The 57,243-nt window shown below is 68.5% G+C and carries 51 protein-coding genes and 1 pseudogene (2 of these 52 cut by a window edge); 25 read left to right on the forward strand and 27 right to left on the reverse strand.

Annotated elements, in window-relative coordinates; all coding sequences use genetic code 11:
• Positions 1-460: the beginning of a diacylglycerol kinase gene (locus IRT45_RS02980; RefSeq protein ID WP_194804314.1), read on the reverse strand. Its footprint begins 611 nt before the window's first position; 460 of the gene's 1,071 nt are visible here — the first part of the coding sequence; it begins with the start codon at positions 458-460; its stop codon lies off the left edge, out of view.
• A 204-nt stretch (positions 461-664) separates the two neighbouring features.
• Between IRT45_RS02980 and IRT45_RS02985 the strand changes: the two genes are divergently transcribed.
• On the forward strand, positions 665-1,405 hold the full coding sequence (locus IRT45_RS02985; RefSeq protein ID WP_039778805.1) for a glucose 1-dehydrogenase: 741 nt from the start codon (positions 665-667) through the stop codon (positions 1,403-1,405).
• A gap of 33 nt (positions 1,406-1,438) precedes the next feature.
• On the forward strand, positions 1,439-3,058 hold the full coding sequence (gene fadD8 / locus IRT45_RS02990; protein WP_194804315.1) for a fatty-acid--CoA ligase FadD8: 1,620 nt from the start codon (positions 1,439-1,441) through the stop codon (positions 3,056-3,058).
• 14 nt (positions 3,059-3,072) lie between these two features.
• Here the strand turns inward: fadD8 and IRT45_RS02995 are convergent, their stop codons facing one another.
• Positions 3,073-3,666, reverse strand: coding sequence for a helix-turn-helix domain-containing protein (locus IRT45_RS02995; protein WP_194804316.1), 594 nt, complete (start codon positions 3,664-3,666; stop codon positions 3,073-3,075).
• A 92-nt stretch (positions 3,667-3,758) separates the two neighbouring features.
• On the opposite strand from IRT45_RS02995, the gene IRT45_RS03000 reads away from it, so the two are divergent.
• From IRT45_RS03000 to IRT45_RS03015, 4 genes are all read left to right on the forward strand, one after another.
• The gene (locus IRT45_RS03000) at positions 3,759-4,970 is read left to right on the forward strand and encodes a pyridoxal phosphate-dependent aminotransferase (RefSeq protein ID WP_194804317.1); all 1,212 of its coding nucleotides are present in this window, start codon (positions 3,759-3,761) and stop codon (positions 4,968-4,970) included.
• 108 nt (positions 4,971-5,078) lie between these two features.
• Positions 5,079-5,492: a hypothetical protein gene (locus IRT45_RS03005; RefSeq protein WP_194804318.1), complete on the forward strand. Its 414-nt coding sequence runs from the start codon at positions 5,079-5,081 to the stop codon at positions 5,490-5,492.
• A 288-nt stretch (positions 5,493-5,780) separates the two neighbouring features.
• Positions 5,781-8,135 carry an arylsulfatase gene (locus IRT45_RS03010; protein ID WP_194804319.1) on the forward strand — a complete coding sequence of 785 codons (2,355 nt, stop codon included), beginning with the start codon at positions 5,781-5,783 and terminating at the stop codon, positions 8,133-8,135.
• Between the two features lie 83 nt (positions 8,136-8,218).
• Entirely contained in the window at positions 8,219-9,028 is an 810-nt protein-coding gene (locus IRT45_RS03015; RefSeq protein WP_194804320.1) for a hypothetical protein, read from the forward strand.
• Here the strand turns inward: IRT45_RS03015 and IRT45_RS03020 are convergent.
• Positions 9,025-9,894 (reverse strand): hypothetical protein, encoded by an 870-nt coding sequence (locus IRT45_RS03020; protein ID WP_194804321.1) that lies wholly within the window; start codon positions 9,892-9,894, stop codon positions 9,025-9,027. The genes IRT45_RS03015 and IRT45_RS03020 overlap by 4 nt on opposite strands.
• A gap of 74 nt (positions 9,895-9,968) precedes the next feature.
• Positions 9,969-10,091, reverse strand: coding sequence for a hypothetical protein (locus IRT45_RS37450; RefSeq protein ID WP_255535530.1), 123 nt, complete (start codon positions 10,089-10,091; stop codon positions 9,969-9,971).
• Positions 10,092-10,167: 76 nt separating this feature from the next.
• Here IRT45_RS37450 and IRT45_RS03025 point away from each other — a divergent pair, with 76 nt between their 5' ends.
• Positions 10,168-10,917, forward strand: a complete 750-nt coding sequence (locus IRT45_RS03025; RefSeq protein ID WP_194804322.1) for a trypsin-like serine protease — start codon at positions 10,168-10,170, stop codon at positions 10,915-10,917.
• Between the two features lie 14 nt (positions 10,918-10,931).
• Here the strand turns inward: IRT45_RS03025 and IRT45_RS03030 are convergent, their stop codons facing one another.
• From IRT45_RS03030 to IRT45_RS03075, 10 genes are all read right to left on the reverse strand, one after another.
• Positions 10,932-12,545, reverse strand: a complete 1,614-nt coding sequence (locus tag IRT45_RS03030; protein ID WP_194804323.1) for an FMN-binding glutamate synthase family protein — start codon at positions 12,543-12,545, stop codon at positions 10,932-10,934.
• Positions 12,546-12,658: 113 nt separating this feature from the next.
• Positions 12,659-13,708, reverse strand: a complete 1,050-nt coding sequence (locus IRT45_RS03035) for a ferrochelatase (RefSeq protein WP_194804324.1) — start codon at positions 13,706-13,708, stop codon at positions 12,659-12,661.
• A 20-nt stretch (positions 13,709-13,728) separates the two neighbouring features.
• Complete coding sequence (inhA, locus tag IRT45_RS03040) at positions 13,729-14,565, reverse strand: NADH-dependent enoyl-ACP reductase InhA (protein ID WP_194804325.1); 837 nt, start codon at positions 14,563-14,565, stop codon at positions 13,729-13,731.
• Between the two features lie 77 nt (positions 14,566-14,642).
• Positions 14,643-15,362: a 3-oxoacyl-ACP reductase FabG1 gene (gene fabG1, locus IRT45_RS03045; protein ID WP_194804326.1), complete on the reverse strand. Its 720-nt coding sequence runs from the start codon at positions 15,360-15,362 to the stop codon at positions 14,643-14,645.
• Between the two features lie 56 nt (positions 15,363-15,418).
• Positions 15,419-16,423 (reverse strand): VWA domain-containing protein, encoded by a 1,005-nt coding sequence (locus IRT45_RS03050; protein ID WP_039778819.1) that lies wholly within the window; start codon positions 16,421-16,423, stop codon positions 15,419-15,421.
• A complete protein-coding gene (locus IRT45_RS03055) occupies positions 16,420-17,397 on the reverse strand; it encodes a DUF58 domain-containing protein (RefSeq protein ID WP_063014816.1) in 978 nt (325 codons plus the stop codon). The genes IRT45_RS03050 and IRT45_RS03055 overlap by 4 nt, the downstream gene beginning before the upstream one ends.
• A 26-nt stretch (positions 17,398-17,423) precedes the next feature.
• Positions 17,424-18,593, reverse strand: a complete 1,170-nt coding sequence (locus IRT45_RS03060) for an AAA family ATPase (RefSeq protein ID WP_375540051.1) — start codon at positions 18,591-18,593, stop codon at positions 17,424-17,426.
• A gap of 190 nt (positions 18,594-18,783) precedes the next feature.
• Positions 18,784-19,860 (reverse strand): phospho-N-acetylmuramoyl-pentapeptide-transferase, encoded by a 1,077-nt coding sequence (mraY, locus tag IRT45_RS03065; RefSeq protein WP_194804327.1) that lies wholly within the window; start codon positions 19,858-19,860, stop codon positions 18,784-18,786.
• Positions 19,861-19,956: 96 nt separating this feature from the next.
• Positions 19,957-21,375, reverse strand: coding sequence for an NlpC/P60 family protein (locus tag IRT45_RS03070; RefSeq protein WP_194804328.1), 1,419 nt, complete (start codon positions 21,373-21,375; stop codon positions 19,957-19,959).
• 409 nt (positions 21,376-21,784) lie between these two features.
• Positions 21,785-22,408, reverse strand: a complete 624-nt coding sequence (locus IRT45_RS03075; protein ID WP_309240773.1) for a DUF6676 family protein — start codon at positions 22,406-22,408, stop codon at positions 21,785-21,787.
• A 274-nt stretch (positions 22,409-22,682) separates the two neighbouring features.
• On the opposite strand from IRT45_RS03075, the gene acnA reads away from it, so the two are divergent.
• The 6 genes from acnA (at position 22,683) to IRT45_RS03105 (ending at position 30,528) form a co-directional block, all read left to right on the forward strand.
• Positions 22,683-25,478, forward strand: coding sequence for an aconitate hydratase AcnA (acnA, locus tag IRT45_RS03080; RefSeq protein WP_194804329.1), 2,796 nt, complete (start codon positions 22,683-22,685; stop codon positions 25,476-25,478).
• Between the two features lie 176 nt (positions 25,479-25,654).
• Positions 25,655-26,221 (forward strand): TetR/AcrR family transcriptional regulator, encoded by a 567-nt coding sequence (locus IRT45_RS03085; protein ID WP_036502387.1) that lies wholly within the window; start codon positions 25,655-25,657, stop codon positions 26,219-26,221.
• Between the two features lie 53 nt (positions 26,222-26,274).
• The gene (locus IRT45_RS03090) at positions 26,275-28,419 is read left to right on the forward strand and encodes a prolyl oligopeptidase family protein (RefSeq protein ID WP_228533385.1); all 2,145 of its coding nucleotides are present in this window, start codon (positions 26,275-26,277) and stop codon (positions 28,417-28,419) included.
• 72 nt (positions 28,420-28,491) lie between these two features.
• Positions 28,492-28,908 (forward strand): thioesterase family protein, encoded by a 417-nt coding sequence (locus IRT45_RS03095; RefSeq protein ID WP_194804330.1) that lies wholly within the window; start codon positions 28,492-28,494, stop codon positions 28,906-28,908.
• A 175-nt stretch (positions 28,909-29,083) separates the two neighbouring features.
• Positions 29,084-29,557 carry a hypothetical protein gene (locus IRT45_RS03100; protein ID WP_228533386.1) on the forward strand — a complete coding sequence of 158 codons (474 nt, stop codon included), beginning with the start codon at positions 29,084-29,086 and terminating at the stop codon, positions 29,555-29,557.
• An 11-nt stretch (positions 29,558-29,568) separates the two neighbouring features.
• Positions 29,569-30,528 (forward strand): hypothetical protein, encoded by a 960-nt coding sequence (locus IRT45_RS03105; RefSeq protein ID WP_194804331.1) that lies wholly within the window; start codon positions 29,569-29,571, stop codon positions 30,526-30,528.
• Between the two features lie 6 nt (positions 30,529-30,534).
• Here the strand turns inward: IRT45_RS03105 and IRT45_RS03110 are convergent, their stop codons facing one another.
• The gene (locus IRT45_RS03110) at positions 30,535-31,038 is read right to left on the reverse strand and encodes a MarR family winged helix-turn-helix transcriptional regulator (RefSeq protein WP_194804332.1); all 504 of its coding nucleotides are present in this window, start codon (positions 31,036-31,038) and stop codon (positions 30,535-30,537) included.
• Between the two features lie 157 nt (positions 31,039-31,195).
• Here IRT45_RS03110 and IRT45_RS03115 point away from each other — a divergent pair, with 157 nt between their 5' ends.
• Positions 31,196-31,609 (forward strand): cupin domain-containing protein, encoded by a 414-nt coding sequence (locus IRT45_RS03115; protein ID WP_375540055.1) that lies wholly within the window; start codon positions 31,196-31,198, stop codon positions 31,607-31,609.
• Between the two features lie 14 nt (positions 31,610-31,623).
• Here IRT45_RS03115 and IRT45_RS03120 read toward each other — a convergent pair whose 3' ends face one another.
• From IRT45_RS03120 to IRT45_RS03145, 6 genes are all read right to left on the reverse strand, one after another.
• Positions 31,624-31,866: a helix-turn-helix domain-containing protein gene (locus IRT45_RS03120; protein WP_051024681.1), complete on the reverse strand. Its 243-nt coding sequence runs from the start codon at positions 31,864-31,866 to the stop codon at positions 31,624-31,626.
• A gap of 140 nt (positions 31,867-32,006) precedes the next feature.
• Complete coding sequence (locus tag IRT45_RS03125) at positions 32,007-33,638, reverse strand: ABC-F family ATP-binding cassette domain-containing protein (RefSeq protein ID WP_194804334.1); 1,632 nt, start codon at positions 33,636-33,638, stop codon at positions 32,007-32,009.
• A 90-nt stretch (positions 33,639-33,728) separates the two neighbouring features.
• Positions 33,729-35,192 (reverse strand): aminotransferase class I/II-fold pyridoxal phosphate-dependent enzyme, encoded by a 1,464-nt coding sequence (locus IRT45_RS03130; protein WP_194804335.1) that lies wholly within the window; start codon positions 35,190-35,192, stop codon positions 33,729-33,731.
• Positions 35,193-35,233: 41 nt separating this feature from the next.
• Positions 35,234-36,187 carry a TIGR03557 family F420-dependent LLM class oxidoreductase gene (locus IRT45_RS03135; RefSeq protein WP_194804336.1) on the reverse strand — a complete coding sequence of 318 codons (954 nt, stop codon included), beginning with the start codon at positions 36,185-36,187 and terminating at the stop codon, positions 35,234-35,236.
• Between the two features lie 54 nt (positions 36,188-36,241).
• On the reverse strand, positions 36,242-37,345 hold the full coding sequence (locus tag IRT45_RS03140) for an enolase C-terminal domain-like protein (protein WP_194804337.1): 1,104 nt from the start codon (positions 37,343-37,345) through the stop codon (positions 36,242-36,244).
• The gene (locus IRT45_RS03145; RefSeq protein WP_194804338.1) at positions 37,342-40,260 is read right to left on the reverse strand and encodes an FAD-binding and (Fe-S)-binding domain-containing protein; all 2,919 of its coding nucleotides are present in this window, start codon (positions 40,258-40,260) and stop codon (positions 37,342-37,344) included. The genes IRT45_RS03140 and IRT45_RS03145 overlap by 4 nt, the downstream gene beginning before the upstream one ends.
• Before the next feature lie 230 nt (positions 40,261-40,490).
• Here IRT45_RS03145 and IRT45_RS03150 point away from each other — a divergent pair, with 230 nt between their 5' ends.
• A complete protein-coding gene (locus tag IRT45_RS03150; protein ID WP_309240774.1) occupies positions 40,491-41,471 on the forward strand; it encodes an SDR family oxidoreductase in 981 nt (326 codons plus the stop codon).
• Positions 41,472-41,585: 114 nt separating this feature from the next.
• Positions 41,586-43,391, forward strand: a complete 1,806-nt coding sequence (locus IRT45_RS03155) for a thiamine pyrophosphate-requiring protein (protein ID WP_194804339.1) — start codon at positions 41,586-41,588, stop codon at positions 43,389-43,391.
• A gap of 1 nt (position 43,392) precedes the next feature.
• Here the strand turns inward: IRT45_RS03155 and IRT45_RS03160 are convergent, their stop codons facing one another.
• The gene (locus IRT45_RS03160) at positions 43,393-43,542 is read right to left on the reverse strand and encodes a hypothetical protein (RefSeq protein ID WP_157121512.1); all 150 of its coding nucleotides are present in this window, start codon (positions 43,540-43,542) and stop codon (positions 43,393-43,395) included.
• A gap of 281 nt (positions 43,543-43,823) precedes the next feature.
• Here IRT45_RS03160 and IRT45_RS03165 point away from each other — a divergent pair, with 281 nt between their 5' ends.
• The 7 genes from IRT45_RS03165 to IRT45_RS03195 all read left to right on the forward strand — a co-directional run bounded on the left by IRT45_RS03165 (position 43,824) and on the right by IRT45_RS03195 (position 50,550).
• Positions 43,824-45,047, forward strand: a complete 1,224-nt coding sequence (locus IRT45_RS03165; RefSeq protein WP_309240775.1) for a cytochrome P450 — start codon at positions 43,824-43,826, stop codon at positions 45,045-45,047.
• 69 nt (positions 45,048-45,116) lie between these two features.
• Positions 45,117-46,037 carry an SDR family NAD(P)-dependent oxidoreductase gene (locus tag IRT45_RS03170; protein ID WP_194804340.1) on the forward strand — a complete coding sequence of 307 codons (921 nt, stop codon included), beginning with the start codon at positions 45,117-45,119 and terminating at the stop codon, positions 46,035-46,037.
• A 49-nt stretch (positions 46,038-46,086) separates the two neighbouring features.
• Positions 46,087-47,100: a TIGR03617 family F420-dependent LLM class oxidoreductase gene (locus IRT45_RS03175; RefSeq protein ID WP_194804341.1), complete on the forward strand. Its 1,014-nt coding sequence runs from the start codon at positions 46,087-46,089 to the stop codon at positions 47,098-47,100.
• Positions 47,101-47,221: 121 nt separating this feature from the next.
• Entirely contained in the window at positions 47,222-48,874 is a 1,653-nt protein-coding gene (locus IRT45_RS03180) for an MFS transporter (RefSeq protein WP_194804342.1), read from the forward strand.
• A 52-nt stretch (positions 48,875-48,926) separates the two neighbouring features.
• Complete coding sequence (locus IRT45_RS03185) at positions 48,927-49,748, forward strand: mycofactocin-coupled SDR family oxidoreductase (protein ID WP_194804343.1); 822 nt, start codon at positions 48,927-48,929, stop codon at positions 49,746-49,748.
• A gap of 19 nt (positions 49,749-49,767) precedes the next feature.
• Positions 49,768-50,208: a hypothetical protein gene (locus IRT45_RS03190; RefSeq protein WP_194804344.1), complete on the forward strand. Its 441-nt coding sequence runs from the start codon at positions 49,768-49,770 to the stop codon at positions 50,206-50,208.
• A gap of 15 nt (positions 50,209-50,223) precedes the next feature.
• The gene (locus IRT45_RS03195; RefSeq protein ID WP_194804345.1) at positions 50,224-50,550 is read left to right on the forward strand and encodes a hypothetical protein; all 327 of its coding nucleotides are present in this window, start codon (positions 50,224-50,226) and stop codon (positions 50,548-50,550) included.
• A 13-nt stretch (positions 50,551-50,563) separates the two neighbouring features.
• Here IRT45_RS03195 and IRT45_RS03200 read toward each other — a convergent pair whose 3' ends face one another.
• Complete coding sequence (locus tag IRT45_RS03200) at positions 50,564-51,133, reverse strand: TetR/AcrR family transcriptional regulator (RefSeq protein WP_194804346.1); 570 nt, start codon at positions 51,131-51,133, stop codon at positions 50,564-50,566.
• A 289-nt stretch (positions 51,134-51,422) separates the two neighbouring features.
• On the opposite strand from IRT45_RS03200, the gene IRT45_RS03205 reads away from it, so the two are divergent.
• Entirely contained in the window at positions 51,423-53,021 is a 1,599-nt protein-coding gene (locus IRT45_RS03205) for a GMC oxidoreductase (protein WP_194804347.1), read from the forward strand.
• On the opposite strand, the gene IRT45_RS03210 is transcribed toward IRT45_RS03205, so the two are convergent.
• A complete protein-coding gene (locus IRT45_RS03210; protein WP_194804348.1) occupies positions 53,014-53,670 on the reverse strand; it encodes a TetR/AcrR family transcriptional regulator in 657 nt (218 codons plus the stop codon). The two genes, IRT45_RS03205 and IRT45_RS03210, sit on opposite strands and share 8 nt — an antisense overlap.
• Positions 53,671-53,870: 200 nt before the next feature.
• Here IRT45_RS03210 and IRT45_RS03215 point away from each other — a divergent pair, with 200 nt between their 5' ends.
• Positions 53,871-54,596: a TetR/AcrR family transcriptional regulator C-terminal domain-containing protein gene (locus IRT45_RS03215; RefSeq protein ID WP_194804349.1), complete on the forward strand. Its 726-nt coding sequence runs from the start codon at positions 53,871-53,873 to the stop codon at positions 54,594-54,596.
• A gap of 14 nt (positions 54,597-54,610) precedes the next feature.
• Here IRT45_RS03215 and IRT45_RS03220 read toward each other — a convergent pair whose 3' ends face one another.
• The 3 genes and pseudogenes from IRT45_RS03220 to IRT45_RS03230 form a co-directional block, all read right to left on the reverse strand.
• Positions 54,611-54,835, reverse strand: a complete 225-nt coding sequence (locus tag IRT45_RS03220; RefSeq protein WP_194804350.1) for a hypothetical protein — start codon at positions 54,833-54,835, stop codon at positions 54,611-54,613.
• Between the two features lie 239 nt (positions 54,836-55,074).
• Positions 55,075-55,467: pseudogene (locus IRT45_RS36610) on the reverse strand (SDR family NAD(P)-dependent oxidoreductase); the annotation flags it as partial.
• Between the two features lie 15 nt (positions 55,468-55,482).
• Positions 55,483-57,243: the 3' portion of a BTAD domain-containing putative transcriptional regulator gene (locus tag IRT45_RS03230; protein ID WP_194804351.1), read on the reverse strand. It continues 165 nt past the right edge of the window; only the last 1,761 of its 1,926 coding nucleotides appear in the window; its start codon lies beyond the right edge, outside the window; the stop codon is at positions 55,483-55,485.

The following is a 57,243-nucleotide window of genomic DNA, read 5'->3' on the forward strand; positions in this document are numbered from 1 at the left end:
CGGCGAAGGCGAGCGGAATCAGATCGTTGGCGAAACCGGGATCGATGCCGGTGATGAAGATGCTCGCATCGCCCTCGCGCGCGGCCTCCTCGATGGTGGCGAAGAACTTGTCCGGCAACACCTTCCACGGATATTGCAGGAGTCCGGGAGCGGATCCGACGATATCGACACCGGCGGCCAGGATACGGCGGCAGTCCTCCAGCGCATCCAGCAGCCGGGTATCGCCCATCGCGCAGTAGACCGCGCAGTCCGGGCGCAGAGCGAGCACCTCCGCCGGCTCGCCGGTCGCACGGATGCCGGTGGTGACGTCCAGGCCGGCCAGTTCGCCGGCGTCCTTGCCGACCTTCTCCTTCGTCGAGACGCATACGCCGACCAGTTCGAAGCGCGGGTCCTCGATCAGGCCGGCCAGTGCGAGCCGGCCGACATTGCCGGTGCCGATGTGCACGACGCGGATGGGCATTCGTTTCTCCTCGGGACGCTGCGGCAGCGCACGCGGTCGGCCTCGCGGCCATCCGGCGGGTGATCACACGAGCCGCAGTCGGACAAGTGTCTGGACAGTACTACGATCCCCCGCCGACCGACAACGATCACCCGCGCGAACAGCGGTCGGACCTCTGGAACAGTGTCTAGAACATGTTCCAGTTTGCATGGTAGCGTCACCGGCATGGGACGTGTAGACGGCAAAATTGCACTCATCAGCGGGGGCTCGCGAGGTATGGGTGCGGCCCATGCGCGGCTGCTCGTCGCCGAAGGCGCCAAGGTCGTGATCGGTGACATCCTCGACGACGAAGGTGCGGCTCTGGCCGGCGAACTCGGGGACGCCGCGCGTTTCGTGCACCTCGACGTGACCGCCCCCGAGGACTGGGCGGCGGCGGTGTCCACGGCGGTCGGCGAATTCGGCAAACTCGACGTGCTGGTCAACAACGCGGGCATCGTCAACGGCAATTCGCTGCGCAAGTTCGAGCTGGAACAATGGCGCCGCATCCTCGACGTGAACCTGACCGGAACGTTTCTCGGCATGCAGGCCGCGGTCGATCCGATGATCGCCGCCGGCGGCGGATCCATCGTCAACGTCTCCTCCATCGAGGGACTGCGGGGCGCGCCGTGGGCCCACGGCTATGTCGCCTCCAAGTGGGGCGTCCGCGGCCTGGCGAAGTCGGCCGCATTGGAGCTGGCGCAGCACAACATTCGCGTGAATTCGCTGCATCCCGGCCTGATCCGCACACCCATGACCGCTGCCATCCCCGACGATCTGGTGACGATTCCGCTGGGCCGTCCGGCTCAGCCCGAAGAGGTGGCGACCTTCGTGCTGTTCCTGGCGAGCGACGAATCCTCGTACGCGACGGGCTCGGAGTTCGTCGTGGACGGCGGCCTCGTGACCGCGGTACCGCACAAGACCTCCTGACCCTCGGACGACTTCCCCTCCAGGAGCACAGACATGCCCGAAACAGAAACCAGCACAATCGATCCCGCGACCCTGCTGCGGCTGCCGACCCACAACGGACACGCCCTGCTCGCCGGGCTGCGGCGTCATCGGCGCGAGCCGGTGATGACCCTCGGCGACACCGTCCTCACCGGCGCCGACGTCATCGACGCCATCAGCCGCTACATCGCCGCGTTCGCCGCCCACGAGGTCGGACTCGGCACGCCGAGCGCATTGCTCGCCCTCAACCGCCCCGAGGTGCTGTTCATTCTCGGCGCCGGCCAGATCGCCGGACATCGGCGCACCGCACTGCATCCGATGGGCGGCCTCGACGACCACGTGCATGTGCTGACCGATGCCGGCATCACCAATCTCGTCATCGATCCGCAGCCGGCGTTCGTGCGGCGGGCGCGCGAACTGGCCGACCGGGTGCCCGAACTGAAGCGGATCCTCGTCCTCGGCCCGGTCCCGGAGGAACTGACCGACATCGGCGTCGACTTGATCTCCGCCGCAGCGGAATTCACTCCGGAACCGGTCGAAGCGGTCGATATCCCACCGGATTTCGTCGTCTCGATCAGCTACACCGGCGGCACCACCGGAAAGCCCAAGGGCGTCATCGGCACCGCCGGCACCATGTCGACCATGACCCAGATCCAGCTCTCGGAATGGGAATGGCCGCAGCGCCCGCGGTTTTTGATCTGCACGCCGCTGTCGCATGCCGGCGCCGCGTTCTTCCTGCCGGTGGTGCTGCAGGGCGGGCAATGCGTGGTGCTTCCGCGATTCGACGCCGGTGAGGTGCTGCGCGCCATCGAGGAACACCGCATCTCCGCGACCATGCTGGTGCCGTCGATGCTGTATGCGCTGCTCGACCATCCCGATATCGACTCGCGCGATCTGTCGTCGCTGGAAACGATCTACTACGGCGCCTCCTCGATCGATCCGAAACGCCTGACGCAGGCCATCGCCCGGTTCGGCCCCATCTTCGCCCAGTACTACGGCCAGTCCGAGGCGCCGATGGTGATCAGCTACCTGGGCAAGGACGAGCACGACGAGGCGCGGCTGACCTCGTGCGGCCGTCCGTCCGCGACGCTGCGCACCGGGCTGATCGGCACGGACGGACAGCGGGTGGCGCCGGGCGAGGTCGGCGAGATCTGCGTATCCGGACCCCTGCTGGCCGGCGGCTACCTGAACCTGCCGGAGGTCACCGCGGAGACCTTCCGCGACGGCTGGCTGCACACCGGAGATCTCGCGCGCGAGGATCCCGACGGCTTCTGGCATATCGTCGGACGCAGCAAGGACATGATCGTCACCGGCGGCTTCAACGTCTTTCCCCGGGAAGTGGAGGATGTCATCGCCGCCGACGCCCGCGTGCAGGGCGTTGCCGTCGTGGGCGTCGCCGATGCCCGCTGGGGCGAGGCCGTGACCGCCGCGGTCGTCTTCGATCCGGCCACCGCCGCCGATCCCGACGCGGTGACCGCGGCGATCGACGACATCCAGCAGGATGTCAAGCGCCGCAAGGGTTCGGTCCAGGCTCCGAAACACGTCATCGTGGTCGATGCGCTGCCGTTGACCGGACTCGGCAAGGTCGACAAGAAGGCCGTGCAGGTCCTCGTCACCGCCGAACTCGATCGGTAGGTAGTCACCCAGCCTTACGAGCGGCCCCCGCGCCCCGGCACCCCCACGACATCGGCGAGATGTCGTGCGCCGGTAGCGATCTCGGTCGCCTCCGTCATCGTCAGCCGGAATTCGTGGTCGGCGGCGGGCGCGGGGCCCTCGTGATGACTGATGCCCGCCGTGCCGATGACGTAGTGCAATGCCGTGTCGCCGATGTACACGGTCACCGTGCCCGCGGGCACGACGTCGGCGATCGCCCGTCCCAGCGGCAGCGCGAACCAGTGCGGGCGCACCGCGTCGGTGGCGCGGCGATCCCCCAGTAGCGGCGCCCCCCATTCCGAGAGCGCTTGCAGCACAGGCCGAAGCGCCGCGCCGGTCGGTGTGAGCTCATAGACGGCGGCGGCCGAGCGCGATCCCACCTTGCGGTGGGTGAGGATGCCGTCGCGTTCCAGATCTTTCAGCCGGGCCGCCAGGATATCGGTACTGATGCCCGGGAGGTCGGCGAACAGATCGCTGTATCGCCGTGGCCCCGAGCACAATTCGCGAACCACCAGCAGATTCCAGCGATCGCCGACGACTTCGAGCGCGCGGCTGACCGGGCAGTAGTGGTCATAGGTTCGGCGTGGCACATCCCCACCCTATCCCAGTACTTGGAAATTCCAAGCGCAAACTTGGAATAACCAAGTACAGTAGGCGGCCTACACGCCGGAAGGGGATGTTCATGCAGGTCAACCAGTCCAGCAAACTCATGGGGGTCTCGTACGAGATCCGCGGCCCGGTAGCCGAACAAGCCGCGCGCCTGGAAGCCGAGGGCCATCACGTCGTCAAACTCAACACCGGCAATCCACTACCGTTCGGCTTCGAGGCCCCCGCGGAGATTCTGCAGGACATCGTGCGGACGTTGCCGGTCTCGAGCGGCTACTCGTCCTCGAAAGGGCTGTTGCCGGCGCGCCGCGCGGTGGTCCAGTACTACCAGACCCTCGGGGTCACCGACATCGACGTCGAGGACGTCTTTCTCGGCAACGGCGTCTCCGAACTGATCATGATGGCGCTCACCGCGCTGCTGGAGACCGGTGACGAAGTCCTGATTCCCGCACCGGATTTCCCGCTCTGGACGGCGGCGACGACCCTCAACGGCGGCCGGGCGGTGCACTACATCTGCGACGAGGGCGCCGACTGGTATCCGGACCCGGCCGATATCGCCGCCAAGATCACCGACCGCACCCGCGCCCTCGTACTCATCAATCCGAACAACCCCACCGGCGCCGTCTACCCGCCCGAGGTCCTGCGGCCGATCCTCGATATCGCCCGCCGTCACAACCTGGTCGTCTTCGCCGACGAGATCTACGACAAGATCTATTACGACGGACTCACCCACACCTCGATCGCCGCGCTGGCGCCCGACCTGCTGTGCCTGACCTTCTCGGGATTGTCCAAGTCCTATCGCTGCGCGGGGCTGCGCTCCGGCTGGCTGGTCGTCTCCGGCCCCACCGGTCACGCGGAGAACTACCTCGAGGGTCTCACCATGCTCGCGGGACTGCGGCTGTGCGCGAATGTGCCGGGGCAGCAAGCGATTCAGGCCGCGCTGGGCGGGCATCAGAGCATCTACGACCTGACGTTGCCGGGCGGGCGCCTGCGCGAACAGCGCGACCGCGCGTGGGAGGCGCTCACCGCGATCCCGGGCATCACCTGCGTGAAACCCAAGGGCGCCCTGTACGCGTTCCCGCGCATCGATCCGCTTGTCTACGCCATTCACGACGACGAGCAATTCGTGCTCGATCTGCTCCTGCAGGAAAAGCTGCACATCGTGCAGGGCACCGGGTTCAACTGGCCCACTCCCGACCATTTCCGGATCACGACCCTGCCGCACGCCGACGAACTGGAATCCATCATCGAGCGCATCGGCCGCTTCCTGTCCACCTATCGGCAATAGCCGGGTCCGATCCCACGGCGAACGCACCGGCCACCGGAGATATCCGGAATCTCCGGGAGGTTTGGGGCGTAATCCGCGCGGCATTCCGGTCGCAGGAAAGGAATCGCCATGATCGTCATTCTCGGGCTCGTCAGCCTCATCGCCGCGGTGGTCGCCGGCGTCGTGGGCGTGGTCGTCAACACCGGAGCGGGCCATGCTCTGAACGGCAACTTCACCGCCTTCGGCTATCACTTCACCGGCTCCACCGGGACGCTGTTCCTCTACGGCATCGTCGTCGGCGCCGTCGGCATGGCGGGGTTGAGCCTGCTGCTCGCGGGCAGCCGCCGCAACGCCCGCCGCGCCGCCGCCGCCCGCCGCGAACTGGACGCCACCCGCCGCGACGCTCCCATCTATTACGGTCCCGCGGCCACCGCGGACGCACCGCACACCGCGTCCCAGCCGGTCGGCGGCGCCCAGCCCGCCGCACCCAAGCGCGGCCTGGGCAGGATGTTCGGGCGCGGCCGGACCGTCCACCAAGCCTGATCGCGGCGGCCGACGGTGCGCCGCCTCTTTCCCCACTAACCCACCTCCGGACCCCTGCGCCCGGTACCATCTATGAGCGCACAGGGTGTGACCAGCCAGTATCCGGATGCCGTTCGCGAGCCGGACGAGTGGCCGTCGCACGGCAGTCCCTATCGACTCTCGGCGGTTCGTATGGGCTCGAGAGTCATCAGCACGCATCGAGGCCGCGCCCGACGACCACGAATGGACCCGTGCGGGCCCGGCCGCATCGGATCGACGACGATCCGATGACTCTCCGCCCGGAGGTGGATGGTGGCCGAGAAATTCGAAGGACATATCGCGCTCGACATCCGTGATTCCGTCGCCGACTGGAAGCCGTTCGCGGAACCGACCGCACCACGCGGCGCACCCAATGTGCTGTACCTGGTGTGGGACGACATCGGAATCGCCACCTGGGACTGCTACGGCGGGCTGGTCGAGATGCCGAACATGAAGCGAATCGCCGACCGCGGAATCCAATTCACCCAGTTCCACACGACCGCATTGTGTTCCCCGACTCGCGCGTCACTGCTCACCGGGCGGAATCCGACGTCGGTCGGAATGGCGACCATCGAAGAGTTCACCGACGGCTTCCCGAGTATGAGCGGTCGGATTCCCGACGACACCGCCCTGTGTTCGGAGGTCCTCACCGAACGTGGATGGAATACCTACGCCGTCGGCAAATGGCATATGACGCCGCTGGAGGAGAACAATCTGGCGGCGTCGAAGCGCCATTGGCCGCTGGGACGCGGATTCGAACGGTTCTACGGATTCCTCGGCGGCGAAGCCGACCAGTGGTATCCCAACCTGGTCTACGACAATCACCCCGTCACACCGCCGTACTCGCCGGAGGACGGATATCACCTGTCGAAAGATCTGGCCGACAAGTCGGTCGAGTTCATCCGCGACGCGAAGGTCATCGCCCCGGACAAACCGTGGTTCATGTACCTGTGCCCGGGATGCGGTCACGCGCCGCATCATGTCCCGCGCGAATGGGCGGACAAGTATCGCGGCCGATTCGATATGGGATACGAGAAGTACCGCGAGATCGTGCTGGAGAACCAGAAACGCATGGGGCTGATCCCCGAGGACACCGAACTGTCGCCGATGAACCCCTACGCGGAGGCCACCGGAAGCAACGGTGAGCCCTGGCCGCTGCAGGACACGGTGCGGGCATGGGATTCGCTGTCCGAGGACGAGAAACGGCTGTTCCGCCGCCAGGCGGAGGTATTCGCCGGTTTCCTGTCCTACACCGATGCGCAGATCGGGCGGCTCCTCGATTATCTGGAGGAGAGCGGGCAATTGGACAATACGATCATCGTCACCTTCTCCGACAACGGCGCCAGTGGTGAGGGCGGTCCGAACGGATCAGCCAACGAGATGAAATTCTTCAACGGCTACATCGATACGATCGAGGACAGCCTGGCGAAACTCGACGAGCTGGGGTCACCGACCACCTACAACCACTACAGCATCGGGTGGGCGATGGCGTTCAACACCCCGTACAAGCTGTACAAACGCTACGCGTCGCACGAGGGCGGCATCGCCGACGCCTGTCTGCTCTCGTGGCCGGCCGGGATCGCCGCGCGCGGCGAACTGCGTCACCAGTACCTCAACGTCTGCGATATCACGCCGACGATCTACGAACTGCTCGGCATCACGCCCCCGGAGACGGTGAAGAACGTGGCGCAGCGCCCGCTGGAAGGAGTCAGCTTCCGGGCGCTGCTCGACGACCCGGATGCCGACTCCGGCAAGCACACGCAGTTCTATTCGATGCTGGGCACCCGTGGCATCTGGCACCGGGGATGGTTCGCCGACACCGTGCACGCGGCGTGCCCGTCGGGCTGGGGACATTTCGACAGCGACCGGTGGGAGCTGTTCCATATCGAGCAAGACCGCAGCCAGATGCACGACCTGGCCGGCGAACGTCCCGAGAAGCTGGAGGAATTGAAGGCGCTGTGGTTCGCCGAGGCCGACAAGTACAACGGCCTGCCGCTCTACGACCTCGACATCGTCTCCGTGATGCTGCGCGACCGGCCGACATATGCCAAGACCCGCGACACCGCCGTCTACTATCCCGGCATCGCCGAGGTGGGGCCGGGCGCCGCGCTGGAGATCCGCGGCCGGTCCTTCGCGCTGCTCGCCGAGACGACGATCACCAGTCCCGACGCCGAGGGCGTACTGTTCGCCCACGGTGGGCGACTCGGCGGGCACACGCTGTTCCTGCAGAACGGCCACCTGTACTACGTCTACAACTTCCTCGGCGAGGAGGAACAGGTGATGGTCTCCGACCGCCCGGTCCCGCTGGGCGACCACATCCTGGGCATGCGCTTCGAACGGAAGGGAACGCGTCCGGACAATTTCACCCCCACCGGCGAGGCGGTCCTCTATATCGACGAGGATTCGGTCGGTTCGCTCGACGATATGCGAACCCAGCCGACCGTGTTCTCCGGCGTCGGCGAGGGTGTCCGGGTCGGTCGCGACGGCGGCCAGTCGGTATCACCGCGCTACCACGCGCCGTTCCCGTTCACCGGCGGAATCATGCACCAGGTTGTCGAGGATGTCAGTGGCAAACCGTATCTCGACCTCGAAATGGCCGCCGCCGCAGCCTTTTCGCGGGATTGAGGTGCGCCGCCGCGGCAACTCCCGCGCGCACGATAGCTGCACCAGTGCCCACGGGATCGCCGCGGCACCACTATCCTCGAACCATGTGTTCTCCCAGTGCCACGCTGACGGTGTGGGCGGGCTCGTGGCTGGCGGGCCGCAGCGCGCCCGACGACGTGCTGGACGCGTTGCGCGCCTGGTCTCCGCAGCACAGTGTCGCCGCCGGTGACCCGCTGACCGGCGGACGGACGGGACTGCCGTGGCCGTCGGCCGAGCCGCTGGAGGCCGGAACCGGAATCATGGTCCTGCTCAAAGTCATTCGCGAGGCGATGGCCGAGCCGGGGGCGCAGATGCGGCTGGTGCTGCCGGTGCCGGGCGATGCGCGCGGATTGCCGGTGGGCACCGAATTCGCCACGGCGGCAATGGATGCCGAGGAGGGCGTGATCGCCGGCGTACCCGGCGGCGAGGGCGTGGCGCTGGTGCCGCAGTGGGCCGACGAGGAATCGCTGCAGTGGACCGTGTTCCACACCCCGGTTCCGGTGCCGGCACCGGATATGGCGCTCGGCGAGGCCGAGTACGCGATGCGGGAGGCGGTGCGCGAGGCCGCGGAGGCCCTGATGCGGTTGCACACCACCGCGGTCGGCGGTGACGACGATCCGCGGGAGTTGATCGAGGCCGAACTGGCCGCCTGCTCGCGCCACATCTATCCCGACTCGGCGCCGCTGCGGGCCCGCCGGATCCTCGATTCGGCCGATCATGTGGCCGCGATCCTGACCGTGGCCCAGCAGACCGCCCCCTCCTCCCCCAGCTCGGCCAGCGCCGTGCAGGCCCAGGAGACGCTGCTGCGACCGCTGTGGAACGCCCTGCGCGCCGCCCGCCTGTCCGCGGTGAACGCGGCGGCCGGCCCGCGTTAGGTCGCTGCCCGGCCCGCGGGCGGCTCGGGCAGGTTCAGCTCGTAGTCGTTGTAGCGCCCGCAGACTCGCATGCCGATCCGGGCCAGTGCCGCGCGCAGCGCCTCGTCGTCGAATTCGAACACCCGCAGCATGGTGATGTCGGGCATGACGGCACGCAGTTCGGCCACGACCGCGCCGAAGGCGGCGGTCAGCAGATCGGCGTCGGCCTCGCGGTGGGCGAAACCCTCCTCGGCGCTGATGTAGGCCTCGGCGCCGCCGGCGAAGGTCGTGATCGTGGTGATGGGTTCGGTCGCCGACCGGGCCGAGAGCACGGTGGTGAGCAGCACCCGGCCCGGCGGGTCGGCCGATTCGGCGAGGGTGTGCACCAGCCGATGCAGCGGCGCGCTGGTGTCCGGGTCGGGCGGCCGGGTGAGGTCCAGCTCCCACAGGCGCGCGTATTCATCGACCCGCCGCGCACCCAGTTCGACCGCGGCCCGGCCGGACGGCCCGATATCGGTGCCCTGCCAGCGCAACACCCGATATCCGGCGGCGGTGGCCCGGCGCACGGCCTCGGCGGTCAGCCGGCAGACCATCTCGGTTTCCGCCGCCTGCGGTTCGGACTCGTCGGCGCGGCCCAGATGCAGCGAGTGCACGAGGCGCTGCGCGGACACCGCCTGCACCCACGCCTCACCCAGGCCCGCATCGCGCAATTCCGCCCAGCCCAGCAGCTCACCGCCGCCGCGGGCCGCGATCACGCCCAGCAGATCGGCGGTGCCGTCGGCGACGGAGATGTCTTCGAGCAGGGGCAACCCGGTGCGGCCCGCCAGTTCGGCGGCCAGCCGCAAACCCGTTCCCGGATGCTGGTCCCACTCCAGCGCGATGTCCACCTCCGCACAATAGCGGTGTATTAGCTGATCGCAGGGCAGTTACCGCGCGAAACATCGGCGACCGGCCGCCGGGATCAATGCTTGCGCACCACCGTCTCGCCCTCGGCCGGTTTCCGGGTCACCACGTCCATATGCCCACCGCCCACCTCGACCGCGGAGGCGCCGGTGATATCGGCGGCGAAGAACGGATGCGGCACCGGCGAATTCGCTCCACCTCGTCATAGTCGTACGGTAGAACTTTCGGCGGGCACGTCATACAGCATCGAGGTCGTCATGAGGATTTCCCCGCGCCGGGCGGCGGGCGCCGTCGCCGCCGCATTCGCCTGCGCCCTGGTGCCGCCGACCGGGGCGCATGCCGTGGTCGGCGGCGCCCCGGTCAACGCTTCCGACTATCCGTGGCTGGCGGCCATCGGCACGCCCGTCTACGCGACGCGGACCGGCGGGCAGTTCTGCGCCGGCGCCCTGATCGCCCCGGATCGGGTACTCACCGCGGCGCACTGCGGGGCCCTGGCCCGCACGCTACCGGGAACGACGGTGACCTTCGGCCGCACCGACGTCGCCGGGCACGGCGGGGTCACCATCGGAATCGCCGATGTCCGCATCGACCCGGATTTCCGGGTGTCGCTGTTCGGCACCGATCTGAGCTACCACCACAACGTCGCCGTGCTGGTCCTCAGCGCACCGGTCGCCCTGCCGACCGTGGCTGTGGCGGCACCACACGGGGATACGGCCACAGTGGTCGGCTGGGGCGCCACCTCCGAGGACGACCAGACCAACAGCGTGCTGCGGGCGGCGACGGTACCGCTCGTGTCCGACGCGGCCTGCGCGGTCGCCTACGCCGCGGAATTCGATCCGGCCGAGGCCGTGTGCGCGGGCTCCCCCACCGCCGACACCGGTGAATTCGACAGCGGCGGACCACTGTTGGTGGACGGCAAGGTCGCCGGAATCACCTCGTGGGGTAAGGGTGCGGCCGAACCCGGATTCCCCGGCGTGTACGCGCGGGTGCCCGCACTCGACTTCTGATCACCGCGTTCGAGTCATCGCACCCGGACCGCCTGGGCGGGCGCGACCGGGCGGAACAAATCCGGATCGGCGGCCTCCCAGTCGGCGCGCCAGCTCGCCGGCGGATGGACGAGCAACTCGCCGGGCGCCAGCCATTCGTAGAGTTCGGCGTAGGACCGTATCTCGTTGGGCGCCACCTTCTTCCGCAGCATGTGGGTATCGAGTTCGGCCGGATCGTGCACGCCCATCGAGGCCATCATCTGCATCGCCTGGCGCACCGTGGCCTCCTGATACCGCTGCACCCGTTCGGCCTTGTCGGCGACGTCGAGGGCGCGGGCACGCCGCGGATCCTGGGTCGCGACGCCGACCGGGCATTGATTGGTGTGACAGCGCTGGGACTGAATGCATCCGACCGCCATCATCATCGCCCGGGCGGCATTGGTGAAGTCCGCGCCCTGCACCAATCGCTTGACGATATCGGCGCCGGTGGCCACCTTTCCGCTGGCTCCCAACCGGATACGGTCCCGCAGGCCGGTGCCGACAAGTGCGTTGTGCACCGTCATCAGGCCGTCGGTCAGCGGGAGGCCCACGTGGTCCTCGTATTCCAGCGGTGCGGCCGCCGTACCGCCTTCGGCGCCGTCGACGACGATGAAATCGGGTGCTGTCCCCTCGGCGATCATCGCTTTGCAGATCGCGAGGACATCCGTACGCGATCCGACGCACAGCTTGAACCCGATGGGCTTGCCACCGGACAACTCGCGCAGGCGGACGAGAAAGCGAATCAATTCGCGCGGGGTGTGGAATTCCGAATGCGACGGCGGGCTGACGCATTTCTCGTGTGCGGGAACCCCGCGATAGCGGGCGATCTCCTCGCTCACCTTCGCGGCCGGCAGGACCCCGCCGAGTCCGGGCTTCGCACCCTGACTCAATTTCACCGAGATGGCCTTCACCTGGTCGTAACCGGCCTTCTCGGCGAACTGGCCCGGATCGAAGCGGCCGTCGCGGGTGCGGGTGCCGAAGTAGGCCGTACCGATCTCCCACACCAGATCCGCGCCGCCCTCCAGATGGAACGGCGTCAGCCCGCCCTCACCGGTGTCGTGCGCGAAACCGCCGCGGGCGGCGCCGATATTCAACGCGCGCAGCGCATTCCCCGACAGCGCGCCGAAACTCATCGCCGAGACGTTCAGCAGCGACATGGCATAGGGCTGCCGGCAGTCCGGACCCCCGACCAGCACGCGCGGCGGCTGCTCGGGCTCCGGGAGCGCGGCCACCGAATGAACGAGGAATTCGTAGCCGACCGCCTCGATATCGCGCTCGGTGCCGTAGGACAGTTCGCCGTGAATTCCCTTGGCGCGCTCGTAGATCATCGTCCGCACGTCACGGTCGAAGGGGCGGCCGTCGACATTCCGCTCGATGAAATACTGCTGCAGTTCGGGCCGGATACTTTCCAGCAGATAGCGCATATGCCCCAGCAAGGGATAGTTGCGCAGGATCGAATGTCGGCGCTGCACCAGATCGTAGGCGCCGACGAGAACGAGCAATCCCGCTCCGACGGCGAGAATCCACCACGCCCACGAACCGATCGCCGCGATGACGCCCAGGACGACCACCGCCACCGTGAGCAGACCGAAGAGGAAGAATCGCGTCATCGCCCCACCGCCACCTTTCGCACAGGGGTCCTCGCCACCGAGTCCGAGACCGCGGGACTCCGGCCCGCGCACACCCTACCGTTCATACCGGCGGCATACCCGCTCGGCGGCGGTTACTTTCGGCGGCGCACGGGTTCACAGCATCCGGGTGCGCAGATCGCCCCGTTGCGGGTGCAGCCGTATCCGGGAACCGTGCCCGAGCGCCGGGGTTCGTTCCCGTCGAGATGTTCGCCGACCAGTTCGGCGACCATCTCGGCGAACCGCGGATCCGGGCCCGGGGTGGCGGCGCGGGCGAAAGCCATACCCAATCCGGCGGCCTTCTCCGCGGCCTCGTTGTCCAGGTCCCAGACAACCTCGAGGTGATCGGAGACGAAGCCGACCGGGCAGACCACGACGGCCTCGACGCCCTTGCCGGACAACGCTTCCAGATGGTCGACGATATCGGGATCCAGCCACGGCACCTGCGGCGGTCCCGAACGCGACTGCCACACCACGTCGAAATCGTCGAAACCCGTTGCCGCGGCGCACAATCGGGCGGCCTCGGCGACCTGGCGGCTGTAGAGGTGACCGCCGTCGGCGGGCGGTCCGGCCGCGACATCGGCGGCGACCGGAACGGAATGGGCGGTGAAGACCAGCCGGGCGCGGTCGCGCGCGTCGGCCGGAAGTTCCCGCACCGCCGCGCGCACGGCGTCGGCGAAGGAGTCGATCAGCAACGGATGATCAAAGTACTGCCGCAGTTTCGTCAGTTCCGGCGCACCCTCGACCGCCGCGCGGGCGCGTTCGATGTCCTCGTCGTACTGGCGGCATCCGGAATATCCGCCCCACGCCGAGGTCGGGAACACCAGGGCGTGGCCGATGCCGTCGGCGCGCATGGTCGCGACGGTCTCCTCGATCATCGGATGCCAGTTGCGATTACCGAAGTACACCGGCAGATCCACCGCGCGCGCGGTGAATTCGGCCTCGATCGCGGCGATCAGTTCGCGATTGAGCGCATTGATCGGCGAGACTCCGCCGAAGTGCAGGTAGTGCTGGGCCACCTCGTCGAGGCGTTCGCGTGGCACGCCCCGGCCCCGGGTGACGTTCTCCAGGAACGGCATCACGTCCTCGGGGCGTTCGGGACCGCCGAAGGACAGCAGGAGCAGTGCGTCGACGGTCCCGGTCACGGCTGATTACCTCCGGGCTCTCAGTTGGCCGACCAGTTCTCCGGGAACCAGGTGTTGTGGCTGGCGCCGCCGTCGACGTAGATGATCGAACCGGTGGTCCCGGGCAGCCAGTCCGACAGCAGGGCGACGATCGACTTGGCGACCACGGTCGGGTCGTCGACGTCCCAGCCGATCGGCGAGGCGCCGTCCCAGTAGGTGTTGAGCATGTTCAACTGCTTGGCGTCGTCGGTGGCCGTCCCGGCGATCGCCTTCGCGGCGAGGGTCTTGATCGGGCCCGCGGCGACCAGGTTGGAACGGACTCGCTTGGCCTCGCCCACCTCTCGCGCCACATAGCGGTTCACCGACTCCAGCGCGGCCTTGGCCACACCCATCCAGTTGTAGAACGGCATCGCGGTGCGCGGATCGAAGTCCATGCCCACGATCGAGCCACCCTCGTTCATAGCGGGCAGCACCGCGCGCGCCAGCGAGGCATAGCTCCACGCCGAGATCTCGAAGGCCTTGGCGGCGTCGGCGCCCGGGCCGTCGAGGAACGGCAGTGCGTCGGGGCCCATCAGGGTGCGCGGAGCGAAGGCGATGGAGTGCAGCACGCCGTCGATACCCTCGGGCGCGAGTTCGCGCACCTTGTCGGCGAGACCGGCGAGGTCGTCCTCGTTGGTGACGTCGAGGCCGATCGCGGGTGCGATTTCCTGCGGCAGGCGCTTGGCGATGCGGTCGATCAGGCGCAGCCGCTCGGGGATACCGGTGATGATCACCTTCGCGCCCTGCTCCTGCGCCACCTTCGCGGCATGGAAGGCGATCGACGAATCGGTGATGATGCCGGTGATCAGGACGGTTTTGCCGTCCAGGATTCCGCTCATGGGTGGTGAATTCTCCTCGGGAAACTCGGATGGAAGTCGGCGGGGGCCGGGAGCAAGTGGGTCGGCGACCGCTTTGCTCAGTGGCCCATGCCCATGCCGCCGTCGACCGGCAGGATCGCACCGCTGATGTAGGACGCGTCGTCGGAGGCCAGGAAGCTGATTGCCGCGGCGACCTCCTCAGGCTGGCCGATCCGGGACGCCGGAATCGCCTTCAGGGCGATCTCACGAATATCGTCGGTCATGTCCTGGCGGGTCATATCGGTGTCGATCAGTCCAGGAGCGACCACGTTGGCGGTGATGTTGCGCGAGCCGATCTCACGGGTGATCGCGCGGGCCATACCGACCAGACCGGCCTTGGCGGCCGCGTAGTTCACCTGGCCGGGGACACCCATCTGCCCCACGACCGAGCCGAGGAAGATGATGCGGCCGAAGCGGGCCCGCAGCATCGCCCGGTTGGCGCGCTTGGCGCAGCGCCACGCGCCGGTGAGGTTGGCGTCGATGACGCGGGTGAACTGCTCCTCACTCATCCGCATGAGCAGGGTGTTGTCGACGATGCCGGCGTTGGCCACCAGCACCTCGACCGGGCCCTGCTTGGCCTCGATCTCGGTGAAGGCCGCATCGATCGAATCCGCGTCCGTCACATCGCATTTCACGCCCAGAAGACCTTCCGGCGCGCCCGACCCACGATGGGTGACGGCAACCTTGTGCCCGTCGGCGGCCAGCCGCTGGGCCACCGCGAGACCGATACCGCGGTTGCCACCGGTCACCAGGACCGATCGGGAAGTGAAGTTCGACATGAATGTCAACCTATCTGTTCGAGTTCGACTGTCGTGGCCGGGTTGCGCGGTACCCGTTATGGCAGGCGTTGACGATAGACCAGACCGCTCACCACACCCGCAGCGGTCAGCAGCAGACCCAGTAGCAGCCACGGCCGGCTGGCATCACCCATCTGCATCTCGTAGCCGATCTGCTTGTCCAGGGTGTCGTAGACGGCGCTGAGTTCTTCCAGCGTGGAAGCGGTGTAGAAGTCGCCGCCGGAGATCTTGGCGATCTCGCGCAAGGAGTCGTCGTCGACCGGAACCCGGACGCGCTGCGACCCTTTGCCGTCCTGATCCGGAATCTCGACCGACCCCCAGGTGGTGCCGAAGGAGATGGTCGACACCGGGATGCTCTTCTGCTTGGCGACCCGCGCCGCGACGAAGCCGTGCCGGGGATTGTCGACGTCCTTGTCGTCGGGCACCGTCTGCTTGCCGTCGGACATCAGCACGATCCGCGCCGGGGGCGGCGTCTGCGCCCCGCCCAGGACCGAGGCGAGCGTGTCGATGGCCTGCAGCGCGCTGTAGATGCCCTCACCGGTGGCGGTGCGTTCGGCCAGCTTCATGTTCTGGATGGCGGCCTTCATCGCCTCGCGGTTGGTGGTCGGCGACACCTGGACCGACGCGGTGCCGGCGAAGGTCACCAGGCCCAGGTTGATCCCGGGGGTGAGCCCGTCGACGAAGTCGGTGGCGGCCTTCTTGGCGACCTGGATGCGCGAGGGCGGCACGTCGGTGGCCTCCATCGACAGCGAGACGTCGATCACCAGCATGACCGTGGCCCGGTTGCGCGGCACCTTCTTCGCCGCCTGCGGGCCCGCCGCGGCCACCGTCAGCAACGCCAGGCCCACCAGCATCAACGCGACCGGCGCGTGCCGCCAGGCGCTGGGCCGCTTGGGCGCCACCTGCTCGAGGGTCTCCATATTGGAGAAGCGCAGCATGTGGCGTTTGCGCCGCCGCTGGACCAGCACGTACAGCAGCGCGATCGCGGCGACGACGATCAGGAATGCCAGCCAGATCGCGGACGTGAAATGCGAAATACTCACTGTCGGGGCACCCGCCCGGTCGGGGCGCCGAAGGTGTGGCGCCGAGTGGACACGAAACGGACCACGTCGGCGATCCAGTCACGATCGGTGCGCAGCGTCATCACCGGCGCGCCGCAACTGCGCAACGCCGCCTCGACCTGTTCGCGATGCTGCTGGGCAGCACGGCCGAAATCGGCGCGCAGGGTGGGAGTGACGGTGAATTCGCGGGTGCGGCCGGTTTCGGGATCGTGGAGCACCACGTCACCGACATCGGGCAGATCCAGATCCAGCGGATCGAGGATCTCCACACCGAGCAGATCGTGACGGCCGGAGATCGCGCGCAGCGAACGCTGCCAGTCGATCTCGCCGAGGAAGTCCGAAATGACAACGGCCAGACCGCGTTTGCGTTGCGGCCGGCGCAGCGATTCGATGGCGCCGCGCAGATCGCCGCGCACGCCGTCGCTCGCATGGGGGGTGGTCGCGATACTGCGCAGCAGCGACTGGGCGTGCACCCGGCCGGTGCGGGCCGGAATCCGGTACAGCCGTTCGCCGTTGGCGACGACCGCGCCGATCCGGTTACCGCCGCCGCTGGTCAGATGCGTCACCGCGGCAGCCGCCGCGACCACCAGATCACGCTTCTGGCACAGCGCGGTGCCGAAGTCCAGACTGGCCGACAGGTCGACCACCAGCCAGGTCTCGAGCTCCCGGTCGGCGATCATCTGCCGCACGTGCGGATGGGTGGTGCGGGCGGTGACCGACCAATCCATCTGGCGCACATCGTCACCCGGCTGATACATCCGCGCGTCCCCGGGTTCGGACCCGGGGCCGGGGATCAGGCCGAGATGATCGCCGTGCAGCACGCCGTCGAGGCGGCGGCGCACCGTCAGCTCCAGAGTTTTCAGCGCGGCCGACAATCGCGGATCACGCAGATCTCCGGACCGGAACGACGGCGGGGCGCTGTCGGGATGGGCGGGGACGTGAGCTGAGTTCGTCACTGGCGCAACCGAATCCGATGCCCCGCTCACTGGCGCTGCGGCTGCCCGGCGCCCTGACCGTTCTGCGGCTGACCGGCCGGATGCGGGGCGATGGGCTGCGGCGCGGCAGCCTGCGGGCCCGGAGCCGGCATCGGTGCGGGACCGCCCTGGGCGGGTGCGTTGGCCTGGGTGGCGACCTGCGGCAGGCCGACGGTCTGCAGCACCCGGCGGATCACGTCGTCGGGGCTGACCTCGTCGGCGAGGGCGTCGTAGGACAGCACGAGACGGTGGCGCAGCACATCCGGAACGACCTCGACCACGTCCTGCGGCACCACGTAATCGCGGCCGCGGATCAGCGCGACCGCGCGGGCGGCGGCGATGATGCCGAGGCTGGCACGCGGTGAGGCGCCGTAGGCGATCCAGCCCGCGACGTCGTCGAGCCCGAATTCGGCCGGCTTGCGAGTCGCGGCGATGACGCGCACGACGTAGTCGACCAGCGCGTGGTGCACGAAGGTGTTGGCGGCCAGTTTCTGCAGCCGGATCAGTTCGGCCGGCTCGAGGATCTGCTTGGGCTCCGGCGGGGTCACACCCATCCGGTAGATGATCTCGCGCTCCTCCTCGACCGTCGGATAGTCGACGACGACCTTGAACAGGAAGCGGTCGCGCTGCGCCTCGGGCAGCGGGTACACACCCTCGCTCTCGATCGGGTTCTGGGTCGCCATGACCAGGAACGGATCGGGCATGGGGTAGGTCTTGCCGCCGATCGACACGTGCCGCTCGGCCATGACCTCGAGCAGTGCCGACTGCACCTTCGCGGGGGCGCGGTTGATCTCGTCGGCGAGGACGAAGTTGGCGACGACCGGGCCGAGCTCGGTATCGAATTCCTCGCGGCCCTGCCGGTAGATGCGGGTACCGATCAGGTCGGTGGGCACCAGGTCGGGGGTGAACTGCACGCGCGAGAAGCTGCCGCCGACCACCTTCGCGAAGGTCTCCACCGCCAGCGTCTTGGCGATACCGGGCACACCCTCGAGCAGCACGTGCCCGCGAGCCAGAACGCCGACGAGCAGCCGCTCGACCAACCGGTCCTGACCGACGATGACCCGTTTGACTTCGTAGATCGCCTTCTCCAGGGTCGCGACGTCACGCTCCAAAGTGCCCGAGGCGGCCTCCGCCTGCTTCACCGCACTCCCAGCGCTCACATCGTCCGTCGAAGTCACCAAACTCCCCGCTTTCGCTTCGGTCTCCATGCGTGCCGCCCCAACTATTCCAGGTATCGAGCAAGATTGCCGCAACTGGGCTCGCACAATGTCGCGGGCCAGGCCTCCCGGGCGGATCGGAAGGCACTCGACGGTGTCCGGAATGCGCTGATTCCGAATTGCCGTGTCACGGCGGGTGGTCGCGGCGGGATCAGCCCACCGCGGCCAGATATTCGGCGTAGAACAGCGCCAGTCCCACCGCGGCCGCGATGCCCGCGAGCAGCCAGAATCTGATGATCACCGTCGTTTCGGGCCAGCCGCCGAGTTCGAAATGGTGATGGAACGGCGCCATCTTGAACAACCGGTTGCGGGTGGTGCGGAAAACCGCGATCTGCAACGCCACGGACAGAATTTCGGCGAAGAACAACGCGCCCACGACCACCATCAGCAATTCGGTGCGGGTGGTGATCGAGATTCCGGCCAGCAGCCCGCCCAGGGCCAGCGACCCGGTATCGCCCATGAAGATCTTGGCCGGATTGGCATTCCACCACAGGAATCCGATGCAGGCGGCGCCACCGGCCGCGCACACCACGGCCAGATCGAGCGGGTCACGTACGCTGTAGCAGCCCGGAAGCGCGTGGGCGGCACAGGAATTGGTGTACTGCCAGAACGTGACGATGACGTAGGCGCCCAGCGCGAAACCCATCGATCCCGCGGCCAGGCCGTCCAGACCGTCGGTGATGTTCACGGCATTGGACCAGGCGACCACCACGAAGCACACCGCCAGCAGGAAGACCACCAGCGGGAAGGCCACCGTGGGCCAGTCGCGCACATACGACACCTGCCGGCTGGCCGGGGTCAGCCCGGTGCTGCCGGGAAAACGCAGCGCCAGGATTCCGAAGACCACGGCCGAGCCGATCTGCCCGATGTACTTGCCCGTCGCGGTCAGGCCCAGATTGCGATGCTTGCGGATCTTGATGAAGTCGTCGAGGAAGCCGACGAAGCCCAGCGCGGTGGCCAGGCCGAGCACCAGCAGCCCGGACGCCGACGGCCCGTCGGCGTCGTAGCGCAGGCCGATGAGGTGCGAACCCAGATAACCGGCCCACAGCCCTGCCACGATCGCGATGCCGCCCATGGTGGGCGTGCCCCGTTTGGCCTGATGACTCTGCGGTCCCTCGACGCGGATCTGCTGGCCGAGATTCCGGCGTGCGAACAACCTGATCAGCAACGGCGTCACGGTGATCGAGACCGCGAGTGCGATCGCCGCCGAGAACAGGATCTGCCTCATCAATACCCCAACTACTGCCGAACTCTCGGCTCGTGCCGAACGGACCGGCACGATGTGTGCCGATTCGCATGGTAGCCAAGATCATTCGGAGGTGCGTCAGGTGATCAGGCGAATCGCGTACGGCATGATGCCGCCCTCGCGCACCGGCGAAATCTTCACGACGTCACCGGATTCGGGCGCCTCGATCATCTTGCCGTCGCCCAGGTACAGCGCGACGTGCTCGCTGCCGTTGGACCCCCAGAACAGCATGTCGCCGCGCTCGCGCTGGGCGACCTTGATTCGGGTGCCCATCGTGTACTGGTAGCCGCTGTAGTGCGGCAGTGAGATGCCGACACCGGCGAAGGCGTAGATCATCAGGCCCGAGCAGTCGAAGCCCACCTTGTTGTAGTCGCCGTAGGAATCGGCCACACCGCCGTCGTGGATGCCCTTGGTGGGCCCGTCCTCGTCGCCGCCACCCCAGGCGTAGGTGACGCCGAGTTGCGACATCGCGCGGTCGACGACGGTCTCGATCAGTTCGGAGCGGCTGCCGCTGGGCCGGCTGGGGGTCGGCATCGATCGGCGCGGCGGCGGGGCGTTGTCCAGCTGGGTGTGCGGACGCTTGCCCGCGGCGAGTTCGGCGGCACGGTCCTGCGCGGCCTGATCGGCGGCGGCGCGCGCCGCGGCGGCGGTCGCGGCCGCCTGGGCGGCGGCGACTTCTGCCCGCCGCCGGCGATCCCAGGCCAGGTAGGCGTCGCGCTGGCCCTGCAATCCGGTCACGGTGGCCCGGGCCTGATCGAGCTGCTGCTGGGCCGAATCGCGCTGTGCCATCAGCGCATCGCGCTTCTGCGCCTGTTCGTCGAGAGCGGCCTTGGCGGCGGCGACCGCGGCCTGCGCCTGCTGCTGTTTCCGATCAGCCTCGTCCGCGGCCGTGTCGGCGGCCTTCTTGGCCTGGCGGGCGGCGGAATCCTTGTTGGCCTGTTCGACCTGCGCCCGGCGTAGGCCGTCGATGGCGGCCTGCTGGTTCTTCGAGGCCATACCGAGCAGATCGGCGCGGTCGAGCGCGGCGGCCGGATCGGCTCCGGCGAGGTAGTTGACCATCGACGTCGACCCCGGGTGGGTGTAGGCGTCGACCGCGAATTCGTCGAACTTGCCCTGCGCCCGGTTCAGCAGGTCTCCGGCGGACTGCAGATCGCGCTGGGTGGCGGCAACGGTGGCCGCGGCCGCGTCGGCGGCGTCCCGGGCGTTCTGCAGATCGACCAGCGCCTTGTTGACCGCCTCGCGCTTGCCGGCGACCTCGGTGTCGAGCTGGGCCAGCTGCTGATCGGCGGTGGCGACCTGATTGATCAGACCGCTGACCTGATTCACCCCCGCATCGACCTGCGCACCCGCCGCGGCGATATCGCCGTCGCTCGGATTCGGAGGTGGCGGTGGCACCGCGGCCACCAGCGGGGCCGTCACTGTCAGCGCGATCCCACATAAGAGCAACCCCACAGCGACCTTCGCGGCTCCCCCGGACCGCCTCGCCGATATTCGCATCACACCTCCCTGATCCCGCTGCGGCTCCCGGCGAGCACCAGATTCGCCAGGACTGCGCTGGGCGACCGATCGAGGCGTCGCCGCACGAGCACCAACGGTCCGTCTGCCCTCGAGGGACGCTGGAGGCCCATGTGACACTTCTTCCCCAAGAGTGTCACCTCGAAACCGTACGACACTTCTTTCACAGAGGAAACATCGGACGACAAATCACAGGGGAGTAATTTCCGGTTTGCTAAAAATTCGCTAACCGTGATTAGGGGTTCTGGGGGCGAACCAAACCGGTCGTTCAGTTTCGTCCCGCGAATCGCGACTTATCCCTCGAATCGGGCATCGCGCCGAGGTGGTGGCTAGTTTCCGGCGACCATCCCGGGTCACCTCGCGACACGCCGAGGACGGCCGCTGGGGACGGCTAGCGAGACGGCACCGGCGGATTCGGCGGTGCCTCGGCGGCCACCGCCGCCCGCTCCCGCGACGCCCGCCGGGACTTGATGTAGTACAGGCCCCCGATGGTCAGCACGGTGCCGGCCAGCACAACTCCCGTGATCGCGGTCCAGGACACCTTTTCCGGCGTCTCCAGCCGGTCGACGAAGATCTGCGCGGCCGTCGCGGTGTGCCCGCCCTGATACTTGGCCTTGTCCTCGGCCCACTCCAGCCGCGAGCGGTTGATCGAATCGCTGTAGGTGCCGATCCAGTCGTCGCTGAACACCACGACCGTGCCGTGTTCGCTCTTGCCGAGGGTGGTCGCCAGGTCGCGCAGATCCGAATCGCGACCCGGATTTCCCTTCACGACCACGATGTTCAGCGCGATGCCGTGCGCGCGGGCCTGATCCGCGATCTCGGCGAGCTTGTCCTGATTCTTGGATTCGGGCGCCGCCACGTGGTTGTCGGCCAGATCCAGCACGATGGCGTCGACGTCGGTATCCGGCGGTAGCTCCGCGGCCATGGGGGTGAAAACCGAGGCATACGAGACGGTCATCTTCCATCCGGTCTTGTCGAGCCGCCGACTCCAGCGACGGACGTCCAACACATTCACGTGATCAACACACACCTGGCCGGCACACCGGAGGCGACAACTCCGGCGGGGCCTTCGAGCACAGTACGCGACGGGGGCATCATGGATGGCGGCACGCCGCGCCGTACGCGCCCCGCATGCTTCATAGGACAAGCGTACTGTTAGAGTTCGGAAGTACGAGGCGCGCAGCCCGAAACGCGTCCTCGACGACAGCCGCCGGCGCAGCCCCGCCGGTGGCCACCCCACGGGGCCCGCACGCGCCCCGATCGGAACACCGACGAGTGGAGCTGAACGTATGACAAGTATCGATACATTCGGCGCCAAGGGCACCCTCGAGGTCGGAAGCAACTCCTACGAGATCTTCCGCCTCTCGGCCGTGCCCGGCACCGAGAAGCTGCCCTACGCCCTGAAGGTCCTGGCGGAGAACCTGCTCCGCACCGAGGACGGCGCCAACATCACCGCCGACCACATCCGCGCCATCGCCAACTGGGATCCGTCGGCGGAGCCGAGTATCGAGATCCAGTTCACCCCCGCCCGCGTGATCATGCAGGACTTCACCGGCGTGCCCTGTGTGGTCGACCTGGCCACCATGCGTGAGGCCGTCACCGCCCTGGGTGGCGACCCGAACAAGGTCAACCCGCTCTCCCCCGCCGACATGGTCATCGACCACTCGGTGATCCTCGACGTCTTCGGCCGCGCCGACGCCCTCGAGCGCAACGTCGACCTGGAGTACCAGCGCAACGGCGAGCGTTACCAGTTCCTGCGCTGGGGCCAGGGCGCGTTCGACGACTTCAAGGTCGTCCCCCCGGGCACCGGCATCGTGCACCAGGTCAACATCGAGTACCTGGCCCCGACCGTCATGACCCGCAACGGCCAGGCCTACCCGGACACCTGCGTCGGCACCGACTCGCACACCACGATGGTCAACGGCCTGGGCGTGCTGGGCTGGGGCGTCGGCGGTATCGAGGCCGAGGCCGCGATGCTGGGCCAGCCCGTCTCCATGCTCATCCCGCGGGTTGTCGGCTTCAAGCTCACCGGTGAGATCCAGCCGGGCGTCACCGCCACCGACGTCGTGCTGACCGTCACCGACATGCTGCGCAAGCACGGTGTGGTCGGCAAGTTCGTCGAGTTCTACGGCGCCGGTGTGGCCGAGGTGCCGCTGGCCAACCGCGCCACCCTGGGCAACATGAGCCCCGAATTCGGTTCCACCGCAGCGATCTTCCCGATCGACGGGGAGACCATCAACTACCTGCGTCTGACCGGTCGCTCCGACGAGCAGCTGGCCCTGGTCGAGGCCTACGCCAAGGAACAGGGCATGTGGCACGACGCCGCACACGAGCCCGCCTACTCGGAGTACCTCGAGCTCGACCTGAGCACCGTGGTCCCCTCGATCGCCGGCCCGAAGCGCCCGCAGGACCGCATCCTGCTCAGCGAGTCGAAGGCGGCGTTCCGCTCCGACATCACCGACTACGTCACCGGTGACTACAACGGACTCGACGAAGGCGTCGAGGAGACCTTCCCCGCCTCGGATCCAGTCTCGGTCTCGGCCGGTGCCGCCGACGCGAGCTACGCCCCCGCCCATTCGGCGGCCAACGGTGCGCAGGGGCGGCCGTCCAAGCCGGTCAAGGTGGTTTCCGAGGACCGCGGTGAGTTTGTTCTCGATCACGGCGCGGTCGTGGTCGCGGGCATCACCTCCTGCACCAACACCTCCAACCCGTCGGTCATGATCGGTGCGGCGCTGCTGGCCCGCAACGCGGTCGAGAAGGGCCTGTCCAGCAAGCCGTGGGTCAAGACCAACATGGCCCCGGGCTCGCAGGTCGTCTCCGACTACTACGAGAAGGCCGGTCTGTGGCCCTACCTGGAGAAGCTGGGCTTCTACCTGGGCGGTTACGGCTGCACCACCTGCATCGGCAACACCGGCCCGCTGCCGGAGGCGATCTCCAAGGCCGTCAACGACAACGACCTGTCGGTCACCGCCGTGCTGTCCGGTAACCGCAACTTCGAGGGCCGCATCTCCCCCGATGTGAAGATGAACTACCTGGCCTCCCCGCCGCTGGTCATCGCCTACGCCCTGGCCGGCACCATGGACTTCGACTTCGAGACCGACGCGCTGGGTCAGGACACCGAGGGCAACGACGTGTTCCTGCGTGACATCTGGCCCTCGGCCCAGGAGATCGACGACACCATCAAGTCGGCGATCAGCCAGGACATGTTCCGCAAGTCCTACGCCGACGTCTTCAAGGGCGACGAGCGCTGGCGCAACCTCGACACCCCGTCCGGTGACACCTTCGCCTGGGACGAGAACTCCACCTACGTCCGCAAGGCGCCGTACTTCGACGGGATGGAACTCGAGCCGGCCCCGGTCGAGGACATCAAGGGCGCCCGCGTGCTGGCCCTGCTGGGTGATTCGGTCACCACCGACCACATCTCCCCGGCCGGTCCGATCAAGCCGGGCACCCCGGCCGCGCAGTACCTCGACTCGCACGGCGTCGAGCGCAAGGACTACAACTCCCTGGGCTCGCGGCGCGGCAACCACGAGGTGATGATCCGCGGCACGTTCGCCAACATCCGGCTGCGCAACCAGCTGCTCGAGGACGTCTCGGGTGGTTACACCCGCGACTTCACCCAGGACGGTGGCCCGCAGGCGTTCATCTACGACGCCTCGCAGAACTACCAGAAGGCCGGCATCCCGCTGGTCGTGCTGGGCGGTAAGGAGTACGGCTCGGGTTCCTCGCGTGACTGGGCGGCCAAGGGCACCCGTCTGCTGGGCGTCAAGGCCGTCATCACCGAGTCGTTCGAGCGCATCCACCGGTCGAATCTGATCGGCATGGGCGTGATCCCGCTGCAGTTCCCGGCGGGTGAGTCGGCCGCGTCGCTGGGCCTGGACGGCACCGAGGTGTTCGACATCGAGGGCATCACCAAGCTCAACGAGGGCGTCACGCCGAAGACCCTGAAGGTCACCGCGACCAAGGAGAACGGCGAGAAGGTCACCTTCGACGCGGTCGTGCGCATCGACACCCCCGGTGAAGCCGACTACTACCGCAACGGCGGCATCCTGCAGTTCGTGCTGCGCAACATGATTCGCGGCTGATATCCCGCACCGCGCGGTGCGGCGTCGTGCCGCGCCCGGCGACCGTCCGGATCGCCGGGCCGGCGCGAACAGCGTTGCGCCGCCGCAGGATCTACGCGTCCATGCTCGTACTGTGAGAACCCCCGCGCCGGATCGTCCCGGCGCGGGGGTCCGTGCATTCCCCGCTGGAGGAGCCCATGCCCAAGGTCAGTGACGATCACCTCGCCGCCCGGCGCAGCCAGATTCTGGACGGAGCGCGGCGGTGTTTCGCCGAATTCGGGTACGAGGGTGCGACCGTCCGCCGTCTGGAAGAGGCGATCGGCCTGTCCCGCGGCGCGATCTTCCATCATTTCCGGGACAAGGACGCCCTGTTCCTCGCCCTGGCCCAGGAGGATGCCGGACGGATGGCCGAGGTCGCGGCCAACGAGGGCATCGTGCAGGTCATGCGGGAGATGCTCGACAATCCCGCGCAGTACAACTGGCTGGGAACCCGCCTCGAGATCGCCCGGCGCCTGCGCACCGATCCTGAATTCGCCGCCGGCTGGACCCAGCGTTCGGCCGAGCTCACCGCGGCCACCCTGGCCCGGCTGGAACGCCGCAAGGCGGCGGGCGCGCTGCGCGACGACGTGCCCACCGACGTGCTGCTCGGCTATCTCGATCTCGTGCTCGACGGGCTCATCGCCCGCATCGCGTCCGGCCACGTCAACGAAAACCTCACGGCAGTACTCGATCTCGTGGAGGCGTCGGTCCGCCGCCGCGACTGAACCAACCACCGTATCCGCCCGTACCCCCGCGGTGTTCGTCGTACCATGTGCTGATGATCATGGGGCGGGGACGACGAGACGGACATATCGGTGCCAGGCGCACCCCACTACATGCCGCGGTCGTGCTGTCGATCGCCGTGCTGATCGCGGCGTGCGGCAGTGCCGCCGCACCACAGGATCCCTATCTCTGGCTCGAGGAGCTCGACAGCCCCCGCGTGCAGGCGTGGGTCGGCGATCAGAACCGGCGGACCCTCGATGTGCTCGAACACGATTCGCGCTACGCCGGCAATCTCGCGCAGGCGACGGCGCTGGCGAAGACGTCCGACCGGATCCCGATGCCGCGCTTCGAGGACGGCACCGTCGAGAACTTCTGGCAGGACGATGACCACAAACGCGGCATCTGGCGCGAAACGACGGCCGCCGATTACGAAGCGCCGCAACCGAACTGGACCACCCTGCTCGACCTCGACGAGCTGTCGCGAGCCGAGGGGAAGAACTGGGTCTGGCGCGGCGCCGACTGCGATCCGGTCACGCATCGCCGGTGCCTGATCAGTCTGTCCGATGGCGGCGAGGACGCCGTCTCGGTCCGCGAATTCGACCGCAGCACACGGCAGTTCGTGCCGGACGGATTCACGGTGCCGCGCGGCAAGGTGGACCTCACGTTCAGTGACGAGAACACGGTGCTCATCGCGCGGGAGTGGCACCCGGGTGAGATGACGGTCTCCGGCTACCCGTATGTCGTCCGGCAGTGGCGCCGGGGCCAACCTCTCGACGCGGCAACCGAACTCGCGCGTGGCGACCGGACCGATCAGCTGTCGACCGCGCCGGTCGTGCTGGACAACGGCGCCGGGCGGCGGCTCGATCTCGTCGTGCGCGGCCGGACCTTCTTCGAACACGATGTCGACCTGCTCACCGCGACCGGCAGGGTACGGACCGCGCTCCCGGCGAAGTCGGACTTCGCCGGTCTGGTCGGCAACCACCTGCTGGTGTCGCTGCAGCAGGACTGGGTTCTCGGCGCGACGACTTTTCCGGCAGGCGCGCTGGTATCGGTGGACGCCGATCGACTGAGCACCGATCCGGACCATCCGCAGGTGACGCCGGTTTATCTCCCCGGCCCGGCGGAGAGTCTGAGCGGCGTGCAGGCCACGCGTGAGCACGTCGTGGTCACGTCACTGAACGACGTGCGCGGTCGCGCCACCGTCTACACACCGCGTCCGGACGGGACCTGGTCGCCGACGCCGGTGCCGTTGCCGGACAACGCGACCGTCGACACCGTCACCGCCGATCCGGCGGGCGAGCACGCCTATCTCTCGGTGACCTCGTTCCTCGTTCCGACCACGCTGTGGAGCGTGGACACCGCCGCCGGCACGGCCCGGCAGGTGAAAAGCACACCGCCGCAGTTCGATTCGTCCCGCTATGTGGTCGAGCAGCAGAAGGCGACCTCGGCCGACGGCACCCCGGTGCCGTATTTCGTGGTGCACGCCGCCGATATGGCGGTCGACGGCTCGAACCCCACCCTGATGAACGCCTACGGCGGCTTCGGGATATCGCAGACTCCCTCCTATCAGGCGACGCTCGGCCGGCTCTGGCTCGAGCACGGCGGCGTCTTCGTCCTGGCGAACATTCGCGGCGGCGGCGAATTCGGTCCCGCCTGGCACGAGGCCGCGCGCACCACCCGGCGGCAGCGGGCGTTCGACGATTTCGCCGCGGTCGGCAAGGATCTGGTGGCCCGGGGCGTGACCAGCCCACGGCGGCTCGGCATCCAGGGCGGTTCCAACGGCGGTCTGCTCATGGGGGTCGAATTCGTCCAGCATCCGGAGATGTGGAACGCGGTCGACATCCAGGTGCCATTGCTGGACATGATGCGCTACGAGAAGATCGCCGCGGGCGCCTCCTGGGTGGACGAGTACGGCAGCGTCGACGATCCCGCTCAGCGGGCGTTTCTCCAATCCATCTCGCCGTACGGGCAATTGCGACGCGGTGCGCGCTATCCGGAGCCGTTCGTCTGGACCACGACCAAGGACGACCGGGTGGGCCCGCAGCACGCCCGCAAGTTCGCCGCGCGGCTGGCCGAGTTCGGCGATCCGTATCTGTTCTACGAGGCGGGCGAGGGCGGTCACGGCGCCGGCGCCGACCGGGAGGAACAGGCTCACACCAGCGCGCTCGAGTACACGTATCTGATGCGGCGACTGATGTAGCCGCCGCGATGCGGTGACCGATCCCACGCCCGATCCGGAAATACCCGGAACAGGGTGGCGGTTCGCCCGGGTATGACCTTTTCTGTGCCCGTCACCGTCCGCGGATACGAACTCGACGTCAACGGCCATCTCAACCAGGCCGTGTACCACCAGTACGCCGAGCACGCCCGCTGGGAGGTGCTGCGCGCGGCCGGTCTGGTTCCGGACAAGATGCGGCTGTCCGGACTCGGCCCGGTGGTCCTGGAATCGACCGTCAAGTATCGGCGGGAACTGCATCTGGGCGACGAGATCACCGTGACCTGCGAATGCCGCTGGGGCGAGGGCAAGGCGTTCTGGATGGACCAGCAGATCCGCAAGCTCGACGGCACCGTCTCCGCGGAGTTCTCCGTCGTGCTCGGTCTGATGGATCTCGACACGCGCAAACTCGTGTCGAACCCGGGTCGGCGGTTCCTGGAACTCGCCGAATCCCCCGGTGTGCTCGGTCTGTGAGGCGTTGACAGCTCAACCGAATCGCTTTCGGCGATAGCGCTTTCCACGCCGGTGCCCCGGCACCGGGTTTGCACCGGAATTCTTTCGTTGCGAACCGGCCGGGCACCGTGGCGGGCTATGATCCAGTTCACGCTCGACTTCCGGGGCAAATCGCGAGCAGATCGGAGTCCAGCCCATGAACGATGCCGGCCGCCAGGTACCCGGACACACCCGGCCGCGCCCGAAACCCCGCCACCCGGCGCCACCGCTGTCCGGCCGCCTGGTCGCCGAATCTCGCGACACCATCAGCGTCCGGGTCGCCGAGGGCATCTGGACCCTCGATCGCGACGACGTCCTCCAGCTGCGCGACGAATCGCCGGATTCCGGCACCGGCGCCGCCGAACGCGCGGTCCTGGTCTGGATACGGCCCGGTGCCACAGCCGATTTCACGCAGCGTCGCCGCATTCAGCTCACCGAACGCCCGCTGACGCTGCCGCCCCGGCCCAGCCCTGCCGTCGGTGACGAGTTGCTGGCCCGCCTGACCGACCAGTGGGCCCGGAAGCTCGACCTCGCGCCCGCCCCGGGGGCCGCCGGCGCCACGGTGAGCTACAGCCAGACTCGCAGCGGCGGGGGCAGCGACGACGGCACCGCCTGCGACAGCCTGGACTGAGGAGCCGGTCGATGAGTGCCCGGTCGCCGGGTGCCGTGCTGATCGTCGCCGAGAGCGGCGATCTGCACGCCGACGCGATGGCCTCGATGTTGCGGAATATGTACGGACTCAATCCGATTCGTCTGGATATGCGCGATTTTCCGCGCGAATGCGGCAGTTTCCGGCTCGACCGCGCCGGCGCCGCCCGCTCGATGTCGCATATCGCCGGTCTCGACGACGTGACCGCCGTCTGGTGGCGTCGTCCCCGGCCGTGCCGGGTGCCCGGCGGTTTCCTCGACGGCGACGACGATTTCCGGCAGGCCGAATGCGACGGGTTCCTGCAGGGCCTGCTGTGGTCGATACCGGCGGTCTGGGTCAACGATCCCGGCGCCGACCGCACCGCCACCCGCAAAATCGTGCAGCTCGACACCGCCCGGCGCAGTGGTTTCGCGATCCCGGAAACGTTGATCACCAATGATCCCGACGAGGCTCGCAGTTTCGTCGATTCCCGCGGCGGATCGGTCATCTACAAGCGGACGGGTACCGGCCGCGCGGAATTCTCCGAAACGCGCATCGTGAGCCGCGAGGATCTCGGCCGATTCGACACCATCCGCTCGGCGCCGACCACCTTCCAGGACTACGTCGAAGCCGAATGCGATCTGCGGGTGGTGTGGATCGACGGCGTCGAGTGGGCGGTGCGGATCGACTCGCAATCCGGTGCGGGATGGGTGGATTCGCGCCTCGACACCTCGGTGGCCTTCACTCGCGAGCGGCTGCCCGCGTCGGTGAGCAAGTCGCTGACCACGCTGATGGGCGCGCTCGGACTGGTGTTCGGCGTGCTCGACATCAGGCTCGGGCTCGACGGCGAGTACTACTTCCTCGAGGTGAACCCGCAGGGGCAGTTCGCCTACCTGGAGATCAAGACCGGGCTGCCGATCTTCGCCAGTCTCGCCCAGTTCCTCGTCCATGGTGAGGCGATGGTGTCGGGCTGACCGCCGTCACGGCCGGTCGAGGTCGGCCAGCAGGATGCGAGCGATCCGGTCCAGTTCGCCGCGGTCGCGCGCCGACAAGCCGGACAGCAGGCGCGTCTCGTTGGCGGTGTGTGCCGTGACGACCTCGTCGACGCGGGCGCGACCGGCCTCGGTCAGGGCGACCCGGACCGCGCGGCGGTCGGCGCGATCGGCGATGCGTCGAACCAGTCCGGCCGATTCCAGGCGGTCCAGGCGGCCGGTCATGCCGGCGCGCGACAACATCAGCGTGTCGGCCAGGACCGACGGGGTCAGTTCGAACGGTTCACCCGAACGTCGCAGTGCCGCAAGCACATCGAACTCGCCGCGCTGCAGCCCGTGCGCGGTGAACACCGCGTCGATCTCGCGCTCGGCGAGGACGTAGAGACGCCCGAGGCGGCCGAGCACCGCCATCGCCGTGAGGTCCAGGTCGGGCCGTTCCCGCTCCCACTGCGCCACGATCGCATCCACCGCATCGGTCTGTCGTCCAGCCATGGACACATACTATTCGACGGGATATAGTTCGGTAGCGAACTATCCGATAGCGAACTATTTGGGAGATCCGATGACCACCGAACCCCGTATTCCCGCCGCCGTCGTCCAGCCCGCCGAGGCCGAGGTGCGCACGACCGACGCGGTGACCATGCGCCTGCTGCTGGATTCCGACCGCACCGGCGGCAGCGTCAGCACGCTCGAGGTCACGATGGCGCCCGGCGCCGACGGCGCGACTCCGCACTACCACACGCTGTCCGACGAGCTGTTCTACGTCGCCGAGGGCGAATTGCAGGTGCTCGCGGGCGAGGAGATCACGACGGTCGCCGCAGGCGGCGCGATCACGGTGCCGCGGTTCATGCCGCACGCCTTCGGCGCCGCACCGGGTTCACCGGCGCGGATCCTCATCGCCCTGACCCCCGCCGTGCAGCGCTTCGGCTACTTCCGACTGCTCGAGCGGGTGGCCGCCGGCGAGGCCACCCTCGCCGAACTCGCCGCCACCCAGGACGAGTACGACAACCATTTCGTGGACGCGCCGAACTGGTGGGCCGAACGCAACGCCCACCGTGCGTGAAGCGAGTGGGCGGGTCAGGGCTTGCTGACCGCTTTGCGCCGGTTGGCACCACCCCGGCTGCGGAGTTGCACATGCGACTCCACGAGCACGTTGTGAATGAATCCGTACGAGCGGCCGGTCTCCCGCGCCAGCGAACGAATGCTGGCGCCCGCCTCGTATTGCTTCTTCAGCTGGGTTTGCAGCCGGTCGCGCGACTTGCCCGTGACGCGCGTGCCCTTACCCAACATCGACTTCCCCTGTGCGGGCCTGTCACTCATGGCTTCCTCCGGTCGCCGTGCAGCCTCATTCCAGGCTAGACACTCGACTCGCAGTGATCAACGCCTCACTGTGATGAAACTCACCGATTGCGAGGATCTTTCGGCGTGTCTCGGCGCGTCGCGGGAAGCATTCGCCACGCTCAGGCCAGCTGAATCAGTTCCAGGTAGTCCTGCGACCAGTGGTCCTCGGTGCCGTCGGGCAGCATGATCACCCGTTCCGGATTCAACGCCTCGGCCGCGCCCGGGTCGTGAGTGACCAGAACGACCGCGCCCGCATAGCTGCGCAGCGCGTCGAGGACCTGTTCGCGCGAGACCGGATCGAGGTTGTTGGTGGGCTCGTCGAGCAGCAGCACGTTGGCCGCCGAGGAAACCAGGCCGGCCAGCGCGAGCCGGGTCTTCTCACCGCCGGACAGGGTGCCGGCCGGCTGTTCGAGCTGCGGGCCGGTGAACATGAACGCGCCCAGCAGCCCGCGCAGGTCCTGCTCGCTCGCGTCGGGAGCCGCGTGGCGGATGTTCTCCCAGACGGTGGCGTTGTCGTCGAGGGTGTCGTGTTCCTGGGCGAAATACCCGATGCGCAGCCCGCGTCCCGGATCGATCTGTCCGGCGGTCAGCGGCTCGACACCCGCGAGCAGCCGCAGCATGGTCGTCTTACCCGCGCCGTTGAGGCCGAGGATCACGACCCGGCTGCCCTTGTCGATGGCCAGATTCACGCCGGTGAAGATTTCCAGCGATCCGTAGAGCTTGGTGAGGTTGGTGGCCATCAGCGGTGTCTTGCCGCAGGGAGCGGGTTCGGGGAACTTGATGCGGGCCACCTTGTCGGCCACGCGCACGTCGTCGAGTTCGGAGAGCATGCGCTCGGCACGCTTGACCATCTGATGTGCCGCAGCGGCTTTCGTCGCTTTCGCGCCGAGTTTGGCGGCCTGCTGCTTGAGCGCGGAGGCCTTCTTCTCCGCGTTGGCGCGCTCGCGGACGCGGCGCTGTTCGTCGGTGGCGCGGGCGTCGAGATACTTCTTCCAGCCCATGTTGTAGATGTCGGCCTCACCGCGCACGGCGTCGAGGAACCACACCTTGTTCACCACGTCGGCGAGCAGGTCGACGTCGTGGGAAATGACGATCAGGCCACCGTCGTGGTTCTGCAGAAAGCCGCGCAGCCACGTGATCGAGTCGGCGTCGAGGTGGTTGGTGGGCTCGTCGAGCAGCAGCGTCGTATCGGATTTGCCGCCGGAGCCGTCGGAGGCGGAGAACAGGATCCGCGCCAGCTCGATGCGGCGGCGCTGACCGCCCGACAGGGTGCGCAGCGCCTGGCCCAGCACCCGGTCCGGCAGACCGAGGCTGTGGCAGATCCGGGCGGCCTCGCTCTCGGCGACGTAGCCGCCCAGCGCCGAGAATCGCTCCTCGAGCCGGCCGTACTTGCGCACCGCCTTCTCGCGTTCGGCGTCGTCGACGACCTCGGCCATCAGGGCCTGCTGCTTCTCCATATCGCGGATCAGCTTGTCGAGCCCGCGCGCCGAGAGCACCCGGTCGCGGGCCAGCACGTCGAGATTTCCCTCACGCGGATCCTGCGGCAGATAGCCGATTTCCCCCGAACGAATCACCTTGCCGGCGTAGGGTTCTCCTTCACCGGCCAGGATGCGCAGCGTGGTGGTCTTGCCCGCGCCGTTGCGCCCGACGAGACCGATCCGATCACCGGCCTGCACCCGCAGCGCCGAACCCGGCGCGGTGAGCAGGGTGCGGATTCCGGCCCGGACCTCCAGGTCGGTCGCGGTGATCACAACAGTCTCCTAGCACGGTAAGGGGGCAAACGGTTCGATTGTGCATCCCTGGGACACACCAGAACCACCCATTTTACCGGCTCTCGACGGTCACTCGGCCACCACCCGCAGCGTGCGCAGCTCCGGATCGGCGGGATCGGGGACATTCATCCCGTTCTCCACTCCGGACCGCAGGTAGTCCACGACCGCGGCGTCGACCAGTTCCCCGGGCACGATCACCGGAATCCCCGGCGGGTACGGCGTGACCTGTTCGGCGGCGATGCGGCCGATCGCCTTCTCGAACGGCACCGTCTCCTCCGGGCCGAAGAAGGCGTCTCGCGGGTTCATCACCGATTCCAGCTGCAGCTCACGCGGTGCGGGCACATGGATGTCGGCCGGGTTCGGACCGGCGCCGCGGTAGTGCACACGCCAGGCGGTCATGGCGTCGACCAGTGCGTCGACGGTGTCGGCGTCGTCGGCCATCGACAGCGTGGCCAGGATCCGGCGATGGTCACTGTGGCCCATATCGATGCGGCGGTGCTCGCGCAGCCAGTCGGCGACCTCGAAACCCGTTGCGCCGGTATCGGATACGTCCATCAGCACCTGCATGCGATCGAGGTCGTGGGAGGCCTCCGCGCCGAGCAGTTCGTCCTCCATCACCGAGATGCCGGGAATCCGGTCGAGCGCGGTCCGGGCCCGCTCGGCCGTGTGCAGCGCGTCGGTGAGCAGCTTCTCGCCGTGCTCCACCATCTGGCGGCGCCAGCCGTCGATGGCCGCGTAGAGCAGCACGTTGGGGCTCGTCGTGGTGAGCAGTTCGGCGCACAGCTTCAACTTGTCGACATCGACCAGATCGCCCTGGACGTGGAAGACCGAACCCTGTTCGAATCCGGCGCCCATCTTGTGCACGCTGACCACGCAGACATCGGCGCCGGCGTCCATCGCCCAGGTCGGCAGATCGGGATGGAACGGCAGATGCGCGCCCCACGCCTCGTCGATGATCAGCGGCTTGCCACGGCGATGGCACACCTGCGCGATACCGGAGATGTCGGCGCAGGTGCCGTACGGGCTCGGGCTGACGATCAGCGCGGCCGCGGCGTCGGGATATTTCTCCCACGCTCGGTCGACCTGCTCGGGCGACGGCGGATGTGACAGGTGCCGCTGCGCGTCCCAGCGCGGCGGCACCCAGCGTGGCAGCACGCCGGAGAACACCAGCCCCGCGACGATCGACTTGTGGCTGTCGCGGCCCAGGATGAGACCGCCCTCGGCGCCGCCGGCGACGGCGAGCATCGCCGCCTTCACCGACAGCGAACTGCCGCAAGTGGAGAAGAACGCCGCGTCGGCGCCCACCGCGTCGGCCATCAACTGCTCGGCCTCGCTCAGATAGCCGCCCCGCGAGAGCCGGTCGTCGAGGCCGGGTGCGGCGAGGATGTCGACCGCCAGCGCGCCGCCGAGCACCTCGCGCACGCGCGGGTCCGCGCCCGCGCCCTGCCGATGGCCGGGCGGGGTGAAGCCGTAGCGGCCGAGTTGCCGGTATTCGGCCAATGCGTCCAGCACAGGGGCCCGTGACTGATCCATCCGTTCGCCTCTCGTGGATATCGATGGTGATCGCGTACCGCTCAGCGCAGTGCCGGCAGTACTTCCTTCTCGTATGCGGTGAAGAAGCCCTCCAGATCCGGCCCTATCTGGCCGACGTAGACCTCGTCGGCGCCCGCGTCCACACATGTGCGCAGCTGGTCGATGTGGCGCTGCGGGTCCGGCCCGGCGGCGAAGTGCTGCCGCGACGCCTCGCGATCGAGCAACGACATCGCGTCCTCGAAATCGGCGGGGCGCGGCAGGGTCTGGCCCAGCTGGCCCGGCAGCAGTTCGTTGGCCCACAGCCGATGCGCGGCGTCGACACCGGACTCCTCGTCGGCCGCCCAGCTCACCTTGGTGCCCATCTGCACCGGCTTGGTGCCACCTCCGCTGTCGCGGAACAGGCCCACCAACTCGGCATCGGGCATGCTCGTGCAGTAGCCGTCGCCGATGCGCGCCGCCAATTCCGTTGCCTGCGGGCCGAATCCGGACACGTAGATCGGCACCGGCTGTTCGGGCAGGGTGTAGATCCTCGCCTCCTGCACCTCGTAGTGCTCGCCGCGGTAGGTCACCAGGTCGCCGCGATGCAGGCGGCGGATCACGTCCACGGCTTCGGCCAGCATCTGCATCCGTTCCCCCGGCGCGGGCCACGGATCGCCGAAAATGTGTTCGTTGAGCGCCTCGCCGCTGCCGACGCCGAGTACGAAGCGGCCGTCGAGCTGCACGGCCGCGGTGGCGGCGGCCTGGGCGATGATCGCGGGGTGGATGCGCACCGTCGGGCAGGTCACGGCCGTGGTGATCGGTAGCGACGTGGCCTGGGACAACGCGCCGATCGTGCCCCAGACGAACGGACTGTGACCCTGGGCGTCGTTCCAGGGATGAAAGTGATCGGAAATCCACAGCCGCTCGAAACCGGCTTGCTCCGCGCGCTGGGCCTGCTCGACGAGTTCCTTCGGCCCGAATTGTTCGCTGGCGAGAAAATATCCGATGGCTGCCATATCCGGCGGATACCCAGCAACCGCGGCGGTATTCGGCCGCCCGCGCACACCATCTCACCGGTGACCGGCACCCTCGACCGAATATTTTCCGGCCGAGTCGGCGAGCCGCATACCGTGCCCGGCGCCCCGGCCGGTCGCGAGCGCCCCGTCGCGGACGCCGGGCACACCGTCGGCCAGCAGTGGTTCCAGGCGGCTGTGGTCGATGAACCATTCCACGTGGCGCAGATGGGCGAACGAGGACACGATCGGCGCGTGCAGCGCGGGCGCGCAGTGAGCGGAAATGTCGAGCCCGTGCGCCGCGGCGAGCGCGGCGCATTCCAGGAAGCCGCTGTAGCCGCCGCAGCGGGTCACGTCCAGTTGCAGGCAGTCCACCGAGCCGATCAGCGTGGCCGCGTCGTAGTGGCGGTAGACGTATTCGCCGGCGGTCACGTCGCAGCGCAGCGCCGCGCGCAGCAGGGCCAGACCGGGCGGATCGTCGCTGGTGACGGGCTCTTCGAACCAGATCACGCCGTGCCGGTCCAGTTCCGCGCCCACCCGGCGGGCCAGGGCGGTGGAGTAGGCGCCGTTCGCGTCGACCATCAGGCGGGCACGGTCGCCGAGCAGACCGTTCGCGAAGGACACCCGCTCGAGATCGCGATCGGTCCGCTCGCCGCGGTCCTCGCCGATCTTGATCTTGACGCATCGGCATCCCGCCGACAGCCAGCCGTCGATCTGCTCGCCCAGCTCGTCGTCGGTGAGAGTGGTGAAACCCCCCGAACCGTAGACCGGTGTGGCCGGACGCGCGGCACCGAACAGCCGGCTCAGCGGCATGTCGAGCAGGCGGGCCTTCAGATCCCATAGGGCGATATCGACGGCACTGAGCGCATGGGCGACGACCGCGGCCGTGCCCAGATTGCGGCAGGCACGCTGCATCCGGATCCGGCAGTCGCCGATATCGAACGGCGAACGCCCGGCCAGGACCGGCGCGAGCACATCGCGCACGATCGCGGCGGTGGCGCCGCCGCTGTAGGTCCACCCCAGCCCGGTCCGCCCGCCCGCGTCGATTTCGACGGTCACCGCAGTGGTCGCCTCCCACTGCAGGGTGCCGTCGGCTTCCGGCTCCGGCGTCGGGAAGCGATAGACCCCCACCCGAACCGGCTCGTCGATGGTCGCCGTCACTTCCGGTCCTTCGCCGCCAGTGCTTCGGCCAGCAGCTCGACCGCGTGGCGGGGGTCGGCGTCCGGTTGCAGCTGTCTGATCTGGGTGCGGCAGCTGAACCCGTCGGCGAGCACCACGGTCCCCGGATCGCGCTCGCGCACGGCCGGCATCAGCTTGTCCTCCGCGCAGGCCACCGAGACGTCGTAGTGGCCGCGTTCGAAGCCGAAATTGCCTGCCAGACCGCAACATCCGGCATCGAGGACCTCGACGTCGGCGCCGGTCGCCGTCAGCAGTTCCCGATCGGTGTCGTAGTGCATGATCGCGTGGTGGTGGCAGTGCGGCTGCACCATCGCGGCGGTGTCGACGTGTGGCGGCTTCCAGTCCGGCGCCCGCTCGGCCAGCAGTTCGGCCAGGGTGTAGGTCTGTTTCGACAGTCGCTCGGCATCCTGGTCGCCGTAGAGCAGTTCGGGCAGATCGGCCCGGAACACGGCCGCGCAGCTGGGCTCGAGCACGACGATCGGTGTGCTGTCGCGCAATTGGGGCGCCAGCACCCGCAACGTGCGGCGCAGCACCCGTTTGGCGGTGGGCAGCTGCCCGGTCGAAATCCAGGTCAGACCGCAGCAGGCCGTGCGCTCGGGCACGATCACGGAGAAGCCCGCGGCCTCCAGCACCGTCACCGCGGCGTCGGCTATTCCCGGTTCGAAATTGTTGGTGAAGGTGTCGGGCCACAGCAGCACGGTGCCGCGCTCGCCCGTCGTGGAGCTCGTGTGATTGCGGAATGTCCGGGTGAACCGAGTGCGGGCGAAGCGCGGCATCTCGCGTTGCCGCGCGATGCCGCCCGCGGCCGAGACCAGGCGCCGCAGGCCGGGGGCGTGGGTCACCGCGTTGGCGAGCGGGGCCACCGAAGTACCCAGCCGGGCCCACAGCGGAATCCAGCCCATCGAATAGTGGGCCATCGGCCGGACCCGGTGTTCGTAGTGGTGGGACAGGAATTCGGCCTTGTAGGTGGCCATGTCCACGTCGACCGGGCAGTCGCTGCGACATCCCTTGCAGGCCAGGCACAGATCCAGCGCGTCGCGGACCTCTGTCGACCGCCAGCCGTCGGTGATCGCCTCACCCTGCAGCATTTCGAACAACAGCCGGGCCCGGCCACGGGTGGAATGCTCCTCCTCGCGCGTGGCCCGGTAGCTGGGACACATCACCCCGCTGCTCTCGCCGCGGCACTTGCCGACACCCACACAACGTCCGGCCGCCTCGCTGAATCGGTGGTCGTCGTCGGGAAAGGCGAAGTGCGTCACCGGTTCCCACGGTCGGTAGGCGCTGCCCTGGCGCAGATCCGAATCCAGCCGGTGTGGTTCGACGATTTTGCCCGGATTCATCCGATTGCGCGGGTCGAACAGCGCTTTGACCTCGCCGAAAGCGCGAACTACCTTGTCGCCGAACATGATCGGCAACAGTTCCGCGCGCGACTGGCCGTCGCCGTGCTCACCGGACAGCGACCCGCCGTAGCTGCTCACCAGGCGCGCGGCACGTTCGACGAAGCGCCGGTAGTGCGCGATGCCGTCCGCGGTGCGCAGGTCGAACGGGATGCGGGTATGCACGCAGCCGTGACCGAAATGCCCGTAGAGCGAACTGGATTCGTAGCCGAATTCGTCGAGCAGGGCGTCGAAGTCACGCAGGTAGTCGCCGAGCCGCTCGGGCGGGACCGCGGCGTCCTCCCAGCCCTCGTGCGTTTCCGGGCCGTCGGGCGGATAGGCGGTGGCGCCCAATCCGGCCTCGCGGGCGGCCCACACCTCGGCCTCCCGGTCGGGATCGTCGAGGATGGTGGAACTCGCCCCGGTGGCGCGTTCGAGGTCGGCGATCATCTTCTTCGCCCGCGCGTCGGCCTCCTTCTGGTCGTCGCCGTCGAATTGCACCATCAGCCAGGCCTTCCCGTCGGGCAGCTGCGAGATGGCCTTCGCCGCCAGGTGCTGGCTGTGCTCGAGTTGGATCAGACGATGGTCCAGGCCCTCGAGCGCGGCCGGGTCGTGCGGCAGGATCCGGGAGACCGCGTCGGCGGCGTGATAGACGTCGGGGAAGCCGAGGACGACCATCGCCTTCGCGGCGGGCACCCGCACCAGCTCGATCTCCGCCCGCAGGACGGTCACCAGGGTGCTCTCACTGCCGACCAGGAACTTCGCGATATCGAATCCACGCTCCGGCAGCAGCGCATCGAGGTTGTAACCGGAGACGCGGCGGGGAATGTCGGGATAGGCAGCACGGATGTCGTCGGCGTAGCGGTCCCGGATCTCGCGCAGACGGCGGACCAGTTCGTCGGCCTCCGGATTCGCGCCCGGGATCGGATCCTCGGCACCCACCCAGGCGCGCAGCCCGTCGTAGGTGAGGATCTCGAGCCGGCGCACCGAATCGACCATCTTGCCGTAGGCCTGCGCGGTGGCACCGCACGAGTTGTTGCCGATCATCCCGCCGATCGTGCAGCTGACATGGGTCGAGGGCTTGGGCCCGACCATCAGCCCGGACGACTTCAGCTGCTGATTGAGCGGGTCGAGCGCGATGCCGGGTTCGACCACGGCCGTGCGGGTTTCGGCGTCGACGGCGAGCAGCCGGTGGCAGTATTTGGTCCAGTCGAGGACGACCGCGGTATTACAACTCTGCCCGGCGAGGCTGGTGCCGCCACCGCGTGAGAGCAACGGGACGTCGTGGTCGCGGCAGATGCCGACCGCCGTCGCGGCGGCTTCCGGTGTGCGCGGAACGACCACCCCCAGGGGCAGCGCGCGATAGTTCGAGGCGTCGGTGGAATAGGTGGCGCGAGTTCCCGAATCGAAACGGACCTCCCCGTCGACCGCCTCCTTCAGTGCGGTCTCGAGCGCCTGCAGCGGCCATCGGTCTCGATTCGAGCCGCGGTGCGGGCGGGTCGCGCGATCGGAAATCGTCATTCGTGCACCCCTGTCGTGATCGGCCGGATTACCGGGCGGCCGCACCTCGCCAGCGGGCGGCCGGACACCGCGCGAATACCCGGTCACCCGCAGGTCACACCCGCCGAATCGGACACGATGCCGGGCGATCCGCCGCCGCATAACACCGCGCGTCCCGGGTACGCGGCAGATGCGACGCCCGCGCGATATGCCCTCGGGCGCCGGACAACCGCGCGAGGAGAGGAGACCGAGTGAGCGCACAGTCACCGGTAGTGGTGGTCACCGGAGCCAGCGCCGGAATCGGGCGCGCCGCCGCACGGCGCTTCGCCGCCGACGGGGCGCGCGTGGCGCTGCTGGCCCGCGGGCGGGCCGGACTGGACGCCGCGGCGAAGGACGTCGAGCAGGCCGGTGGTGAGGCACTGCCGATTCCGACCGACGTCGCCGACCATGACGCCGTCGAGGCGGCCGCCGACCGCGTCGAGCAACAGTGGGGTCCGATCGACGTCTGGGTGAATTCGGCGTTCACCTCGGTTTTCGCGCCCTTCACCGAGATCGAGCCGGAGGAGTTCCGCCGCGTCACGGAGGTGACCTACCTCGGGTCGGTGCACGGGGTGATGGTGGCGCTGGGCCGGATGCGCCCGCGCAAGCGGGGCACCATCGTGCAGGTCGGATCGGCGCTCGGCGAACGCGCGATCCCGCTGCAATCGGCCTACTGCGGCGCCAAGCACGCGGTCAACGGATTCCTCGAGGCGGTGCGGGTGGAGTTGATGCACGAGCGCAGCGGCGTGCACGTGACGATCGTGCAGGCACCGGCGGTCAACACACCCCAATTCTCGTGGGTACGTTCGCGTTTGCCGAAGAAGCCGCAGCCGGTGCCGCCGATCTACCAGCCCGAGGTGGTGGCCGACACCATCGCCTTCGCCGCCGAGCATCCCGAACGCAAGCAGTACTGGGTCGGCGCGAGCACGGTCGGCACCGTCGTCGCGCAGCGGCTCGCGCCCGCGGTGCTGGATCGCTATCTGGCACGCACCGGCTACGACTCGCAGCAGACCGACGCCGAGGAGACCGGCCGGCCGGACAACCTGTGGCGCCCGCTCGACGACGAACACGGCCACGATTTCGGCGCCCACGGTGACTTCGACGGCCGGGCGCACCGGCACAGTCCGCAGGCGTGGATGTCGCGCTGCGTCGAATCGGTGGCCGGTTCGGTCGCCCGGATGGCCCGGCACTGACCCACCATCGGCCCCGCCGGCCGCGGTTGAGCACCGCGACCGCGGGTACCCGCCCGGCGACCAGGGGCACGCAGCGCATCCCCGCGGGCTCGACACGGAGAGGACAGGACAGATATGGCACAACAGGTTGCTGACTACGTCGTGGCCCGGCTCAACGAGTGGGGCGTGAAACAGGTTTTCGCCTATCCCGGCGACGGAATCAACGGTCTCGTCGCCGCTTTCGGCCGCACCGACGACCGGCCGACATTCGTCCAGGCCCGGCACGAGGAGATGGCGGCGTTCTCGGCCACCGGCTACGCGAAATTCAGCGGGCACGTCGGTGTGTGCATGGCCACCTCCGGTCCCGGGGCGATCCATCTGCTCAACGGCCTCTACGACGCCAAACTCGACCACGTCCCGGTGGTGGCGATCATCGGCCAGACCGCGCGCAGCGCGATGGGCGGCAGCTATCAGCAGGAGGTCGACCTGCAGAGCCTGTACAAGGACGTGGCCTCCGAATATCTCGTCGAGGTCAACGTCGCCGAACAGCTCCCCAACGCCCTCGACCGTGCCTTCCGCACGGCCTGGACCCGGCGCGCACCCACCGCGGTGATCATTCCGGCGGACCTGCAGGAGGAGACCTACGAGCCGCCGCAGCACGAATTCAAACAGGTGCCGTCGAGCCCGCCCGCCGAGATGCATTCGGTGGTCGTTCCGGCGCGCGCGGAGATCGAGCGCGCCGCGGAGGTGATCGGCGCCGGTTCCAAAGTGGCGATCCTGGTCGGCCAGGGCGCCCGCTCGGCCGCGCGCGAGGTGACCGAGCTCGCCGAGATCACCGGCGGCGGCGTCGCCAAGGCGCTGCTCGGCAAGGATGTGCTGCCCGACGATCTGCCGTTCGTGACGGGCCCGATCGGGTTGCTCGGCACCCGCCCGAGCTATGAGCTGATGCGTGATTGCGACACTCTGGTCATCGTCGGCTCGAACTTCCCCTACAGCCAGTTCCTGCCGCCGCTGGATCAGGCCCGCGCCGTGCAGATCGATATCGACGGCACCATGATCGGGATGCGGTATCCGACCGAGGTGAATCTCGTCGGTGACGCGAAAGCCACACTGGCCGAGATCATTCCGCTGTTGAAGCCGGTGAGCGACCGGTCCTGGCGGGAGACGATCGAGTCGAATGTGTCGCGCTGGTGGGAGACCGTCGAACGCCAGTCGACGCTGGACGCGAAACCCGTCAATCCGATGCGGGTGGTCTGGGAACTGTCGCAGCAGATTCCGGACAATGCCATCGTCACCGCCGATTCCGGTTCCTCCACCAACTGGTACGCGCGCTGCTTGAAATTCCACGGCAGCATGCGTGGCTCGCTGTCGGGCACGCTGGCCACCATGGGACCCGGTGTGCCGTACGCGATCGGCGCGAAATTCGCCCACCCGGATCGCCCGGTGATCGCCCTCGTCGGCGACGGCGCGATGCAGATGAACGGTTTGGCCGAACTGATCACCATCGCCCGCTACACCGAGCAGTGGAGCGATAAGCGACTGGTGGTGTGCGTCTTCCACAACAACGACCTCAACCAGGTGACCTGGGAGCTGCGGTCCATGGGCGGTTCGCCCAAATTCGAGGATTCGCAGTCACTTCCGGACATTTCGTACGCGGACGCGGCGCGCTGCTTCGGCCTCGCCGCGATCGAGGTCGACGATCCGGAGCAGTTGGCCGGGGCCTGGGAACGGGCGCTGAGCGCGGATCGCCCGACCCTGCTGGACGTACGCTGCGATCCCGAGGTTCCGCCGATCCCACCGCACGCCACCTGGGATCAGATGAAGGCGACCGCGGAGGCCGTGCTGCGCGGCGACCCGAACGCCTGGCATCTGGTCACTCAGGGCATGAAGACCAAGGCACAGGAGTTCCTGCCCGGGCGCCGTTCGGGCGACGGCGAATAAATCATTCGCGGGCGGCGCCCCAATCGGTCAGCGAATGCCTGGCGTGCCGCAGGGCACACCGGAACTCCGCCCGGTCACCGCGCGGCGCCACGGTGTCGAACAGGGCGGCCGCCACCGCCGCCACGACCGCGATGATCAGCAGAGTTGTCATATCGGTCAGTCTGCGACGACCGGCCACGAAGCAACAGAGCCAATACCACATCAGTGGCCCGGAAGCCGGGCGTCGGACATGCTGCCGATGCCCGGCTTCCGCTGCGCAACCGGCACGCGGGTGGGTATCATCGGCCCTCGGACCTCAGATCATGGTTCGGCCCAACGCTTTTGGCCTCACGACTGGTGACGGCCGCCGCCGTCGTCGTCCACCACGACCGTTTGGAGTTGTCTTCTGTGACCACGCCGCATTCGCTGGAGTCGTCGTCGAACAGGTGCCCCGTGGCACACGATTCACCGATCGCCCCGGACGAACGGCGTGTTCCCCTCTACACCGAGGAATTCGCCGCCGACCCGCGCGGCGGATACGACTGGATGCGCGGCCACCACCGCTCCTTCGCTCCCATCGAACTCGCCCCCGGAGTGCCGGCGACATTGGTGATCGGCTATCAGGCCGCCCTCGGCATTCTCAATGATCCCGAGCATTTCCCGGCCGACCCGCGTACCTGGCAACGCACCGTACCGGCCGACAGCCCGATTCTGCCGATGCTCGAATGGCGCCCGAACGCGTTGCGCAATACGGGTCCCGAGCACGCGCGTTTTCGCGCCGCCAACGTCGCGGCCATCGATCGGGTGGATCTGCACACGGTGCACACCGTCGTCGAGCAGATCGCGATGCCGTTGATCAACTCCTTCAGCGCCGACGGCCATGCCGATCTGCTGACCCAATACATCCATCCGCTGGTGTCGGCCAACCTGAACACGATGCTGGGCATCGAGCCGGATATCGCCGAGCGGGTCGCGGCCGGCATGGCCGCCATTTTCGACGCGACCGGCGACGCGGCCGCGGGCAACCGGATGCTGGCCGCCGCGCTGCAGGAACATACCGATCGCAAGCGCGCCTACCCGGGCGACGACATCACCTCGCGGCTGATCGCGCACGACAGCGGTCTCGACGACGAGGAGGTCATCAACCAGCTGGTCAGCCTGTTCGGTGCCGGGATCGAACCGCAGGTGCATCTGGTCGCCAACGCCCTGCTGCTGATGATGACAGACGAACGGTTCTCCGGAAGCCTGCTCGGTGGCGCGCTGACCACCCGCGACGCGCTGGACTGGGTGTTGTTCAACAATCCTCCGCTGGTGAACTACTGCGCGAGCTATCCGCGACAGCCGATGCTCATCGAGGACGTGTGGCTGCCCGCCCATCAGCCGGTGCTGATCGGCATCGCCGCCTGCAACAACGATCCGCAGGTGCGCGAGGGCGACCGCAACGGCAACCGCTCCCATCTGTCGTGGGGCGCCGGGCCGCACGCGTGCCCGGCCCGGCAGATCGGCTATCTGGTCGCCCAGGATGCCGTCGACCAGCTCCTGGACGCGCTGCCGGATATCGAGCTGGCCGTGCCGGTGAACGAACTCCGCTGGCGCCCAGGCCCTTTCCACCGCGCCCTGACCGCCCTACCGGTCACCTTCCCGCCCTCGCCGCCATTGCGCGGCGCGCTCGGCTAGCGGGCCCACGGCGGCGGAGCGCCGATCCGCTGCCGGACGTGCGGACCGCACGCGGGTTACCGTCGTGACATGCACACCCTCGTGATGACCGGCGCGACACGCGGAATCGGCCGGATCGCCGCCCGGGAAATCTTGCGCATCGCACCGGATACGCGACTCCTGATACTGGCCCGCGGCGAGTCCGGGTCGCAGGTGTGCGCGGAACTGTCCGGCGCGGGCTACGCGGCCTCGCACGTGGAGGCCGATCTCGCCTCGCTGACCGGTATTCGTTCGGCGGCGCGGCGGATCCACGACCTGCTCGATCGCGGTGAGGTGCCGCCGCTGGCCGGATTCGTCGGCAATGCCGGGATGCAGTACACCGAGGCGACCATCGCGACCGAGGACGGGCTCGAGGCCACCTTCGCCGTCAATGTCGTGGCCAACCATCTGCTGCTGCGCCTGCTCGGCGACCGCTTCGTGGTGCCCTCGCGCATCGTGATCACCGTCAGCGACACCCATTTCGGCGACCTGCGGCACAACCTGGGCATGGTGCCCGGCCCGGTGTGGCACTCCCCCGACGTGCTGGCCCACCCCGGCGCGTTCGCCGATCCGTCGAGTACGGCCGCGGGCCGCACCGCCTACTCGACGAGCAAACTGGCCATGATCTACCTGGTGCACGAATACGCCCGCCGGCTTCCGGCCGGAATCGACATCCTCTCCTACAACCCGGGTTTCGTTCCCGGCACCGGATTGACCCGCAACGCCGGGCCGTTGGAGCGCTTCGCCGTCCGCCGGCTCGCACCCGCGCTCACCTGGACGCCGCTGGCGAGCACGCCGAAGACGGCGGGCCGGCGCCTCGCCGAGGTGGTCACCGGATCCGTCCCGGCCGATTCCGGTAGCTACATCGATCGCTACCGGGTCGCCGAATCGTCACCGGAGTCCTACGATCCGGCGCGCGAACGCGACGTGTGGGAGTGCGCCGAACGTCTCACCGCCGCGCATCCGGCCTGAGCCGGCGCACCTTCCGCTAGCGTGATGCCACCGAACGGAAGGATCACCGGTGAAAGTGCATCTGCAGGTGGAGGGTTCGCCGCTGCGCGCCCGGGACAGCGCTCGCGCGATCGCCGCGCTCGGCGCCGACGGCATCTTCTCCTTCGAGGGCCCGCACGACGTGTTCGTGCCGCTGGTTCTCGCCGCGGCGGAAACCGATCTGCACCTGATGACCAATGTCGCCATCGCCGGGCCGCGCAGTCCGCTGCATCTGGCGCACACCGCCTACGATCTGCAGGCGCTCAGCGGCGGACGGTTCCGGCTGGGGCTGGGGTCGCAGATCCGGGTGCACATCGAGAAGCGTTACGGCAGCCGGTGGGAACGTCCGGCCCGGCGCACCGGGGAATCGGTGGCGGCGGTGAAGGCCATCCTCGCCGCCTGGGAAGGCCACGCGCCCTTGGATTTCCGAGGCGAATTCTTCACCCATACGCTGATGCCGCCGACCTTCGATCCGGGCCCGAATCCGTTCGGGCCGCCGCCGGTGCTGATGGGCGCGCTCGGCCCGGTGATGACCCGGACCGCCGCCGAGGTGGCGGACGGACTGCTGGTCATGCCGTTCAACAGCGCCACGCATTTCACCGGGCGCACGGTGCCGGCGCTGCGGCGCGGGCTGGCCGAATCGGGCCGCACACTCGACGAATTCGAGGTGGTCGCCCAGGCCATGGTCGCTCTCGGCCGTACCGCCGGCGAGCTCGCCGCCGCGGTCGACGCGGTCGCGCGGCTCATCGCCTTCTACGCCTCCACCCCGGCCTACCGCCCGGTCCTCGACGCCGAGGGCTGGGGTGAGGTGCAACCCGAACTCAACGCGCTGTCGAAGCGGGGCCGCTACGCCGAGATGCGGGCGCTGATCACCGAGCCGATGGTCCGCACCATCGCCCTGGTCGGCTCGCCTGCCGACTGCGCGGCGCAGGCTCATGCCCGCTTCGGCGACTATGCCCGCGACATCTGCTGTTACTTCCCGGGTTACGACCCCGCCGCCGGTGACGTGGCCGAGTTCGTGGCCCGGTTGCAGTCCTCGGAGTAACGAACAGAAATCTACTTCTCATTCAATGGAAACTGGATTCTCACATGACTACTATGTGATTCACCGCACTCAGGCCGCAGCGAGCCGACGCACGGGTGGCGGTGAAGGAGAAGAACTACCCATGGCAACCGCGACCACCAGCGTCGACAGCCCCGATGACAACGACACCGGACGCCTGGAAAACGCCTCCACGCTCCGTGTCGTTCTCATCATCGTGGCGATCGTCGCGAGCACCGAGATCGTCCCGTTCCATTTCACGTTCATCAGTCTCAGCGCCCGCTTCATCGGCGAATCCTTCCCCGAGCAGAGCGCCGGCCAGCTGACCTGGCTGACCACGCTGTACTCACTGATCGGCGGCGTAGCGGTACCGGTCTTCGGCAAATTGTCCGATCTGGTCGGCAAGAAGAAGATCATCCTGTTCTGCCTGCTGCTGTCGATCCTGGGCTGCCTCATCGACGCGCTGACCTCGAACTGGACGCTGATGCTGCTCGGGCGCGGACTACAGGGGCTGGCCTTCCCCGCGATCTTCGTGTCCTACGGCCTGATCCGCGATCTCGCACCGCGCCGCCATCTGAACATGGCGATCGCACTCGCGGGCGGCGGCACCGGTGTCGGCGCGATCCTGGGTCCGGTGATCGGCGGTGTCCTCACCGACCACTACAGCTGGCGTTCACTGTTCTGGTTCTGCGTGATCTGGACCGTGGTGACGATTCTGCCGCTCGCGCTGTTCGTTCCGGAGACAAAGCTGCGCGCCAAGGTCAAGATCGATCTGCTCGGCGCGGTGCTGCTCGGCGCCGGTATCGCCGGTGTGCTCATCTACCTCAGCAACGGCGCCACCTGGGGCTGGGGTGAACTGTCGGCCCTGGCCTGGCTCATCGGCGGCGTGGTCCTGCTGGTGGCGTTCTACGTGTGGGAGCTGATCACCCCGGAACCGATCATGGATCCGAAGTTGTTGCGGGCCCCGCGCTTCACCGGAATTCTCGCCGCGGCCTTCCTGTCCGTGGGCGTCATGCAGGGCCTGTCCTACGCGATGGGCTATCTCGCGGAGACACCCGGTGGGGCCGAGGGCGAGGCGATCAAGAAGCAGATCGTCGACGGTGCGGCCGCCGAAGCCGCCAAGCAGGCCTCCGAGCAGATGCACATCCAGGTCCCCACATCGGCTGTCACCCAGTACTTCTCGGTGGAGGGCACCCTGCCCGGTTTCGGTCTGACACTGCTGCAGTTCACCGTGCAGGCCATGCTGGGCCTGGCGCTGGTGTACGTGCTCGTCGCCCCGGTGTGCGGCTGGATGTCGACCCGGATCGGGTTGCTCAAGCCCTACCTCGCCTCGACCATCGCGTTCGTGATCGGCTGCCTGCTCTTCGCCCGTTTCCACGACAGCGTGTGGCAGATGGCATTGATCGCCCTGATCATCGGTGTCGGCGCGGGAGCGTATCTGGGCACCCTGCCCAATATGGTGGTGGAGGCGGTGCCGCAGGAACAGCAGGGCATCAGCGCCGGAATGTACGGCGCCTTCAACAGTTTCGGCACCGCGGCCGCCACCGCCGCCGTCGCAGCGGTCATGTCGGCCAATCCGCTGATTCTGCACATCAACGCTCCCGGACACGTCGAGGAACGTAAACTGAACACCGGTCCGTTGGCGCAGCTGCCGGACGGCGCCGCGTATACGAACATCTTCTACGTGTTCGCCGGCGCGTCGGCCGTCGCCTTCGTCCTGGCGCTGCTGTTGCTGCGCTACTACAACCGGCCGAGCACCGGAGGTACCGCCCACTGAGTCGAAACCCGTTCGCGCCATGGGTATTCCGCATCGGGCCACAGGAGGGCACATGACCGGCAGACTCGCCGACCGCGTCGCATTCGTCACCGGGGCCGCCCGCGGGCAGGGCCGCGCACACGCGGTGCGGATGGCGCGCGAGGGCGCCGACATCATCGCGGTCGACATCGCGGGACCGCTACCGCCCTGTGTCCCTTACGATTCCGCGACCGGTGCGGATCTGGCCGAGACGGTCCGCCTCGTGGAGGCGACCGGCCGGCGGATCCGCGCCGCGGCGGTCGACACCCGCGACCTCGACGGCCTGCGCAAGACCGTCGACGAGGGGGTGGGCGAATTCGGGCGCCTCGACGTCGTGGTGGCCAATGCCGGGATCGCGGTCCCGGAGCCGTGGGACGCGATCACCCCGCAGTCCTTCCGCGACGTCATCGACATCAATGTGACCGGCACGTGGAATACCGTCGCCGTCGCGGCGCCGCATCTCGTCGAGGGCGGGCGCGGCGGGTCCATCGTGCTGATCAGCTCGGCGGCGGGGATCAAGATGCAGCCGTTCATGGTGCACTACACCGCCAGCAAGCACGCGGTCGCCGGAATGGCCCGCGCGCTGGCGGCCGAACTCGGCAGGCACGCCATCCGCGTGAACAGCGTGCATCCGGGGCCGGTGAATTCGGCGATGGGAACCGGCGAGATGGTGACCCGGCTGGGCGCCGCCATGGAGACCAATCCGCAACTGGCCCACATGATGACGCCGTTCCTGCCGACATGGGTACTCGAACCGGAGGACATCGCCGACACCGTCTGCTGGCTGGCCTCCGACGAATCGCGGTATCTCACCGCGGCGGCGATCCCGGTGGATCAGGGCAGCACCCAGTACTGAAGTGGTTGGGAGAGAACAGATGAGCGACTTCGACAGCAGCGGACCGACCCCGCGACTCACCGCGGCGCTGTGCCACGCGGCGCAACTGCTCGGCGACGAGGTGCGCGCCGTCCTGCTGCACAGCCCCCGTCCGGTATTCCTGTTCTACCTGGCCCAGACCTTCGACCAGCTCGAGGCCGACCTGTCCTCCGGGCGCCCGCCCGGCCCGGCGACCCCGGCCCAGCAGCTGTGCCTGCATCTGATGCTGGCTCACGCGCAAGCGCGGGTGCCGGCGGAGGACCTGTCCCGGGCACGGCGCCGGCTGCTGCGCCACGACACCGGCGATATCCTGTCCGAGGTGCGCGCGGTCGCCGGAAGGTCCGGTGGCCGTTACGATTTCATCGCACTGGGTGATGTGCTGGCCGCGGGCGGAATGGGCGCCTTCTTCGCACCGTTCGAGCCCTCCGACCTGGCCGCCTGAACCCGGGCGTACGCGATGTCCGCCGACCGGCCGGGCACGTCCCGGCGACGCTTCCACGCACTCGACGTCTCCGATACGGTTTTCTGGCGCAACGACTTCCGGACCCGGGACCGGACGTTCGCGACGTTGCGATCGGAACCCGGGCTGAGCTGGCATCCGCCCGTCGAGTCGATCTTCCCGCACGAGGAGCGCGGCTACTGGGCGGTCACCCGCCACGCCGACATCGCGCACGTCAGCCGCCATCCGGTTCACGGTGCTGCTCGGCTCGGCCGGCAACGACACCACTATGTGCACAGAGATTTCGTGCACGGCATCAAACGCCTGCCGCTCAGGCTGCGTTGACCACCGACGCGGCTCAGCTGCCGGATTCGCGGCTGAGCCCGCGCATCAGCAGACCCCAGGCCCGCCGCGCGGTGGCCTGACGCGCCGGAAGTTCGGTTTTGATGAGCACGGCCGCCAGCATGGCCAGCGCGGTCACGACATCCTCGGCGGTGAGTTCCGGGCGCAGCGAGCCGCGCAGATCGGTATCGGTCAGTTTGGCGCCGATCAGGTCGACGAGCCGGCGCGACACCTCGAACAGCCGCGGATCGTCGAAACCGGTGGGGTCGATGGTGGCGATGAATCCGGCCGAGACCGCGATCTGGTCGACGATGAAATCCAGCAGATCCACCGCCGTGGTCCCCGGCCGATTCGCCACCTGCTCGATCTCGACGATGTTGTCGTCGAACACCGCAAGAATCATCGATTCACGGGTCGGGAAATGCCGGTACAGCACGCCGGGACCCACTCCCGCCGCGCGCGCGATCGAGTTCAGCGGCGCGTCGAAGCCGTTCTCGGCGAACACCTCCCGCGCCGCGCGAACCAACGCCCGTCGGTTCGCCGCAGCGGCCTTCGGCCCTCGATTGGCCCGGGGTGACGCGGTCATCTGATCGACGTTACCGCACGCGTTCGGCGACTCGACACGGCGGACGGATGCCGCCATCCGCGCCCGGTGCCCTTCGGCGCGTGCGGATTTCACGACATCGAACCCCGGCCACCTCGATTGGAACAAGTTGCAGTTGACGAGACGGGTCCGGTCGTACACACTGCCCTAGCAACCGGAGACAGTTGTCCGGTTGGTTTAGGTCACACTCGCCGGGCACGCACCCTGTTTTCGCGTCCGAGGCGAACCGCGCGACCGATGTTACGTACCTGTAGGTCTTGATGGAGAGTGCATGACCCCGATGAAGCGACGCTCCTTTCTGCTCGGCGCCACCGCCGCCGGACTGACTCTGGCCACCGCGGCCACCGCGAGCGCCCAGCCCTGGATGACCACCGGGAGACGGCAGACGTCGGTCCCGCTGACCAGGGAAGATCATCGGGTCGTCATCATCGGCTCCGGATTCGGTGGCGGCGTCAGCGCGCTGCGCCTGGCCGAGGCCGGCGTCGACGTTCTGGTCCTCGAACGCGGTATGCGCTGGCCGACCGGCCCGAATGCCGACACCTTCCCGCATCCGTCCCGCCCCGACCGGCGCATGCTCTGGTACCGGTCCGCTCCCGAGGTGCTGGGCGTGCCGGTGGCGCTCGAGCCGTACACCGGCCTGCTCGAGGCCGTCGTCGGGGAGAATATGACCGCGGTCTGCGCCGCGGGTGTCGGCGGCGGCTCGCTGGTGTACCAGGGCATGACGCTGCAGCCGACCGAGGCGACCTTCTCCGAGGTCTTCCCCGCCGAACTCGACTACGCGCTGATGGCGCGGGAACACTATCCGCGGGTGGCGCGGATGCTGGGCGCCGGCGTCGCGCCCGACGAGCTGATCGACAGCCCCACCTATCTGCCCTCCCGGGCGTTCGCGCGCAACGTCGGCGCGGCCGGCTACGAGCTGTCGAAAATCCCCATGCCGATCGACTGGAGCTTCGCGTTGCGCGAGGTGCGCGGCGAGATGAAGCCCTCCTACATCAACGGCGACTGCGCGCTCGGGGTGAACAACGGCGGCAAACATTCCGTCGATGTCACCTATCTGGCCCGCGCCGAGGCCACCGGCCGCGCCACCGTGCGAACCCAGCACGAGGTCACCGATGTGGCGCGCACGCCCGACGGCCGGTGGCAGATCAGCGTCGATCGGATCGATACCGCCGGACGGGTCGTCGAACAGCTGGTTCTCACCTCGAACGCGCTGATCATGGCCGCGGGCAGTATCAACACCACCAAGCTGCTGCTGCGGGCCGCCGCGAAGGGACAGATCCCGGATCTGCCCGACGGCCTCGGCGGTCAGTGGGGCAACAACGGCGACCGGATCTTCACCTGGACCAGCCCCACCGACGATTTCGGCACCGCCCAGGGCGGGCCGGTGGTCTACGGCAGCAAGGAGTGGGACGACCCGGCCGTCGCCAATACCGTGATCCAGGCGTCGATTCCGCCGGCCGGCGTGGACGCGCATTCGACCATGCTGGTCGGATTCGGAATCACCGACGGCCGTGGACATCTCGCCTACGACGCGGCCACCGACGACGCGAAACTGTACTGGCCCGCCGACGCCGACGCCGCACTGCAGCAGCGCATCGCCGCGCGCGTCCATGCCATCGCGGGACCCGGCAGTACGGTGCTCGACACCAATGCCGCGGCCCCGAGCACCTGGCATCCACTCGGTGGCGCGCCGATGGGCACGGTCTGCGACCTGGAGGGACGAGTCCACGGTACGCGCGGTCTCTACGTTCTCGACGGCGCCCTGATTCCGGGCAGTACGGCGGCCTGCAATCCGTCGATGACCATCGCCGCGGTCGCCGAGCGCGCGCTCGACCGCATCGTCGCCGCCGATATCGGCACCGTCATCTGAGGCTCGGCGCCGGGGCCCCAGCGCCGCCGCGGCGCGCGGCCTCGGCGTCGATCCAGTCGCCGATCATGCGCGCCGTCATGTCGATGGCCTCGCGGCGCTGCTGCTCGTCGAATTCGATGGCCGAGGCCCGCAGCACCGCGGAGAAGCCGGTGTTGATCACCACGAAGGTCATCACGTCGTATTCGTGATCGTTACCGGGGCCGAGCACCTGGATCAGCAGCACCTTGATCAGCAGGCGCAGCCGCGGCTCGAATTCCGGAATGCCGCTGCTGTAGAACTGCACCCCGGCGACCAGCGCGCGGACAAGCAGCGCGTTGGCCACCAGCTCCTCGGCGATCGAGTTCAGCAGGCGCGCGGTCAGCTCGTGCATGGTGGCGTCCGAGCGGTCGAAAATGCTGTCGGTGGCGCGCTTTTCGATGTTCTCGAGCAGGCGTGCGAGCAGCTCCTCGACGATGACGGTGCGATCGGAGAAGTAGCGGTACACGGTGCCGATGCTCATACCGGCCTCGGCGGCGATCCGGTTGGTCGAGGTGTTGGCGATGCCGCGCTCACCGAACAGCCGGGCGGCGGTGTCGAGGATGTGCTCCCGGGTCGCCTTGGCCCGCTCCTGGGTGGGCCGGCGACGCTGCCCGGCGGCTTTCGACGCCATCACATACTCCTGCCTGGTCTTCGGCCGAGGACCGATCGTCGATCCTAGCCCGGCGCACGGCCCCGCCGAGACCGGGAAAGTTCGCACATTATTTTCTCCGGCCGGGAAAAAGCGGCTACGCTCGACATACGGCGCGCTCGCCCAAAGTCGTGCGACGCGTCGTGCCGACCGCCGCCTTCCGAGGAACAGCGAGGCCACCCATGGCAGATTCCGGTGATGCCGTGGTCGCCGCGGGGCGTCGGCGCGGGCGCCCGCCCCGGCTGAACCGCCGCCGCATCCTCGCCGCCGCACGCGATCTGGAGCCGGAGAATCTGACCATGCAGGCGGTGGCCGATGCGCTGGGCGTGCATCGCAAATCGCTGAACTATCACGTCAGCGATCGCCAGGGCCTGCTCGAACTGGTCGCGTTCGACGCGTTCGACACCGGCTTCGGCCGCGTCGATCTGCCCGAACGTGCGGACTGGCGCGAGTTGCTGCGATTGTTCGGCCACGCGGTCGTCGACGCCCTGGTGCAGGTCGGTGCGCTCATCGCCTACGTCCGGTTCGACGGGAAGGCGGGGCTGTCGGCGCTGCTCCTGGTCGAGCGAATCATGGCCACGCTGGTCCGCGCCGGACTGGATCCCGGCGAAGCCGGGCGGACGCTGAAACTCGTTGCGGCGATGGCCTATTCGGCCGCGCGCGAGGCGCTCGACGTCGGCGGCGGGCCGCTCGACCCACAGGCGGCCGCGGTGCGGCGCACGCTGGGCAACGAGTCCGGATTCCCGCTGCTGCGCGCGGTCGCCTCCGCTCGCGAGACCGACGGGCGCGTCGGTGAGCAGTTCGAATTCGCTCTCGCCCTGATCATCGACGGACTGGAACGGCGGCTGGAAATCCGGCACGGCGCGGGCGCACCGGCGGCGCCCGGGAATGGTCCCGGCCGGTCCTGACCGCGCGGGCGCGGTCAGCTGTCCTTGGCGCGGCGGTCCACGGCCTCGGCGAGGTAGTCGCCCAGTTCCTCCCGCAGCACGCGGTCCAGCGACCGGGCCAGGGTGTTGTTCACCGCCGTGACGGCGAGACCGCGCAAATGATTGAGCATCTTGGCGGTTTCGGCGATTTCGTCGTCGGTGTCGGGCAGCCGGCCGGGGCCGTGCGTGTCGACGATATGTTCCTTGGCGGCCGCCATCATGTCGTGGGCGATCTCGTCCAGGCGTGCGCTGACGGCCGCCTGCAGATCGGCCAGCCGGCCCAGGTGGTCGCCCGCAGCCGGCGCTGCAAACGGTGGTTGTAGCGGTCCTGCCGGTCACGGCGCACCTCGAGCGAATGCAGATTCCGTTCCAGCAGCATGCCGATCGCCGCGGCCAGATAATCGATCTGCGCCTCCAGGTACACCAGCGCCGAATTGTGCCCGGGGCCGGAATTGGGTCCGAAGACGACCCTCGCGTCCAGCTGCGGCAGCACCTGCAGGCGACCGCGCTCGTGGGCGTCGAGGGTGATGCGCGCGACATGGTCGGGCGAGAAGCCGGTCCAGCGCATCAGTTCGGTGGCCAGCCGGGCCGATCCGGCGGTGATGCGTCCGTCGCGGGCGACGTTGGTGCGCACGAAGGTCGGGCACAGCACCGTCACGGCCAGGCCGGTGCCGGACAGTTCGGCGGCGAGGGTTTCCGACAGCGACACCACGGCCGCTTTGGAGACGTTGTACGGGGCCATCGCGGGCGCGGCGGCGAATCCGGCCGCCGAGGCCACGTTGATGATGCCGCCGCGTCGGGCGCGGCGCAGGTGCGGCACGAACAGTTCGCACCCGTGCACCACACCCCACAGGCGCCGGATGTTTCGTTACGGTGCCGAACGATCCAGGAGCGCGCCGGCCGGGCCGAGGCTCAGCATGCCGGTGCCCGCCCCCAGCAGTTCGCCGCGCACCGGGGTCAGCGCGCGGTGCACCTGGCGCGCGGTCTCCCGGTCCGCGAATCGGTCGGCGGCGATTCCCAGTAGCGCCCAACGCAATTCGGCCAGGTGGTCCGGCGGCGGGGCCGGCGCCGCACGCAGCAGCTCGTGAGCGCGCCCCGGTTGAAGCAGGGCGGCGACGTAGGGGGTGTTCGGCCCGAAGTCGTCCGCGGCGAATTCGGCCGGGTCGCGGCCGGCCCGCAGCGCGAGGCACAGGCGGGTCAGCGGCGCGAGACCGGCTGCCACACCGGGCATTCCGCAGCCCGGCAGGGTGGCGAGTGCGCGTTCGTAGGCGTCCGCCACCTCCGGCTCCGGCCGGTCGGTGAGGACGGTGCGCAGCGCGCGGTACCAGGTGGTGAACACACCGACCAGGTCTCGCTCGTAGCGCACCGCGAGCCGGTCGGCCGTGGCGGCGTGCTCGTCGGCAGCGGCTACCTCGCCCAGAGCGGCCGCGGCCTGCATCGCGACGAGATGCCCCAGGATCAGGTAGGTCGACAGGTCGGCTCGGCTCGACACGGTGATGAGCTCGCGCGCGAGCCGCGCCCGCATCGGCCATCGGCCCGGGGTGTGGAAGGACTGCAGGAATCGGGCGTCGAGAGCGAGCACGAGCACGGACGGATCACCCAGGTCGCGGGCGATGCCTTCGGCGGCGCGCGCGGCCTCGGCACCGGAAGTGCCACGGCGGCCGCGGGTTTCGATGGCGAACAGCGCGAGCAGCCGGGCGCGCAGCGCGGGCGCGGCCTCGGCGTCCAAGCGCTCGAGGGTGGTGCGGGCGGCCTCGGCCACGCGCGCCGACCGGGCCGGGTCGTCGAGTACCGACCAGACCCCGGGGACCTCCATGCGAGTCAGCGCGGTGGCCGTGAGTTCGGGATCGTCGATCGCGGACAGGTCGTCGATCGCGCCCGCCCTGCGGTCCTGGGCGGTCATGAGACCGGTCGCGTCGGTGAGGGCCAGGCCGCGCAGGAGGTCGGCGGAGGAGGTCAGGCGGCTGCGCGGGCCGGTGGCACCGTAGGCGGCGACGGTCTCACGCCACAATCGATGCTCGCCGAATTCCGGTTCCCCGGTGAGGATTTCGCGTTCGAGGGCGATCAGTTCGGCGCTGGGATCCAGTCCGGCCTCCGCGCCGAGCCGGGTGCGAGCCCGCCGCAGTGCCGCCAGCGCGTCTTCCCGGCGCCCGGCCTGCCACAGCCCGCGCGCCTGCAGCAGCCACGCCCGTTCCCGCGCGGGATGGGCGTGCAGATGCGTTTCGAGTTCGGCGACGGCCTGTTCCGGCCGACCCTGCCGGATCCGCGCCTCCGCGAGCGTTTCCACTGCGGCCGAACGGAGTTCGGCGAGTTTCGCGGCTTCTCCCCTCGCCCACCGGTAGTCGCCGTAGGCGTCTCCGCGCCAGAGCGCGAGAGCCGTCTCGAGCGTCGCTATCCGCGCGGGCCCGGCCTGATTCGCCGCCGCGCGGACCAGATCGTCGAAATACCAGGCGTCCACGTGGTCGCGGGGCAACATCAGCCGGTAGCCGGCGCCCTCGGTGACGATCACGCGGGAAGGGGTGCGCGGTGCGCGGGCGGGTTCCAGGGCACGCCGCAGCGCGGCGACGAAGGTGCGCACGGCGGCTACCGCTCCCGCCGGCGGCTCCTCCCACAGGTCTCCCACCACTGC

Origin of the sequence: Nocardia sp. BSTN01, assembly GCF_015354405.1 — a bacterium.
Taxonomy (GTDB): Bacteria; Actinomycetota; Actinomycetes; order Mycobacteriales; family Mycobacteriaceae; genus Nocardia.

What these genes read in the sequence shown, in the direction of transcription:
- IRT45_RS03090 (WP_228533385.1), top strand. Translation starts at nt 26,275, where the DNA reads ATGATCATGGGGCGGGGACGACGAGACGGACATATCGGTGCCAGGCGC.
- IRT45_RS03135 (WP_194804336.1), bottom strand. Translation starts at nt 36,187, where the DNA reads ATGGCAGCCATCGGATATTTTCTCGCCAGCGAACAATTCGGGCCGAAG.
- IRT45_RS03180 (WP_194804342.1), top strand. Translation starts at nt 47,222, where the DNA reads ATGGCAACCGCGACCACCAGCGTCGACAGCCCCGATGACAACGACACC.
- IRT45_RS03145 (WP_194804338.1), bottom strand. Translation starts at nt 40,260, where the DNA reads ATGACGATTTCCGATCGCGCGACCCGCCCGCACCGCGGCTCGAATCGA.
- IRT45_RS03030 (WP_194804323.1), bottom strand. Translation starts at nt 12,545, where the DNA reads ATGACGCGATTCTTCCTCTTCGGTCTGCTCACGGTGGCGGTGGTCGTC.
- IRT45_RS02985 (WP_039778805.1), top strand. Translation starts at nt 665, where the DNA reads ATGGGACGTGTAGACGGCAAAATTGCACTCATCAGCGGGGGCTCGCGA.
- mraY (WP_194804327.1), bottom strand. Translation starts at nt 19,860, where the DNA reads ATGAGGCAGATCCTGTTCTCGGCGGCGATCGCACTCGCGGTCTCGATC.
- IRT45_RS03015 (WP_194804320.1), top strand. Translation starts at nt 8,219, where the DNA reads ATGTGTTCTCCCAGTGCCACGCTGACGGTGTGGGCGGGCTCGTGGCTG.
- IRT45_RS03215 (WP_194804349.1), top strand. Translation starts at nt 53,871, where the DNA reads ATGGCAGATTCCGGTGATGCCGTGGTCGCCGCGGGGCGTCGGCGCGGG.
- IRT45_RS03205 (WP_194804347.1), top strand. Translation starts at nt 51,423, where the DNA reads ATGACCCCGATGAAGCGACGCTCCTTTCTGCTCGGCGCCACCGCCGCC.
- IRT45_RS03130 (WP_194804335.1), bottom strand. Translation starts at nt 35,192, where the DNA reads ATGGATCAGTCACGGGCCCCTGTGCTGGACGCATTGGCCGAATACCGG.
- IRT45_RS03105 (WP_194804331.1), top strand. Translation starts at nt 29,569, where the DNA reads ATGAGTGCCCGGTCGCCGGGTGCCGTGCTGATCGTCGCCGAGAGCGGC.
- IRT45_RS03120 (WP_051024681.1), bottom strand. Translation starts at nt 31,866, where the DNA reads ATGAGTGACAGGCCCGCACAGGGGAAGTCGATGTTGGGTAAGGGCACG.
- IRT45_RS03200 (WP_194804346.1), bottom strand. Translation starts at nt 51,133, where the DNA reads ATGACCGCGTCACCCCGGGCCAATCGAGGGCCGAAGGCCGCTGCGGCG.
- IRT45_RS03195 (WP_194804345.1), top strand. Translation starts at nt 50,224, where the DNA reads ATGTCCGCCGACCGGCCGGGCACGTCCCGGCGACGCTTCCACGCACTC.
- IRT45_RS03170 (WP_194804340.1), top strand. Translation starts at nt 45,117, where the DNA reads ATGCACACCCTCGTGATGACCGGCGCGACACGCGGAATCGGCCGGATC.
- IRT45_RS03110 (WP_194804332.1), bottom strand. Translation starts at nt 31,038, where the DNA reads ATGGCTGGACGACAGACCGATGCGGTGGATGCGATCGTGGCGCAGTGG.
- IRT45_RS03070 (WP_194804328.1), bottom strand. Translation starts at nt 21,375, where the DNA reads ATGCGAATATCGGCGAGGCGGTCCGGGGGAGCCGCGAAGGTCGCTGTG.
- IRT45_RS03025 (WP_194804322.1), top strand. Translation starts at nt 10,168, where the DNA reads ATGAGGATTTCCCCGCGCCGGGCGGCGGGCGCCGTCGCCGCCGCATTC.
- inhA (WP_194804325.1), bottom strand. Translation starts at nt 14,565, where the DNA reads ATGAGCGGAATCCTGGACGGCAAAACCGTCCTGATCACCGGCATCATC.
- fadD8 (WP_194804315.1), top strand. Translation starts at nt 1,439, where the DNA reads ATGCCCGAAACAGAAACCAGCACAATCGATCCCGCGACCCTGCTGCGG.
- IRT45_RS03095 (WP_194804330.1), top strand. Translation starts at nt 28,492, where the DNA reads ATGACCTTTTCTGTGCCCGTCACCGTCCGCGGATACGAACTCGACGTC.
- acnA (WP_194804329.1), top strand. Translation starts at nt 22,683, where the DNA reads ATGACAAGTATCGATACATTCGGCGCCAAGGGCACCCTCGAGGTCGGA.
- IRT45_RS03190 (WP_194804344.1), top strand. Translation starts at nt 49,768, where the DNA reads ATGAGCGACTTCGACAGCAGCGGACCGACCCCGCGACTCACCGCGGCG.
- IRT45_RS03160 (WP_157121512.1), bottom strand. Translation starts at nt 43,542, where the DNA reads ATGACAACTCTGCTGATCATCGCGGTCGTGGCGGCGGTGGCGGCCGCC.
- IRT45_RS03185 (WP_194804343.1), top strand. Translation starts at nt 48,927, where the DNA reads ATGACCGGCAGACTCGCCGACCGCGTCGCATTCGTCACCGGGGCCGCC.
- IRT45_RS03220 (WP_194804350.1), bottom strand. Translation starts at nt 54,835, where the DNA reads ATGATGGCGGCCGCCAAGGAACATATCGTCGACACGCACGGCCCCGGC.
- fabG1 (WP_194804326.1), bottom strand. Translation starts at nt 15,362, where the DNA reads ATGTCGAACTTCACTTCCCGATCGGTCCTGGTGACCGGTGGCAACCGC.
- IRT45_RS03155 (WP_194804339.1), top strand. Translation starts at nt 41,586, where the DNA reads ATGGCACAACAGGTTGCTGACTACGTCGTGGCCCGGCTCAACGAGTGG.
- IRT45_RS03210 (WP_194804348.1), bottom strand. Translation starts at nt 53,670, where the DNA reads ATGGCGTCGAAAGCCGCCGGGCAGCGTCGCCGGCCCACCCAGGAGCGG.
- IRT45_RS03085 (WP_036502387.1), top strand. Translation starts at nt 25,655, where the DNA reads ATGCCCAAGGTCAGTGACGATCACCTCGCCGCCCGGCGCAGCCAGATT.
- IRT45_RS03010 (WP_194804319.1), top strand. Translation starts at nt 5,781, where the DNA reads ATGGTGGCCGAGAAATTCGAAGGACATATCGCGCTCGACATCCGTGAT.
- IRT45_RS03005 (WP_194804318.1), top strand. Translation starts at nt 5,079, where the DNA reads ATGATCGTCATTCTCGGGCTCGTCAGCCTCATCGCCGCGGTGGTCGCC.
- IRT45_RS03100 (WP_228533386.1), top strand. Translation starts at nt 29,084, where the DNA reads ATGAACGATGCCGGCCGCCAGGTACCCGGACACACCCGGCCGCGCCCG.
- IRT45_RS03000 (WP_194804317.1), top strand. Translation starts at nt 3,759, where the DNA reads ATGCAGGTCAACCAGTCCAGCAAACTCATGGGGGTCTCGTACGAGATC.